This is a genomic window from Kosakonia sp. S42, from assembly GCF_016624785.1.
In the GTDB taxonomy this organism is placed as follows: Bacteria; Pseudomonadota; Gammaproteobacteria; order Enterobacterales; family Enterobacteriaceae; genus Kosakonia; species Kosakonia cowanii.
Map to the genome: position 1 here is coordinate 57,672 of NZ_JACVTW010000008.1, position 57,671 is coordinate 115,342.

47 protein-coding genes (2 of these 47 cut by a window edge) are annotated in these 57,671 nt (G+C 57.2%); 31 read left to right on the top strand and 16 right to left on the bottom strand.

Annotated elements, in window-relative coordinates:
* The 8 genes from dnaB to IAE50_RS12115 form a co-directional block, all read left to right on the top strand.
* Nucleotides 1-634, top strand: partial view of a replicative DNA helicase gene (gene dnaB / locus IAE50_RS12080; protein ID WP_023478500.1) — the 3' portion only. The gene continues 773 nt to the left of window position 1, outside the view; 634 of the gene's 1,407 nt are visible here — the last part of the coding sequence; its start codon lies beyond the left edge, outside the window; the stop codon is at nucleotides 632-634.
* A gap of 81 nt (nucleotides 635-715) precedes the next feature.
* Nucleotides 716-1,795 (top strand): alanine racemase, encoded by a 1,080-nt coding sequence (alr, locus tag IAE50_RS12085; RefSeq protein WP_042712651.1) that lies wholly within the window; start codon nucleotides 716-718, stop codon nucleotides 1,793-1,795.
* A 12-nt stretch (nucleotides 1,796-1,807) separates the two neighbouring features.
* The gene (gene pnuC, locus IAE50_RS12090) at nucleotides 1,808-2,365 is read left to right on the top strand and encodes a nicotinamide riboside transporter PnuC (protein WP_192869609.1); all 558 of its coding nucleotides are present in this window, start codon (nucleotides 1,808-1,810) and stop codon (nucleotides 2,363-2,365) included.
* Nucleotides 2,362-3,366 (top strand): AAA family ATPase, encoded by a 1,005-nt coding sequence (locus IAE50_RS12095; RefSeq protein ID WP_200580350.1) that lies wholly within the window; start codon nucleotides 2,362-2,364, stop codon nucleotides 3,364-3,366. Before pnuC ends, IAE50_RS12095 begins: the two co-directional genes overlap by 4 nt.
* A gap of 95 nt (nucleotides 3,367-3,461) precedes the next feature.
* Nucleotides 3,462-4,655, top strand: a complete 1,194-nt coding sequence (gene tyrB, locus IAE50_RS12100; protein ID WP_200580351.1) for an aromatic amino acid transaminase — start codon at nucleotides 3,462-3,464, stop codon at nucleotides 4,653-4,655.
* A 174-nt stretch (nucleotides 4,656-4,829) separates the two neighbouring features.
* The gene (gene aphA, locus IAE50_RS12105) at nucleotides 4,830-5,540 is read left to right on the top strand and encodes an acid phosphatase AphA (RefSeq protein ID WP_042712656.1); all 711 of its coding nucleotides are present in this window, start codon (nucleotides 4,830-4,832) and stop codon (nucleotides 5,538-5,540) included.
* A gap of 98 nt (nucleotides 5,541-5,638) precedes the next feature.
* Nucleotides 5,639-6,055 (top strand): secondary thiamine-phosphate synthase enzyme YjbQ, encoded by a 417-nt coding sequence (locus IAE50_RS12110; RefSeq protein ID WP_023478512.1) that lies wholly within the window; start codon nucleotides 5,639-5,641, stop codon nucleotides 6,053-6,055.
* 3 nt (nucleotides 6,056-6,058) lie between these two features.
* The gene (locus tag IAE50_RS12115; RefSeq protein WP_042712657.1) at nucleotides 6,059-6,412 is read left to right on the top strand and encodes an MmcQ/YjbR family DNA-binding protein; all 354 of its coding nucleotides are present in this window, start codon (nucleotides 6,059-6,061) and stop codon (nucleotides 6,410-6,412) included.
* Here IAE50_RS12115 and uvrA read toward each other — a convergent pair whose 3' ends face one another.
* Nucleotides 6,413-9,238 carry an excinuclease ABC subunit UvrA gene (gene uvrA, locus IAE50_RS12120; RefSeq protein ID WP_042712659.1) on the bottom strand — a complete coding sequence of 942 codons (2,826 nt, stop codon included), beginning with the start codon at nucleotides 9,236-9,238 and terminating at the stop codon, nucleotides 6,413-6,415.
* A gap of 256 nt (nucleotides 9,239-9,494) precedes the next feature.
* On the opposite strand from uvrA, the gene ssb1 reads away from it, so the two are divergent.
* Nucleotides 9,495-10,028 carry a single-stranded DNA-binding protein SSB1 gene (gene ssb1, locus IAE50_RS12125; RefSeq protein WP_054804260.1) on the top strand — a complete coding sequence of 178 codons (534 nt, stop codon included), beginning with the start codon at nucleotides 9,495-9,497 and terminating at the stop codon, nucleotides 10,026-10,028.
* 66 nt (nucleotides 10,029-10,094) lie between these two features.
* Here the strand turns inward: ssb1 and IAE50_RS12130 are convergent, their stop codons facing one another.
* Nucleotides 10,095-10,637: a chorismate mutase gene (locus tag IAE50_RS12130; RefSeq protein WP_200580352.1), complete on the bottom strand. Its 543-nt coding sequence runs from the start codon at nucleotides 10,635-10,637 to the stop codon at nucleotides 10,095-10,097.
* Between the two features lie 250 nt (nucleotides 10,638-10,887).
* Between IAE50_RS12130 and IAE50_RS26465 the strand changes: the two genes are divergently transcribed.
* The 4 genes from IAE50_RS26465 (at nucleotide 10,888) to IAE50_RS12145 (ending at nucleotide 15,039) form a co-directional block, all read left to right on the top strand.
* A complete protein-coding gene (locus IAE50_RS26465; protein WP_255563494.1) occupies nucleotides 10,888-11,016 on the top strand; it encodes a hypothetical protein in 129 nt (42 codons plus the stop codon).
* Nucleotides 11,017-11,242: 226 nt separating this feature from the next.
* Complete coding sequence (locus IAE50_RS12135) at nucleotides 11,243-12,838, top strand: glycosyl hydrolase family 18 protein (protein ID WP_200580353.1); 1,596 nt, start codon at nucleotides 11,243-11,245, stop codon at nucleotides 12,836-12,838.
* A 2-nt stretch (nucleotides 12,839-12,840) separates the two neighbouring features.
* Nucleotides 12,841-13,281, top strand: coding sequence for a hypothetical protein (locus tag IAE50_RS12140; RefSeq protein ID WP_200580354.1), 441 nt, complete (start codon nucleotides 12,841-12,843; stop codon nucleotides 13,279-13,281).
* Between the two features lie 294 nt (nucleotides 13,282-13,575).
* Entirely contained in the window at nucleotides 13,576-15,039 is a 1,464-nt protein-coding gene (locus IAE50_RS12145; protein WP_200580396.1) for a SulP family inorganic anion transporter, read from the top strand.
* Nucleotides 15,040-15,044: 5 nt separating this feature from the next.
* Here IAE50_RS12145 and IAE50_RS12150 read toward each other — a convergent pair whose 3' ends face one another.
* From IAE50_RS12150 to IAE50_RS12160, 3 genes are read right to left on the bottom strand one after another with little or no spacing between them, the layout of a single operon-like run.
* Nucleotides 15,045-15,815 carry an inositol monophosphatase gene (locus IAE50_RS12150; RefSeq protein ID WP_200580355.1) on the bottom strand — a complete coding sequence of 257 codons (771 nt, stop codon included), beginning with the start codon at nucleotides 15,813-15,815 and terminating at the stop codon, nucleotides 15,045-15,047.
* A 9-nt stretch (nucleotides 15,816-15,824) separates the two neighbouring features.
* Nucleotides 15,825-16,835, bottom strand: coding sequence for a LacI family DNA-binding transcriptional regulator (locus IAE50_RS12155; protein WP_200580356.1), 1,011 nt, complete (start codon nucleotides 16,833-16,835; stop codon nucleotides 15,825-15,827).
* Nucleotides 16,828-17,589, bottom strand: a complete 762-nt coding sequence (locus tag IAE50_RS12160; protein WP_200580357.1) for an MBL fold metallo-hydrolase — start codon at nucleotides 17,587-17,589, stop codon at nucleotides 16,828-16,830. Before IAE50_RS12160 ends, IAE50_RS12155 begins: the two co-directional genes overlap by 8 nt.
* Nucleotides 17,590-17,741: 152 nt before the next feature.
* On the opposite strand from IAE50_RS12160, the gene IAE50_RS12165 reads away from it, so the two are divergent.
* Genes IAE50_RS12165 through IAE50_RS12180 form a run of 4 tightly spaced genes read left to right on the top strand, consistent with a single transcriptional unit; the run spans nucleotide 17,742 to nucleotide 21,622 of the window.
* Nucleotides 17,742-18,731, top strand: coding sequence for an ABC transporter ATP-binding protein (locus IAE50_RS12165; protein ID WP_200580358.1), 990 nt, complete (start codon nucleotides 17,742-17,744; stop codon nucleotides 18,729-18,731).
* Nucleotides 18,732-18,765: 34 nt separating this feature from the next.
* Entirely contained in the window at nucleotides 18,766-19,914 is a 1,149-nt protein-coding gene (locus IAE50_RS12170) for an extracellular solute-binding protein (protein WP_200580359.1), read from the top strand.
* A 56-nt stretch (nucleotides 19,915-19,970) separates the two neighbouring features.
* Nucleotides 19,971-20,804, top strand: a complete 834-nt coding sequence (locus tag IAE50_RS12175) for an ABC transporter permease (protein WP_200580360.1) — start codon at nucleotides 19,971-19,973, stop codon at nucleotides 20,802-20,804.
* Nucleotides 20,801-21,622, top strand: a complete 822-nt coding sequence (locus IAE50_RS12180) for an ABC transporter permease (protein WP_200580361.1) — start codon at nucleotides 20,801-20,803, stop codon at nucleotides 21,620-21,622. The genes IAE50_RS12175 and IAE50_RS12180 overlap by 4 nt, the downstream gene beginning before the upstream one ends.
* Nucleotides 21,623-21,658: 36 nt before the next feature.
* Here IAE50_RS12180 and IAE50_RS12185 read toward each other — a convergent pair whose 3' ends face one another.
* Nucleotides 21,659-21,940: a YjcB family protein gene (locus IAE50_RS12185; RefSeq protein WP_023478396.1), complete on the bottom strand. Its 282-nt coding sequence runs from the start codon at nucleotides 21,938-21,940 to the stop codon at nucleotides 21,659-21,661.
* Nucleotides 21,941-22,717: 777 nt separating this feature from the next.
* Here IAE50_RS12185 and IAE50_RS12190 point away from each other — a divergent pair.
* On the top strand, nucleotides 22,718-24,289 hold the full coding sequence (locus tag IAE50_RS12190) for an EAL domain-containing protein (RefSeq protein WP_200580362.1): 1,572 nt from the start codon (nucleotides 22,718-22,720) through the stop codon (nucleotides 24,287-24,289).
* Nucleotide 24,290: 1 nt separating this feature from the next.
* Here IAE50_RS12190 and soxS read toward each other — a convergent pair whose 3' ends face one another.
* Entirely contained in the window at nucleotides 24,291-24,614 is a 324-nt protein-coding gene (gene soxS / locus IAE50_RS12195) for a superoxide response transcriptional regulator SoxS (protein WP_042712678.1), read from the bottom strand.
* A gap of 80 nt (nucleotides 24,615-24,694) precedes the next feature.
* On the opposite strand from soxS, the gene soxR reads away from it, so the two are divergent.
* From soxR to IAE50_RS12215, 4 genes are all read left to right on the top strand, one after another.
* Nucleotides 24,695-25,153, top strand: coding sequence for a redox-sensitive transcriptional activator SoxR (soxR, locus tag IAE50_RS12200; protein WP_076769038.1), 459 nt, complete (start codon nucleotides 24,695-24,697; stop codon nucleotides 25,151-25,153).
* A 264-nt stretch (nucleotides 25,154-25,417) separates the two neighbouring features.
* Entirely contained in the window at nucleotides 25,418-26,086 is a 669-nt protein-coding gene (locus tag IAE50_RS12205; protein WP_200580363.1) for a glutathione S-transferase family protein, read from the top strand.
* 299 nt (nucleotides 26,087-26,385) lie between these two features.
* Nucleotides 26,386-27,735, top strand: coding sequence for a guanine/hypoxanthine transporter GhxP (gene ghxP / locus IAE50_RS12210; RefSeq protein ID WP_042712688.1), 1,350 nt, complete (start codon nucleotides 26,386-26,388; stop codon nucleotides 27,733-27,735).
* 134 nt (nucleotides 27,736-27,869) lie between these two features.
* Complete coding sequence (locus IAE50_RS12215; RefSeq protein ID WP_023478511.1) at nucleotides 27,870-29,516, top strand: Na+/H+ antiporter; 1,647 nt, start codon at nucleotides 27,870-27,872, stop codon at nucleotides 29,514-29,516.
* 226 nt (nucleotides 29,517-29,742) lie between these two features.
* Here the strand turns inward: IAE50_RS12215 and IAE50_RS12220 are convergent, their stop codons facing one another.
* The 4 genes from IAE50_RS12220 to acs all read right to left on the bottom strand — a co-directional run bounded on the left by IAE50_RS12220 (nucleotide 29,743) and on the right by acs (nucleotide 35,292).
* Nucleotides 29,743-31,050, bottom strand: coding sequence for a Gfo/Idh/MocA family protein (locus IAE50_RS12220; protein WP_200580364.1), 1,308 nt, complete (start codon nucleotides 31,048-31,050; stop codon nucleotides 29,743-29,745).
* Nucleotides 31,051-31,198: 148 nt separating this feature from the next.
* A complete protein-coding gene (actP, locus tag IAE50_RS12225) occupies nucleotides 31,199-32,848 on the bottom strand; it encodes a cation/acetate symporter ActP (protein ID WP_042712692.1) in 1,650 nt (549 codons plus the stop codon).
* Complete coding sequence (locus IAE50_RS12230; protein WP_054803074.1) at nucleotides 32,845-33,156, bottom strand: DUF485 domain-containing protein; 312 nt, start codon at nucleotides 33,154-33,156, stop codon at nucleotides 32,845-32,847. Before IAE50_RS12230 ends, actP begins: the two co-directional genes overlap by 4 nt.
* Before the next feature lie 177 nt (nucleotides 33,157-33,333).
* Nucleotides 33,334-35,292 (bottom strand): acetate--CoA ligase, encoded by a 1,959-nt coding sequence (gene acs, locus IAE50_RS12235; protein ID WP_200580365.1) that lies wholly within the window; start codon nucleotides 35,290-35,292, stop codon nucleotides 33,334-33,336.
* A gap of 685 nt (nucleotides 35,293-35,977) precedes the next feature.
* Between acs and gltP the strand changes: the two genes are divergently transcribed.
* Nucleotides 35,978-37,291: a glutamate/aspartate:proton symporter GltP gene (gene gltP, locus IAE50_RS12240; protein WP_042712698.1), complete on the top strand. Its 1,314-nt coding sequence runs from the start codon at nucleotides 35,978-35,980 to the stop codon at nucleotides 37,289-37,291.
* Nucleotides 37,292-37,446: 155 nt separating this feature from the next.
* Nucleotides 37,447-38,520 (top strand): LacI family DNA-binding transcriptional regulator, encoded by a 1,074-nt coding sequence (locus IAE50_RS12245; RefSeq protein ID WP_232045111.1) that lies wholly within the window; start codon nucleotides 37,447-37,449, stop codon nucleotides 38,518-38,520.
* An 11-nt stretch (nucleotides 38,521-38,531) separates the two neighbouring features.
* On the opposite strand, the gene IAE50_RS12250 is transcribed toward IAE50_RS12245, so the two are convergent.
* The 4 genes from IAE50_RS12250 to fdhF form a co-directional block, all read right to left on the bottom strand.
* Entirely contained in the window at nucleotides 38,532-39,878 is a 1,347-nt protein-coding gene (locus IAE50_RS12250) for an MFS transporter (RefSeq protein ID WP_094192994.1), read from the bottom strand.
* Between the two features lie 54 nt (nucleotides 39,879-39,932).
* Complete coding sequence (locus IAE50_RS12255; RefSeq protein WP_200580366.1) at nucleotides 39,933-42,428, bottom strand: hypothetical protein; 2,496 nt, start codon at nucleotides 42,426-42,428, stop codon at nucleotides 39,933-39,935.
* Between the two features lie 28 nt (nucleotides 42,429-42,456).
* Nucleotides 42,457-43,539 carry a glycoside hydrolase family 105 protein gene (locus IAE50_RS12260; RefSeq protein ID WP_042712702.1) on the bottom strand — a complete coding sequence of 361 codons (1,083 nt, stop codon included), beginning with the start codon at nucleotides 43,537-43,539 and terminating at the stop codon, nucleotides 42,457-42,459.
* A gap of 250 nt (nucleotides 43,540-43,789) precedes the next feature.
* Nucleotides 43,790-45,937 carry a formate dehydrogenase subunit alpha gene (gene fdhF / locus IAE50_RS12265; protein WP_094192995.1) on the bottom strand — a complete coding sequence of 716 codons (2,148 nt, stop codon included), beginning with the start codon at nucleotides 45,935-45,937 and terminating at the stop codon, nucleotides 43,790-43,792.
* A gap of 270 nt (nucleotides 45,938-46,207) precedes the next feature.
* Between fdhF and IAE50_RS12270 the strand changes: the two genes are divergently transcribed.
* Nucleotides 46,208-46,939 carry a response regulator gene (locus IAE50_RS12270; RefSeq protein WP_200580367.1) on the top strand — a complete coding sequence of 244 codons (732 nt, stop codon included), beginning with the start codon at nucleotides 46,208-46,210 and terminating at the stop codon, nucleotides 46,937-46,939.
* 260 nt (nucleotides 46,940-47,199) lie between these two features.
* Here the strand turns inward: IAE50_RS12270 and IAE50_RS12275 are convergent, their stop codons facing one another.
* The gene (locus IAE50_RS12275) at nucleotides 47,200-47,793 is read right to left on the bottom strand and encodes a YhgN family NAAT transporter (protein ID WP_023478474.1); all 594 of its coding nucleotides are present in this window, start codon (nucleotides 47,791-47,793) and stop codon (nucleotides 47,200-47,202) included.
* Nucleotides 47,794-47,965: 172 nt separating this feature from the next.
* Here IAE50_RS12275 and asd point away from each other — a divergent pair, with 172 nt between their 5' ends.
* The 6 genes from asd to glgP all read left to right on the top strand — a co-directional run.
* On the top strand, nucleotides 47,966-49,072 hold the full coding sequence (asd, locus tag IAE50_RS12280; RefSeq protein WP_200580368.1) for an aspartate-semialdehyde dehydrogenase: 1,107 nt from the start codon (nucleotides 47,966-47,968) through the stop codon (nucleotides 49,070-49,072).
* A gap of 257 nt (nucleotides 49,073-49,329) precedes the next feature.
* Nucleotides 49,330-51,516, top strand: a complete 2,187-nt coding sequence (gene glgB, locus IAE50_RS12285) for a 1,4-alpha-glucan branching enzyme (RefSeq protein WP_200580369.1) — start codon at nucleotides 49,330-49,332, stop codon at nucleotides 51,514-51,516.
* The gene (gene glgX, locus IAE50_RS12290) at nucleotides 51,513-53,510 is read left to right on the top strand and encodes a glycogen debranching protein GlgX (RefSeq protein WP_200580370.1); all 1,998 of its coding nucleotides are present in this window, start codon (nucleotides 51,513-51,515) and stop codon (nucleotides 53,508-53,510) included. The genes glgB and glgX overlap by 4 nt, the downstream gene beginning before the upstream one ends.
* Nucleotides 53,504-54,787 (top strand): glucose-1-phosphate adenylyltransferase, encoded by a 1,284-nt coding sequence (gene glgC, locus IAE50_RS12295; protein WP_094419145.1) that lies wholly within the window; start codon nucleotides 53,504-53,506, stop codon nucleotides 54,785-54,787. The genes glgX and glgC overlap by 7 nt, the downstream gene beginning before the upstream one ends.
* A 91-nt stretch (nucleotides 54,788-54,878) precedes the next feature.
* Complete coding sequence (gene glgA / locus IAE50_RS12300; protein ID WP_200134515.1) at nucleotides 54,879-56,312, top strand: glycogen synthase GlgA; 1,434 nt, start codon at nucleotides 54,879-54,881, stop codon at nucleotides 56,310-56,312.
* Nucleotides 56,313-56,331: 19 nt separating this feature from the next.
* Nucleotides 56,332-57,671 carry the 5' portion of a glycogen phosphorylase gene (gene glgP / locus IAE50_RS12305; protein ID WP_200580371.1) on the top strand. The gene runs 1,108 nt beyond the window's last position, so the window shows 1,340 of its 2,448 coding nt (coding positions 1-1,340); the start codon lies at nucleotides 56,332-56,334; its stop codon lies beyond the right edge, outside the window.

The window sequence follows — 57,671 nt, forward strand, 5'->3', positions numbered from 1 at the left end:
CGAGATGCCCTCCGAACAGATTATGATGCGTTCACTCGCGTCGCTGTCGCGCGTCGATCAGACCCGTATCCGTACCGGCCAGCTCGACGATGAGGATTGGGCGCGCATCTCCGGCACGATGGGCATTCTGCTGGAAAAACGTAATATCTATATCGATGACTCCTCGGGCCTGACACCGACGGAAGTGCGCTCTCGTGCGCGGCGTATCGCCCGCGAGCATGGCGGCATTGGCCTGATTATGATCGACTACCTCCAGCTGATGCGCGTGCCGTCGCTGTCGGATAACCGTACGCTGGAAATTGCCGAGATCTCCCGCTCGCTGAAAGCGCTGGCAAAAGAGTTGCAGGTGCCGGTGGTGGCGCTGTCGCAGCTTAACCGCTCGCTGGAGCAGCGCGCCGATAAGCGCCCGGTCAACTCCGACCTGCGTGAATCGGGCTCTATCGAACAGGATGCCGACTTAATCATGTTTATCTACCGTGATGAGGTTTATCACGAAAACAGCGACTTAAAAGGCATCGCTGAAATCATTATTGGTAAGCAGCGTAACGGCCCTATCGGCACGGTACGTCTGACATTCAATGGGCAGTGGTCACGCTTCGATAACTATGCCGGGCCACAATACGACGACGAATAACGTTTCGTTACTCTTCGCGCCGCAGGTGCCTTCAACGCGCCTGCACACGAACGATCGACAAAATTGTTTTTGAGGAAAAACATGCAAGCGGCAACCGTAGTAGTTAACCGCCGCGCTCTGCGACACAATCTGCAACGCCTGCGCGAACTGGCTCCCGCCAGCCGACTGGTTGCGGTCGTGAAAGCGAACGCTTATGGACACGGTCTTCTTGAGACCGCGCGAACGCTCCCCGATGCCGATGCTTTCGGCGTCTCCCGTCTTGAAGAGGCCCTGCACCTGCGCGCAGGGGGCATTACTCAACCGATTCTGTTACTCGAAGGCTTCTTTGCCGCCAGCGATTTAACGTTGGTGGCTGAGCATCAGCTGCATACGGTGATCCACAGCGTCGAACAGCTTGAAGCCCTGGAAGCCGCCACCCTGAGCGCGCCGGTGGATGTCTGGATGAAGCTCGACACCGGTATGCATCGCCTTGGCGTACACCCGCACGAAGCGGAGGCCTTCTACGCCCGCCTCAGCCAGTGCAAAAATGTGCGTCAGCCGGTGAACATCGTCAGCCACTTTGCCCGCGCTGATGAGCCCGACTGCGGCGCGACCGAGCGCCAGCTTGATCTCTTTACCACCTTTACCGAAGGCAAGCCGGGCATGCGCTCGATTGCCGCTTCGGGCGGCACGCTGCTGTGGCCGCAATCCCACTTCGACTGGGTGCGCCCCGGCATTATTCTTTACGGCGTTTCGCCTCTCGACCATAAACCGTGGGGCAGCGATTTTGGCTTTCAGCCGGTAATGACGCTCACTTCGCAGCTGATTGCCGTGCGCCAGCATGCGGCAGGTGAACCGGTCGGCTATGGCGGCACCTGGCAGAGCGCGCGCGATACCCGTTTAGGGGTGGTGGCGATGGGCTATGGCGATGGCTACCCGCGCGCCGCTCCTTCCGGCACACCGGTGCTGGTCAACGGGCGCGAAGTGCCGATTGTGGGGCGCGTGGCGATGGATATGATTTGCGTCGATCTGGGGCCTGAAGCGCAGGATAAACCCGGCGATCGCGTGGTGCTATGGGGAGAAGGCTTACCCGTCGAGCGCATCGCGCAGGCAACAAATGTGAGTGCTTACGAACTTATTACGCGCCTGACCTCAAGGGCGACCCTTATCTATATCGACTAAAAGGAACGCCCCGTGTCGCCGATGGAAATCGCCGCCTGCCTGGCTTACGCCCTCTCCGTGTGGCTTGCCGCGCGCAACAATGTGCATACGTGGTGGACGGGCATTATCGGCTGCGTGCTCTACGGCTGGGTCTTCTACTCCGTTCAGCTTTACGCGGATGTCACCCTGCAACTCTTCTTTATCGTCAGCAGTATTGCCGGGTGGATCAACTGGCTGAAGGGCAATCACGGTCAGCAACTGGCGGTGCGCAAAACGCCGCTGCCACATATTGCTTTCCTGCTGGTGGGCGCGCTGATTGTCGCGGGCGGTTATGCCTGGCTGCTGCATCGTTTTACCAACGCCTGGTCGCCGTGGCTGGATTCGGCAATTATGGTCTTCAGTATCCTCGCGCAGTTTATGCTGATGGGGCGGCGGCTGGAGAGTTGGTACTTCTGGCTGCTGGTCAATACTATCGCCGTGCCGCTCTATGCCGCGCGCGATCTGTGGCTGACCGCTGGGCTTTACCTGATCTTTTGGTGTAATGCCTGGCACGGGCTTTACCAGTGGCGCAAGGCGCTGGTTAAGCCATGAAACCCTTCGCCAGCGGGCTGATTGTTGGCAAATTCGCGCCGCTGCACTGCGGTCATGAACGGTTAATCAACACCGCGCTGGCGCAGTGCGAACGCCTGTGGCTCATCAGCTACTCGGTGCCAGAACTGCCCGGCTGCGAGCCGGAGAAGCGCGAGCGCTGGCTGCGGGCGCAGTTTCCGCAGTGTGAGATCCTCGTTCTGACACCGGCGCGCGTGGCGGCGCTGGGTTTAGGCCCGTTACCGCATAACGATGCCGATGGCGATCTGCATCGTCACTATGTTGCGGATATCTGTTTGCAGGTGCTGGGCTGCCAGCCCGACGCGGTCTTTACGGCGGAGGAGTACGGCGACGGCTTCGCCCGCGTGCTGAGCGAACGTTTTTCCCGCCCGGTGAGGCATGTGCGGCTAATGCGCGGGCAGGGTGAGGATGCGCCATCCGGGACGCTGATCCGCAGCGATGTCCACCGCAGGCGGCAGATGCTGGCCGCGTCCGTCTATCACGACTTTGTTCAGCGCATCTGCCTGCTCGGCGGTGAATCGACCGGCAAAAGCACCCTCAGCGCCGCGCTGGCAGAGGCGCTGGGAACGGCCTATGTGGCCGAGTATGGCCGCGAGCGCTGGGAGCAGCAGGGCGGCGAGCTGGTGTATGACGATATGCTGGCGATTGCACAAACCCAGGTGCAACGGGAAGAGAGCACGCTTGCGGTGCGCTGGCTGGTGTGCGATACCTCGCCGCTGACCACGCTCTTTTATACGCTGACAATGTTTGGCAAAGCGCCAGCGGCGCTCTACGCATTGGCGGAGCGGCACTATCAGCTGGTGGTGTTGTGCGAGGATGATTTCCCGTTTGTGCAGGATGGCACCCGCCAGGATGAAACCTTCCGCCAGCGCCAGCAGGCCTGGTATCTCGAACAGTTGACCGAGCGCGGCGTGCCGTTTATTCGCGTCAGCGGGTCGGTGGCTGAGCGCATCGCACAAGTGCGCGCAGTGCTGGGCTGTTAATCCTTATTTCGTTTCCGCTTTACTGCCCCCTCGACCTTGTCCGGCTTCCGGTTTATTGTGGTGTTTCGCCCACTGTAAACCTGGAGAATACACGCGTGTTTCAGAAAGTTGACGCCTATGCCGGCGACCCGATCCTCTCATTGATGGAGCGGTTCAAAGAGGATCCCCGCAGCGACAAAGTTAACCTCAGCATCGGGCTCTATTACGACGAAGAGAGCACAATTCCGCGTTTGCAGGCGGTGGCGGAAGCCGAAGCGCGCCTCAACGCGCAGCCGCATGGCGCGTCGCTCTATCTGCCGATGGAAGGGCTTAATAGCTACCGTCACGCCATCGCGCCGCTGCTGTTTGGTGCCGGGCATGTGGTTCTTGAGCAGCAGCGTGTCGCCACCATTCAGACGCTCGGCGGCTCTGGCGCGCTGAAAGTCGGCGCAGATTTTCTGAAACGTTACTTCCCCAACTCCGGCGTCTGGGTCAGCGATCCGACATGGGAAAACCATATCGCGATTTTCGAAGGCGCGGGCTTCGAGGTCTCTACCTACCCGTGGTATGACAACGAGACCAACGGCGTACGTTTCGCGGCATTTCTCGAAAAATTAAACAGTTTGCCTGAGCAGAGCATTGTTCTGCTGCACCCGTGCTGCCATAACCCGACCGGTGCCGACTTAACGCCTGCGCAGTGGGATGAGGTGGTTGAGGTGCTGAAAGCCCGCACGCTGATCCCGTTCCTCGATATCGCCTATCAGGGCTTCGGCGCAGGGATGGAAGAGGATGCCTATGCGATCCGCGCGATTGCCCACGCCGGGCTGCCTGCACTGGTCAGCAACTCCTTCTCTAAAATCTTCTCCCTCTACGGTGAACGTGTCGGCGGGCTCTCGGTGGTGTGTGAAGATGCCGATGCCGCCGGGCGCGTGCTCGGGCAGTTAAAAGCCACAGTACGCCGCAACTACTCCAGCCCGCCGAACTTCGGCGCGCAGCTGGTGGCAACCGTGCTGAACGATGCCGGGCTAAAAGCGTCGTGGCTGGCAGAAGTGGAAGCGATGCGCACCCGCATTCAGGCGATGCGCCAGACGCTGGTTGATGCGCTAAACGCGGCGATGCCGACCGGGGATTTCACCTACCTGCTGAAGCAGCGCGGCATGTTTAGTTATACCGGGCTGAGTGCTGCGCAGGTGGATCGTCTGCGCGAAGAGTTTGGTATCTACCTCGTTTCCAGCGGCCGTATCTGCGTCGCCGGGCTGAACAACCGCAACGTTCAACGCGTGGCGCAGGCCTTCGCGGCAGTGATGTAAGTATTCACTTACATCTTCCTTCACCCTCTGCGATCGGGCAGAGGGTGACCCACCAATGCTGGCGGATTTCCCAGAAAAGACTTTGTTTCACTTCGCCCTGCGGTTATGGTCACTCAGGTTTAAGACTATTCACCTCATTTATAAAAACTAAAGCATTAAGAAGCAGGGAAAATTATGCAAAAGTTCAGACACGCGCTCGGCGCGCTTTGCCTGTGGGCGGCCTTTAGCAGCGCGGCGGTTTACGCCTCGGCGCCGACGCCGGTTTCAACGGGCACTAACGTTGCAAAACTCTCTGAGCAGGCGGCGGTACACTGGGTTTCCGTGGCGCAAATCGAAAGCTCGCTGGTTGAACGCCCGCCGATGGCGGTGGGGTTTGATATCGACGATACCGTGCTCTTCTCCAGCCCCGGCTTCTGGCGCGGCAAGAAAACCTGGTCTCCGGATAGCGATGCCTATCTGCACAACCCGGAATTTTGGGAAAAGATGAATAACGGCTGGGATGAGTTCAGCATTCCCAAAGAGGTCGCGCGCCAGCTGATCGCCATGCACGTAAAACGCGGTGACACCATTTTCTTTATCACCGGCCGTAGCCAGACCAAAACCGAGACGGTGAGCAAAACTCTGCAGGATGATTTTCATATTCCCGCTGCCAATATGAACCCGGTAATTTTTGCCGGCGATCAGCCGGGCCAGAACAACAAGGTGCAGTGGCTGAAAGATAAAAAGATCCGCATCTACTACGGCGACTCTGACGGCGACATCACCGCCGCGCGCGAAAGCGAAGCGCGCCCGATCCGCGTGCTGCGCGCCGCGAACTCAACCTACCAACCGCTGCCGCAGGCCGGTGCGTTTGGTGAAGAGGTGATTGTCGACTCCGACTATTAATCGATCGCCCTTTTTTAGAGAAAAAAAGGGCGTCGGGTTTCCCCTTTTGGCCACATGCTGCACACTTACAGAGGTTCATTTTTGATAAGGAGCAGTTTATGTGGCATCAACAGACGCTTACGCTTAGCCAGAAATCGCGCGGCTTTCACCTGATCACTGATGAGGTGCTCGGGCAGATTACTGCGCTTAAGAGCGTGAAAACCGGTTTGCTGCACCTGCTGCTTCAGCACACGTCCGCTTCTCTCACCCTGAATGAAAATTGCGATCCCACGGTGCGCCAGGATATGGAGCGCCACTTTTTACGTGCTGTGCCGGACAACGCGCCCTATGAGCATGATTATGAAGGGCCGGATGATATGCCTGCGCATATCAAATCATCGACGCTTGGCGTGTCGCTGATGCTGCCCGTGCAAAATGGACGCGTATTGCTGGGGACATGGCAGGGGATCTGGCTGGGAGAGCATCGCATCCACGGCGGTTCGCGGCGGATTATCGCGACACTACAAGGGGAATAAACGATGACAATTTCGGAGTTACTGCAATATTGCATGGCCAAGCCTGGCGCGGAGCAGAGCGTGCACAGCGACTGGAAAGCGACGCAGATTAAGGTCGCCGACGTGCTGTTTGCGATGGTGAAAGAGATTGAGGACCGCCCGGCGGTCTCACTGAAAACCAGCCCGGCGCTGGCGGAGCTGCTGCGCGAGCAGCACAGCGATGTGCGCCCCAGCCGCCATCTGAATAAAGCGCACTGGAGCACGGTCTATCTGGACGGCACCCTGCCAGATTCGCAAATCTACTACCTGGTCGACGCCTCGTATCAGCAGGCGATGGAGCTGGTGCCGGAGGGGATCCGGCAACAGCTCTCCGTCTGACTAGCTGAGCAGCGGTTTCAGGAACCGTGCCGTGTGCGATGCTTCGCATTCGGCGACGGTTTCCGGCGTGCCGGAGACGAGGATCTCGCCGCCGCCGCTGCCGCCTTCCGGCCCAAGGTCGACAATCCAGTCTGCGGTTTTCACCACGTCGAGGTTGTGCTCAATCACCACGATGGTGTTGCCCTGATCGCGCAGCTGATGCAGCACCTCAAGTAACTGCTGAATATCGGCGAAGTGCAGACCGGTGGTCGGCTCATCAAGAATATAGAGCGTCTGCCCGGTACCGCGTTTCGACAGCTCGCGCGCCAGTTTCACGCGCTGGGCTTCACCGCCGGAAAGGGTGGTGGCCGACTGGCCGAGACGAATATAGGTCAGGCCGACATCCATCAGCGTTTGCAGCTTCCGCGCCAGCGCCGGAACCGCGTCGAAGAACTCACGCGCTTCTTCAATGGTCATATCCAGCACTTCGTGGATGGTCTTGCCCTTGTATTTAATCTCCAGCGTTTCGCGGTTATAGCGCTTGCCTTTGCACTGGTCGCACGGCACGTAGATATCCGGCAGGAAGTGCATTTCGACTTTGATCACGCCATCGCCCTGGCACGCTTCACAGCGCCCGCCGCGGACGTTAAAGCTGAAGCGCCCCGGCGTATAGCCGCGTGAACGGGACTCCGGCACGCCGGCGAAGAGTTCGCGCACGGGCGTAAAGACGCCGGTGTAGGTTGCCGGGTTCGAGCGCGGCGTACGGCCAATCGGGCTCTGGTCGATATCGATCACTTTGTCGAAGTGCTCCAGACCCTGAATATCGCGGTAAGGCGCAGGCTCAGCAATCGTCGCGCCGTTAAGCTGGCGCTGAGCGAGCGGGAAGAGCGTATCGTTAATCAGCGTCGACTTGCCGGAGCCGGAAACGCCGGTGATACAGGTAAAGAGGCCGACCGGCAGCGTCAGCGTCACATCCTTCAGGTTGTTGCCGCGCGCGCCACTCAGCTTCAGCACGCGCTGCGGATCGGCTTTCACACGCTCTTTCGGCACTTCAATTTTGCGTTTGCCGCTCATGAACTGGCCGGTCAGCGATTCCGGCACCGCCATTATCGCTTCCAGCGGGCCTTCCGCGACCACCTGGCCGCCGTGCACGCCGGCACCCGGGCCGATATCGATCACGTGATCCGCTGCGCGGATAGCATCTTCGTCATGCTCAACCACAATCACCGTGTTACCGAGGTTACGCAGATGCACAAGAGTGCCAAGCAGACGTTCGTTATCGCGCTGGTGCAGGCCTATGGAAGGCTCATCCAGCACGTACATGACGCCGACCAGGCCTGCGCCAATCTGGCTGGCCAGACGAATACGCTGCGCTTCACCGCCGGAGAGAGTCTCTGCCGAGCGGGAAAGCGTCAGGTAGTTCAGGCCGACGTTAACGAGGAATTTCAGACGATCGCCAATCTCTTTGAGCACTTTTTCAGCGATTTTTGCACGCTGACCGGAAAGTTTGAGATTGGTGAAGAAGTCCATCGCATGACCGATGCTCATATCGGAGATGGTCGGCAGCGGCGTATCTTCAACATAAACATGGCGCGCTTCGCGACGCAGACGCGTCCCTTCGCAGGTGGCGCAAGGGCGGTTGCTGATAAATTTCGCCAGCTCTTCGCGCACCGCGCTAGATTCGGTCTCTTTGTAGCGGCGCTCCATATTGTGCAGCACGCCTTCAAACGGATGACGGCGCACGGAGGTGTCGCCGCGATCGTTCATATATTTGAACTCAATCGACTCTTTGCCGGAACCTGCCAGAATCACCTTCTGCACGTTGGCGCTGAGGCTTTCCCACGGTGCTTCGACGTCGAATTTGTAGTGCTCTGAGAGCGACTTCAGCATCTGGAAATAGTAGAAGTTACGGCGATCCCAGCCGCGGATAGCGCCGCCAGCCAGCGACAGCTCCGGGTTCTGGATCACGCGGTCAGGGTCAAAATATTGCTGAACGCCCAGACCGTCGCAGGTCGGGCAGGCGCCCGCCGGGTTGTTGAACGAGAAGAGACGCGGTTCCAGTTCGCGCATGCTGTAGCCGCAAATCGGGCAGGCGAAGTTCGCCGAGAAGAGCAGCTCTTCGGCTTTAGGATCGTCCATATCGGCCACGATGGCCGTACCGCCCGAGAGCTCCAGCGCGGTTTCAAAGGACTCCGCCAGGCGCTGCGTCAGATCGTCGCGCACCTTGAAGCGGTCAATTACCACTTCAATAGTGTGTTTCTTTTGCAGTTCAAGACTCGGCGGATCGGAGAGATCGCACACTTCGCCGTCGATACGGGCGCGGATATAGCCCTGGCCTGCCAGGTTTTCGAGAGTTTTAGTGTGCTCGCCTTTACGCTCTTTGATCACCGGTGCCAGCAGCATAAGGCGCTTGCCTTCCGGTTGCGACAGCACGTTATCCACCATCTGGCTGACGGTTTGCGCCGCCAGCGGCACGCCGTGATCCGGGCAGCGCGGCTCGCCAACACGTGCGTAGAGCAGGCGCAGGTAGTCGTGAATTTCGGTTATGGTGCCGACGGTGGAACGCGGGTTATGCGATGTCGACTTCTGTTCAATAGAGATGGCAGGCGAGAGACCTTCAATGTGGTCAACGTCCGGTTTTTCCATCAACGACAGGAACTGGCGGGCATACGCAGAGAGCGATTCGACGTAGCGACGCTGCCCTTCTGCATAGAGCGTATCGAAAGCCAGCGAGGATTTGCCCGAACCCGACAGCCCGGTGACAACAATCAGTTTGTCGCGAGGGATGACGAGGTTGATGTTTTTGAGATTATGGGTGCGCGCGCCCCGAACTTCTATCTTATCCAATCCATTCACCTTTTACCCGGTGGAACACGTAATGCCCGGTGTGTTTGAAGGACAACCGGCGATCACAAACGGCTAATTATGACACAAATTAACCTGAATGAATATACAGTATAGGAATGCAACTTCCGCGTAAGTGTGTAAAATACGCACTTCGCGGACGATGTCTGGAACCTGCTTCGCAGCTATCAAAATGCTACGTGGAAATGGTACACTCGCGCGTTTACACTACTACGAAACGATTTCAGGAGACACGATCATGGCCAGCAGAGGCGTAAACAAGGTTATTCTCGTCGGTAATCTGGGCCAGGACCCGGAAGTACGCTATATGCCGAGTGGTGGCGCAGTTGCCAACATTACGCTGGCTACGTCCGAATCGTGGCGTGACAAGGCGACCGGAGAAATGAAAGAGCAGACCGAGTGGCACCGCGTTGTGCTGTTCGGCAAGCTGGCGGAAGTTGCCGGTGAGTATCTGCGTAAAGGTTCTCAGGTCTATATCGAAGGCCAGCTGCGCACCCGCAAATGGACCGATCAGTCCGGCCAGGAAAAGTACACGACCGAAGTGGTGGTGAACGTTGGTGGCACCATGCAGATGCTGGGCGGTCGCCAGGGCGGCGGCGGTGCACCGGCAGGTGGCGGCCAGCAGCAGGGCGGTTGGGGTCAGCCTCAGCAGCCGCAGGGCAACAACAACCAGTTCAGCGGCGGCGCGCAGTCTCGTCCGCAGCAGCAGTCTGCCCCGGCACCGTCTAACAACGAACCGCCGATGGATTTCGACGACGATATCCCGTTCTAATTTAGCGCCTTTCTCTGGCGTCGTAATATGAACGATAAGACCCCGCCCCGGCGGGGTCTTCTGTTTTTACCCTTTCAGCGAAATCGATTCCAGCGCACGCCACATATGCGCTTTATCCTGCTCAGTCAAATTGTGCTGCTGAACCGTGCGCATAAACTCCTCTTTATCGGCATCGGTCAACTTGCCGCTGGCTTTTAGGCGTTCCGCCACTTTGCGCAGAATACGATCGCTCAGCTCGCTTATCTGTTTTCGCACCTCATCCAGCGGACGCGGCTGCCAGTTTGTCTCCGGTGTCGCCAGCCAGTCGGCACGGTAGCGGTACTGAATCGCTTTCGCGGCATCCATTTGCGCCTGAATAAAGGGCTTCACGCTCTCACCATCCAGCCCCAGCGCCTCGGCGTCGATAACGGCGCGCGCCAGCACTTTCTGCTCCTGAGCCAAATCTTCTATGGCCTGGTGCTGCTGTGCCTTAGCACCTGCGACGTCTTTCATCCATGACAGCCGCTCGTTAATCAGTTTGCCGAGTGAGGCATCGGCCGTGACAGCCGCAGCGGCGGAAAAGCTGAGCGTGGCGAGCATCACCACGGCGGAGTAAAACTTGTAGTCCATAATCACTCTCCGAAGTCGATAGATGGGCGTGTATCTCAAGTTGCAGTGCGCGCTTCCTGTTAAACCACCGTGTCAGGCAGAGGAGCCTCTCACATCCTGTGGCGGCGTGATTATATTAAAAACTTGTAATCACGAAATGAAATTACCGTTTCGTTTTATTACACCGTTAACAATGTCCGCTGGTGCAAGTGCCTGAAATAGCGCACGCTGAAGCGGCCACACTTTTTCGGCAAGCAGGAGGCAAATCGCGATGAAAACCCGGGTCACGCTTATCGTTATCATCACTCTGTTGCTGATGCTTTTTCTCAGCCTTTCACACAGCGATCTGGCAATGGAAATCCGCACTTTTCTGCGCGCACTGCTGCGCGCGATGTTCTGATAAATAAACAGCTGCACGAAACAGGAAATCTGTTTACCTCGCCCCCTGGCTGACTAACTTTCAGAAGGTTCTTTATCACAATAAAATCCGCTAAATAAAGAGCAGAATCTTCCTGTCACTTAAATAATGAAATTATCCTGGTAGCCTTTAATATGATTTTCATTGTTTGTACTTTGCATCCGATATTCAGCATTCGGGCTGCAGGGCTCATATTTAAGGGATTATCATGAAAAGTATATTTAAGATAAATAATGTCTTCGCCTCGCTGGCGCTGGCGGGGATGGTCGGTTTTAGCGGCCAGGTATTCGCCAACACCGATTACGCCGATACCATGCCCTCCATTGAAGGCAAAAAATTATTAGTCGGCTACTGGCACAACTGGGATCAGGGTTTTTCCGGCGATTATGAGCAGGGCTATCCGCTGAAGCTGGCATTAAAAGATACGCCGAAAGCCTACAACGTGGTGATGGCCTCCTTTATGAAGTCGTCAGATGGCAAAAGCATGCCGACTTTTATCCCCTACTACGGCACCGATCAGAGCTTCCGCGCGGAAGTGGCGGCGTTGAACGAACGCGGCCAGGCGGTGTTGTTATCCCTTGGTGGCGCGGATGCGCATATTGAATTACACGAAGCCAACGGCGATACGCAGCATTTTGCCGACGAAATTATCCGACTCGTTGATTTATATGGTTTTGACGGTCTGGATATCGATCTCGAACAGAGTGCGATTAAAAAAGCCGATAACGAAACCGTTATTCCGGCGGCGCTGAAAAAAGTGCGTGACCATTATCAGCAGCAGGGTAAACACTTTATTATCAGTATGGCGCCAGAAATTCCCTATCTGACCAAAGCGAATCCGCAGTACCAGAAATATATTACTAGCCTCGAAGGGTATTACGACTTTATCGCACCGCAGTTCTATAACCAGGGCGCGTTTGGCATTGGTTTTCAGCCAGACGACACCACGAAAGATGGCTGGTGGGTGAATTACGCGCAGAATGACGACAGCAAAAAATATGAATTTCTCTACCACTTCAGCAAAGAGATCATTACCGATAAGCACGGCCTCTCTGCGGTAAAAATCCCCTCCAGCAAATTAGTTATCGGCCTGCCGAGTAATGGCGCTGCCGCCGCGACCGGGTTTGTTAAAACCCCGCAGGATGTTTACCGCCTCTTCGCCGATATGGAAAAAGAGGGGCTACCGCTCAGAGGGTTAATGACCTGGTCCATCAACTGGGATGAGGGCGAAAACGTTAACCATGTGCCTTACAACGGGCAGTTCCGCAAAGCTTACACTCAGTTGATCCACGACGGCAGCGTGATTGAGACGCCGGAAAAAGATACCACTGCACCGAGCGTACCCACCGGGCTGAACGCCGAGGCGACCGCCACCAGCGTGCATCTGACCTGGAAAGCCTCCACCGATAGCGGCTCGGGCATGGATCACTATGAAGTGTTCCGCAATCAGCAGAAAGTGGCTGATGCCAGCGGTAATACCTACACCGATGACGATCTGACGGCGAACAGTAACTACGCCTACAGCGTAAATGCCATTGATAAGGCAGGGAATAAATCCCTGCTGTCGGCGGTATTAAACGTCATGACAACCGACCACGGTGACGATACACCGGATCAGCAGAGCTACCCGAAATATGCTGCCGGCCATGCTTATAAAGCCGGAGATATTGTGCTCGGCAGCGACAATCATTTGTATCAGTGCAAACCCTATCCCTACACCGGCTGGTGCGCAGGGCTGGCCAGCGCCTACGCGCCGGGTGCTGGTAGCGCCTGGCAGATGGCCTGGGATAAGGTCGTGAAATAGAGTTGCCTGGAACCGTGCTTCCATGGACGGAGGCACACCCCTGCGCACGATTAGCAATATCGGTAGATATTGATAAGCTCAATGCTTCGCAGGCGGATTCAGGAGTGGAAATGGATAACGAGCAGAGCAATCTCTTAGCTTTTGCTGCGCTGGATGCGAGTGAAAAACGCGATCTCCTGCGCGGTTTTAATCAGACACTGGATCGCAGTTCAGCAAAAGCGCTGCTTGATATTGCCACGGATACCAGCGGTGATGATGATATCCGCATCGAAGCGGTAAAGATCCTCGGCTTATATCATGGCGAGTATGATGATGCGTTTATTAAAGAGGCGCTGGTTCAGATAATTAATCAAGATGCTATTGAAGATGACGGCCTGATTGTCAGCTGCATTAATACCCTTGCGTTATTAACTGTGAATGAGAAAGAGAGCGCAGTGATATAACTTTATTATTATCTGGTTAAATGCCTGAATTAAACCCTACTGTTTATCAAGTTATCAATAAGCTCAATATTTTCTTGATATCTGTATATTTCGCGCGAATTTATTTTTCATAATTTTACATTCAGACTTTTTTTACTAATTTAAATCCATAATAAGATTTTCCTTAGGATTATATTCCTGCCGACAGTGCTAGTAGTAAAAGTTCCCGCATCAAACCAGCCAGATTTTGTTCACCGTCTATAAGGGAGTCGCACTGTGAAAAGGTTAAAACCGTTGCTGGCCCGTTCTCTTCCCATCGCCACCTTGCGCCAGGATACCCTGGCAGGCGTGGTCGTTTTTCTGGTGGCGCTGCCGCTTTGCCTGGGCATCGCCCACGCCAGCGGGCTGCCGCCCTTTGTTGGCCTGCTAACCGGGATCATCGGCGGGCTACTGGTCACTGCGCTAAGTCCGTCGCGTTTTGCCGTCAGCGGCCCGGCTGCCGGGCTGGTAACGATTGTCGTGGCCTCGGTGGAGTCGCTCGGCTCCTTCTCCGCTTTTCTCTTCGCATTAGTCCTGGCAGGCGTGCTGCAACTGGCTATGGGCCTGCTGCGCGCCGGGCGCTTTATCGGGCTGGTGCCCGGTAGCGTGATTAAGGGGATGCTGGCGGCGATCGGCTTGTTGCTGATTATGCAGCAGATTCCGGTCGCGCTTGGCGAGGTGGATGAGAGCGGTTTAGGCCAGCTCTTCAGCGGCGACTTTACCGTTTCGCTGACCTCGTTACTCGTCGCGGCAGGCGGCCTGCTCCTGTTATGGGGATGGGACTCGGCGGTAATGAAGCGGATCAAAAGCCTGAGCTGGATCCCCGGACCGCTGGTGGCGGTGCTGCTCGGCAGCGTAATGGTGATTGCTTTGAGCTACCTTGCGCCGCATCTGCTTCCCGCGTTACCGCGCATCACTCTGCCGGAGTTTGGCTCCCTTAACGATCTGATGACCGAACTGGAGGGGCCGGACTGGAGCGCCTGGCAAAACCCGGCGGTCTACACGGTCGCGATCACGCTGGCGCTGGTAGCCAGCCTCGAAACCCTGCTCAGCCAGGAGGCGCTGAAGAAGCTGCGCCCGCAGAACCCGCCGCCGTCGCCGGATAAAGAGCTGGTGGCGCAGGGCGCGGGTAACCTGCTCTCAGGTCTGGTGGGCGCAATGCCGATCACCGCAGTGATTGTGCGCAGCTCGGTTAACGTCAGCAACGGCGCGCAAAGCAAATTCTCGGTGCTGCTGCATGGCGTACTGCTGCTGGTGTGTGGTCTGTGGTTCGGGGAACTGTTATCGGTGATCCCGCTGGCAAGCCTCGCCGCCGTGCTGCTCTACACCGGCTATAAGCTGGCGACGCCGCGCCTCTTTATCGAGCAGTTTCGCGGCGGGTATCAGCAGTATGTACCGTTTCTTACCACCGTCGCGGGGATTATTGTTTTCGGCATGCTGATGGGGATTGCGCTGGGGCTGGCGGTGCAGATGGCGCTGAGCCTCTACCACTGCCATCGCAACGCGTTGCAGCTTGCGCGCCGTGGCGATCACTATGTGCTGCGCATCCAGCAGAACCTGACCTTTTTGCATAACCCCCGTCTACAGGCATTACTGGCGAAGATCCCGGAGCGCAGCGTGGTGGTGGTTGAGCATGAGAACGTCGACTATTTCGATCCGGATGTGAAAGCGGTGCTGCGGGAGTTTGCCAAAACCGCGCCGCAGCGCGGAATCGATCTCAACCAGTGGCCTGCCCGCTAAGTAAGTTACTTCCCTGACGGCAGCAGCAGCGGTTGCAGCTGCTGCCACACTGCTGGCGTGGCGGCCCACGCCGTATTGCCGTTGGTTAACCCCTCGTTGGCGAGAAAGTCGTTGTGGCGACCACCCGCTTCACTGATCAGCACCAGCCCGGCCAGTGCGTCCCAGCTGTGCAGGTGCGCTTCGTAATAGCCGTGCACCAGCCCTGCGGCGACGTGCGCCAGCATCAGCGCACCGGCGCCAAAACGGCGGTGTTCCACGCCCTGATCGAGCAGTTTTTCCAGCGCATCGGTATATTCACGCGGCTCGCGGCGGCTTGAGCGCCCGACGCCGAGCACCACCGCATCCGGCGAGGGTTCCGTCAGGGTTAAGCGGCGATCGTTGAGGAACGCGCCGTGGCCCGCGCGGGCAAAGAAAAACTCTTCGCGATCCGGCGCGTAGATAATGCCAAGCTCGATGCGATCATTGCATACCCAGGCGACGGAGATGCACCAGTAATCCATACCAAGAATGAAGTTGGTGGTGCCATCAATCGGGTCGATAACCCAGGTGCCTTCGCTGCCCGGCTCCAGCCCGCGCTCTTCGCCAAGCAGGCCATCCTGTGGGCGCTGCGCCTTCAACCACTCGCGCAGCTGCGTCTCGACATAAACATCCGCCTGCGAGACAAAGTCCTGGCGACCTTTCTGCTCAACGGTCAGCCCTTTATCACGAAGCTGTTTGGCCTCAAGGCCGAGGCGGCGAATCAGCGCGCAGAGCGCGTGGGTAAACTCTTCTGTCATAGATAGCTCTTAGCCAATGCGTGGCGATGTGTGTCGATGAATAAGTTCCACCTTAACCCACTCGACGTGGGAAGGCTGCAACGGATTTTTCGCCCGCTCCAGCAGACGCGTCAGCGCGCGGTGGGCGATCTCCGTGGTGTTTTGATGCAGTGTGGTTAACTGGTAGCTGAACTGCCCGCTTTGCGGCGTGTTATCAAAACCGATCAGATGGAAATCGTGCGGTGCCTGTTTGCCGCGCTGGCGCATGCCGTCGAGAAAGCCGCAGGCCAGCTGAGCGTTGGCGCAAAAGATGCCGTCGGGCAGCTCAGCGGAGTGGTCTAACGCCGCCTGCCAACCGCCCGCATAACCCTCTTCATGCGCCATGATGATCTGCATCTGCTGCGCCGTATCGATGCCGCCATCCTCTAAAGCCAGGGAGAAAGCTTCACCCCGGCGGCGTCCCGCCCAGGTTGAGCCGTGAGTATTCAGCCAGCCGAAGCGACGACAGCCCGCGCTAAGAAGCTGTTCTGCTGCCAGCTGCGCCCCGGCGCGGTTATCGGAGCAGACAAAATCGACCAGCGGAATATCGGGGTCGCGGTTGATGCCCACCACCGGGATGTGCAGGTTAACGCACTCATTCACAATCGCCTGCGGCGGCTGGCCGGAAGTGACAATTACCCCCGAGACGCGAAACTGGGTAAAACGGCGCAGCGTGGCAACCAGATCCTGCTCCCCGGCGATCTCGGTAACCAGCGCCTGGTAGCCGCGCCGCTGAATTTCATGCAGCAGCTCCTCCAGCAGGCGGCTGCGAAACGGATCGGCAATACGCGCCACAATCACGCCAATCAGGTGGCTGCGCTGGCGGTTTAAGCCCTGGGCAAGGAAATTGACCTGATAGCCCAGCTCCTGTGCGGCACGCAATACCCGCTCTTTCGTGGCGGGGGAGATACTGCCGTTGCTGCTGAGCGCCCGCGAGACCACCGCGCGGGAAACGCCTGCCCGCTTCGCCACATCCTCGGCGGTGACCGTCTGTTTAGCCATGGTGGGCCGCCTGCTGCGTGAGAAGGTCAAACTGCCTGCCATCCTCGCTAAGAAACAGCCCCGGATAGGGTGCGCATGCCTGTGCCAGTGCCGCAAGGACGGCATCGTTGCAGTGGTATAAGCCGAGCGCGGGCAGGTGTAATTGCTGATAGAGCGCCAGGCAATCGGGAAAGTCGCCATGGGAGGCGTCGCTGCCTAACGCCGTCAGCGAGGCGCACTCCTGGAAGGCGAGGTCTGCATTGTGCATCAGGGCGATACTCTCTGCCGTCGGACGACCATCGCCGCTGTAAAAGAGCGCGCACCCATCAGCTTCAATACGCAGCGCAAGATTGGGAATTTCATGGTGGGTAAAGGCGGTGTGGATCTGCCAACCCTGCCAGTGAAACGCGGCTTCGCTGTCGCGCCACTCAATCGCAAAACTCAGTTCTGCCTGCGGCCAGTTTGCCAGGCTCGCCAACTGCATCAGTACCGGGCGCTGTTCACGCTGCGACCAGATAATCAGCGGTTTACGCCGCTGAAAGCTTTTCCAGTGATTGAGCAGTGCCGTCAGGCCGGTGCAGTGATCCGGGTGCACATGGGTAAAGTAGAGGGCGTCAATCTCGTTAATATCCAGATTTCGCTGCCAGAGCGCGCGCGGAATAGTGGGGCCGCAGTCAATCAACCATTGGCGCTTCTCCCGGTCAATAACCCGAATAGCGGAAGTGTTTTGCTGCCGCGAAAAGGCGCTCCCGCAGCCCAGCACATCTATTTTCATGTCGCCTCGCTAAAAAGCGTTATCACTTAATCAAATTGTCACAAATAGCGGACAAAGTAGGCTCACATCATGTCGCTACAAAGTTGCATTTTTTTTACAAATAAATGAACACGTGTTCATTGCTAATTAAGATGCGCAAGAAAGGATCGCCCGTGAGTTATTTGCATATCGATAAACTAAAAATTTCCTATGGCGAGAAAGTGGTGCTGCACGATATTCATTTAGCCGTCGAAAAGGGTGAAATGATTGCGCTGCTTGGCCCCTCCGGCTGCGGAAAAACGACGCTGCTCAATGCATTATGTGGTTTTATCCCGGCGCAATCGGGCACGGTGGCAATTAACAATCGGGATATTACGCACCTCACGCCCGAGCAGCGAAATATCACCATGGTGTTCCAGAGTTATGCGCTTTGGCCCCACTTCACCGTGGCACAAAATATTGGTTATGGCCTCAAAGTGCGGCGCTGGAAAAAAGAGAGTATCCAGCAGCGGGTGCGGGAATTATTACGCATCGTCAATCTTGAACCCTATGCCGAAAGTAAAGTGACGGCGCTTTCCGGCGGCCAACGCCAGCGTGTTGCCCTTGCGCGTGCGCTGGCGATTGAACCGGATGTGCTGGTGCTCGACGAGCCGTTATCAAACCTTGATGCCAAAGTGCGCCTCAATGTGCGCCATGAGATTAAAGCGCTGCAAAAGCGCCTCGGTTTTACCTCGCTGATTGTGACGCATGACCAGCAAGAGGCGCTGGTGATGGCCGATCGCATTGCGGTGCTCAATCAGGGGCGCATTGAGCAGATTGGCACGCCGGAGGCGATCTACCACCACCCGGCCACGCCCTTCGTCGCGGATTTTATGGGGGCGGATAACTGCCTGATTGAACAACAGAGCAGCGATAAACGCCTCTATTTTCGCAGTGCAGATGTGCAGTTGCTGCCCGCAAACGCGCAACACGACTTGCCGCAGGGCCTGGTGCTGGAGGGCGTCGTGGAGGAGAGCGCGTTTCTGGGTCATCACTATCGCCACAGCGTGCGCTGCAACGGGCAGATCCTGCTTGCCGACGCCGAGCAGAATTGGCCTGTGCAAACGCCGGTCAAATTGCATATCCCGGCACCGGCGTTGCATCGCTTTGAGACCACTTTTTAATGCCAACCAACAGGGCTTCTTTTAGGGGAAAAACATGTCCGTAACAACGAAACTGGCGGTTATCGCCGCGCTCGGTCTGGGCGCTGTCGCGCAGGGCGCACAAGCTGAAACGGTGCTCAATGTGGCAACGGCAGGCGATCAGAATATGGTGGATTACGTAAAAACGTGGCTTGGGCCGAAGTTTGAAGCCGCGCATCCCGGGGTAAAAGTGCAGGTTATTGGCACCGGCCCGGGCGATGCCGGGTCGAACAAAATCCTCGAAAAGCTGAGCGCACAGCAGGCGAGCGGGGCGAAAAGCTGGGATATCGACGTTGCCGTTGTGCATCAGGCGGTCGGCGGTCAGCTGGTGGAGAAGGGGCTGCTGGAGAAGTATCGCGCAGCCATCAATACCGGTTCGCTGGTCAGCGCCGATAACGCGAAAAATGCGCTGGGCGTCAATGTTGATGGCTATGTGATGCCGATGTTCCTTAGCCAGACGGCGATTGCCTATAACAGCGACCTGGTGAGCACACCGCCGAAATCCTATGATGAGCTGGTGCAGTGGTCGGCGAAAAACCCGAAGGCATTTGGCTATAACGGCATTAAAAACGGCATGTCCGGCGTCAGTTTCGTGGTCGGCTGGATCTATGCCTACGGCACCGATGCTGCGCGCTTGTCGGCGCAACCCTACGATAAAAGCGTTGAAAAGAGCTGGGATCAGGCCTTCGCCAAACTGAAAGCGTTCAACCAGAACGTCACTTTCACACCGGGCAACGCCGGCACACTCGATATGCTGAGCCGGGGCGAGATCGCCATGGGGCCAGTATGGGTCGATATGTTCTACAGCTGGCGGGATCAGGGCAAACTGCCGCCCTCCATCAAGCTGACGTTAATCGCGCCGGGCATGCCGGGCCAGCCGATGTATTACGTGGTGCCAGCACACGCGGCGCAGGCCAAACTGGCGCAGGAGTTTATCGCGCTGGCGACCAGCCCGGAGGTGCAGGCGCAGGGGATTGTGAAGCAGTTCAACTGGTATCCGGGCATCGACGCGAAATATGTCAAAGAGAAACTGGATGCGGCGACCTGGCAGAAACTGTTCGCCGAGATTTCACCGGAAACGCTGAGCCGCTACGGTAAAAGCTTCCCCATTAATCAGTACTTTACCGATATCAAAGAGGGCTACGAGCGTCAGGTATCGAACTGATTAACCCCTGGCCCGGATCGCCGATCCGGGCGTTTTTGTGACTATTCAGGTTTACCATGCGACATACGATGAAATCCCTTTTGCTGGTTGGCCCGGCAACGCTGACCATCGCGGTTCTGTTTCTCTGGCCGCTCGGCTATTCGCTGATCTCGGCGTTTACCGACGAGACCCATGCGTTAACGCTGGCGCACTTTGCGAAGATGTTCTCGCTCTACTCCAGCGACATCCTGTTTACGGTGATCATTGTGCTGGTGTCGCTGGCGATCCTCGCGCTGCTGTCGATAACAATTTCCGCCATCATTGTGCTCTCGCCCTGGCAGGGCATTGTCCGGGCGCTCGCTTTTCTCTACCGCCTGCCGCTCTTTATTCCCTTTATCGTTACGGCGCAGATGATGCGTACCTTTCTGGCGAAAAACGGTCTGATGAACAATGCGCTGGTGGCCGCCGGGCTGTTAACGCCGACAGAAACCACCTCGCTGCTCGGCTGGAGCGGGATCATTATTACCTTCGTCTGGAAACAGATGGCCTTCTCAACCCTGCTGATTTGCGGGGCGATGGCGGCGGTAGATCGCAGCCATATTCTGGCAGCGCAAAACCTTGGTGCGTCGCGCGTTCGTATCCTGTTCGACATTATTCTGCCGCAGGTTTTGCCGACCATCGGCGTGGCGATGGTGCTCTCGACCGTGACGATGATGTCAGTGCTTTCGGTACCGTTGATGATTGGCACCGGCACGCCGACCATGATGACGGTGGATATGGCTTTTCGCGTTAACTCGTACGGTGATTACCCGGTCGCTAACGCGATGGGCGTGATCTCTTATCTGATTTGCGCCGCGCTGTCGTGGTTCTATTTACGCCATACGCTGCGGGCAAAAGGGGAGCAGGCATGAACCGGTTGCGTCAAAAAATTCGCGGCAGCTTTCTTTTACAAACGCTGCTGCTCACCTTCCTGGTGCTGGCGCTGTTCGGCCCGTTGCTTAATTTACTGATCTGGACGGTGGCGGAGAGCTGGTTTTTCCCCCATACGCTGCCGAGCCAGTGGGGGCTGAAGTACTGGAACCAGGTATTTAGCCCCTATAGCGACATCTCCGGTTCACTGGGGGTTAGCGTGCTGATTGCGCTGCTGTCGGTGCTGGTCTGTCTGCTGATTTCGGTGCCGGCGGGTTACGCGCTTGCGCAGCGAGGAATGCCGTTTCGTGCTTTCTTTATGCTGCTCTTTTTGATTCCGCAGGCCTTTCCGAATCTGACGGTCTATATGAATGTGGCGCGGCTTTTTTACCAGTGGGGATTAAACGGCACGATTGCCGGGGTGGTGCTGGTGCACAGCGTGCATGGGTTGATCTACTCAATCTGGATCAGCGTTGCGGCGTTCTCGTCACTCGATCCGTTGCTGGCGAGGGCTTCGCGCAATCTGGGGGCCGGGCCGCTCTATACTTTTTTTCATATTACGCTGCCGCAGGCGGCACCAGGGTTGATTGCGGCGAGTATCTTCGTCTTTCTGGAGTCGCTGGATGAGTTCACCGCCACCTTTTTTGTCGGCGCGCCGGATATCACCACCTTGCCGATCCTGCTCTATACCGCCAGCATGTCCGGGAATTATCAGGTCTCGTCGATTACGGCGCTGATTCTGTTAGTGCCGTCGGTGCTCTTTATGCTGGTTATTCAGAAATTTATGCGCCCGGAGATGCTGTCAAAGCTGGGGAAATAGCGCTTTGCTGGGGGGATCATCCGGGCCAGCTGCTTATCAGGTCATCACCATTGGCCACTCTGGCGGTGCGTTGCGGGTCATCTCTTCCCACACCGACGCAAAGTGTTGCCAGATTTTAGCGAAATCCATCACCGACAGGCCAAGCAGGCCGGTGGCAAACCAGCAGGCGGCTGCCAGCCCCATGCCGCTGCTGATCACCGCAAGCCCGAAGTAATCGGAACGGCGAAAACGAATGTTCAGCGTACTGGCCATAAACATTAAAAGTGCGCTCAATAACTGCCAGCGGAACAGCACCACGCTGGTGGTAAGGGTTGCCATCTTACTATCCTCAGGAGAATCAAACACCTGGCGAGCAACGGCCTGCGCAGCGCGCGAAAGCAATTGTCCGTCGGGTTAACACAACAATGTAAAAGTGGGGTTCCACATACACGGAATTTGTGAACTCTATCACATTTGCTGTTTTATTCACCAGTACAAAAAGAGAGCTTTTTTAGTTTTTTAAGTCGGCAAAAAGCGGGTCGCTACATTATCGTCGCCGGGTGAGATCGCGCGCATTGAATATTTTTATTTAACTTACTCTTGCCGGGAAATAAAAAATAAATTTTACATAAGCGCAGCAATAAAACGACAAAAACGCGATAACGGTGGTCATGAGGATGTTCTGATTGTGGAAACGCGCCATCTATAAATTGCCCTGTTTTTCGCCAGATAATTAAGCCTGCTTATATTATTAAGCGTGAGTACATTATGACTTAACTATTAAGCACTGGTTTATGCAATGGCGACTTTTAGCCGGATAATTGGGTGAAAAATAGCCAAAGCCGGTGCTCTATTACCGATATGGTCACTTCCTCTTATTCCCGGTCGTTTCGCCTTAGGGAACGGCAGGGCGAAATATTTCCTTAAATATAAAACCAGAGGCACACTTTTAGTTTACCTTACGGTGGAATATTCTCAGCATCGTTAAATATCAGGATCCGGAAGAGAAAAGTCAGTTGCTAATGATCAGGGTTTGATGCAACGTAATCACCTGTTTCTAAAAGCCTCCTGCCCAACAATATAAAAGGCACATAAAATGCATGGATTTCGGCGGACATGAAGCTCAGTGTGCCTCATAAAATGCTCAGAATTAGCGGAATGATACTGGTGGTTCTTATCCCGGTAATGATCTCGCTATGGTTTGCGCATATCCATGCCGTAAAAGAGACGCGCACGCACCTGCGCGCATTTGCCCGCCAGGCGTTGAATAAAACCGATCTTGTTATCCAGCAGGCAGATAGCGTACGCCGCGCGGCGGAAAACTATCGCGGCACGCCGTGTACGCCGCAGCATCGCGACGTGATGCTTAATATTGTGCATGGCAGCCAGTATGTTGCCGATCTTATTTATGCCCAGGGCAACCACTTTTTATGTTCAAGCGCCGTTACGCCCGCGCAATCGTATGCTATTTCACCAGCGGATTATGAAGGGAAGCATGGCACGGCGCTCTATTACTATCGCGATACCCCTTTTTATGCCGGTTATAAAATGGTCTATGTGCAGCGGGGAAATTATGTCGCGGTGATTAACCCGCTGACCTATAGCGATGTGACATCGGACGATCCGCGTTTAGCGTATGGCGTTTACGATACGCGCTCCGGCGGCTTTTTCTCGCTCAGTAAGAACGCCCGCCTGAAGACCTTTGCATCGTTAATCCACCGCCGGGATAGCTCCTTCTTACTGGGCGATCGCTTTTATACCATTGCGTATGCACCATCCCGGCCGATCGCCATTATTGTTTCGACGTCGCGCGAAAACTATTTCCACTCCCTTTACCGGCAGGCGGTCTTTACGCTGCCGTTAGGGATGGTCTGTAGCGCGCTAATCTTTTTTATCTGGACGCGAACACGGCGGGAAATTACCTCACCACGCCGCAGGCTCCACCGCGCTTTAACCCGTCGTCAGCTTCGCCTTCATTACCAACCTATTATTGATATTAAAAACGGCACCTGCGTTGGCGCCGAGGCGCTATTGCGCTGGCCAGGTTTTAACGGCCAGGTGATGAGCCCGACGGAGTTTATTCCGCTGGCGGAAAAAGAGGGCATGATTGAGCGCGTGACGGATTATGTCGTCGATGAGGTGTTCAATGATTTAGGGGATTTTCTGGCGGTGGTGCCGAATCTCTATATTTCCATCAACCTGTCGGCTTCTGACTTCCACTCGTCGCGCTTAATTTCGCTGATTGCCAACAAAGCGCGCGACTATGCGGTGCGCGCCGAGCAGATCAAAATTGAAGTGACCGAGCGCGGCTTTATCGATGTGCCAAAAACCACGCCGGTGATCCAGGCGTTTCGCCAGGCGGGGTATGAGGTGGCGATCGATGATTTCGGCACCGGCTACTCCAACCTGCACAATCTCTACTCGCTCAACGTCGATATCCTGAAGATCGACAAATCCTTTATCGACACGCTCTCCACGAACAGCACCAGCCACTTAATTGCGGAACATATTATTGATATGGCGCAGAGTTTGCGGCTGAAGATCATTGCGGAAGGGGTGGAGACGGCAGAGCAGGTCGCCTGGCTGCTTAAGCGCGGCGTGCAGTTTTGCCAGGGGTGGCACTTTGCGAAGGCGCTGCCGCCGCAGGAGTTTAAACGCTGGGTGCAGCAACCGCCTTCGCTAAAGTGAGTTACGCCTGGTGGCGATAGTCGCTCGGCGTACGATCAAACTCGCGGCGGAAGACGCGCGAAAAAGTCTGCTGCGAGACATAACCCAAATCCATCGCAATATCAAAAATCGGCCGTTTAGTGGTGCGCAGCGCTTCGGCGGCCAGCAGCAGACGGCGCTGACGAATGTACTCTCCAAGCGTCTGATGCATCACGGTGCGGAACATCCTCTGTAAGTACCACTTTGAATAGCCTGACTTTCTGGCGACAACATCAATGTTCATTGGTTGGTCGATATGTTCATCAATCCATTCAATCAAGGTCTGAATAATCTGCTGATGGGACATAAAGCTTCCTCTTTCCCGATTCGTCGTTTTGTCTGCGGGCGAGTATAATTCCTCAAGTTAACTTGAGGTAAAGAGGTTTTATGGAAAAGAAAACGCCGCGAATCAAAGCCCTTCTCAGCCCCGGTGAAGTGGCGAAGCGCAGCGGGGTCGCCGTCTCAACGCTGCACTTTTATGAAAGCAAAGGGCTGATAAAAAGTTCGCGCAATGCCGGTAATCAGCGGCGTTATCAGCGCGATGTGTTGCGCCATGTGGCGATTATCAAAATCGCGCAGCGTATCGGCATCCCGCTGGCGACCATTGGCGAGGCCTTTGGCGTGCTGCCGGAAGGGCACACGCTGAGTAAAAAAGAGTGGAAAGCGCTCTCTTCCCAGTGGCGTGAAGAGCTGGACAGACGTATCCACACGCTGGTGGCACTGCGCGACGAACTGGATGGCTGCATCGGCTGCGGCTGCCTGTCGCGCAGCGACTGTCCGTTACGCAACCCTGGCGATACGCTGGGCAAGCAGGGGCCTGGCGCGCGGTTGCTGGAAGATGAGTGACGCTAAAAAAACTAAAGCGCCCGCTGGGGCGCTTTAGTCGTTTTCCGGTCATTGTCTTTCGCTCTATCCCGCATCGAAACGGGAGGGTTTCCCCCGACATCAACACCCCTTGTGTAGCGAGTAAGGTTCCGGTTTGTGCTGACAAAATAAGTATAGATGCTCATCGCCTCCCTGCTCGTTTTTTAAGCACTTTCATTATGATTTTTTCGGCGCTTTGCCCGTGCTTCTCTATAGTTAAAACGAATATAAACGCGGGAGAGAGTCATGCTTACAGTGCACCATCTGAATAAATCGCGCTCGCAGCGCATCCTCTGGGCGCTGGAAGAGTTGGGCGTTCCCTACAATATCGTGCGTTATGAGCGGCAGAAAAATATGCTGGCACCGGACGAGCTGAAAAAGATTCACCCGTTGGGAAAATCGCCGGTAGTGGAAGATAACGGCTTTATCCTCGCCGAATCGGGGGCGATCCTCGAATATCTGCAAGAGACCTACGACACCGAGCAGCGCTTTAAGCCGCACGATGCACAGCAGAAGATCGATTACCGCTTCTGGCTGCACTACGCGGAAGGCTCGCTGATGCCGCTGCTATTAATGAAGCTGGTGGTGGGACAACTTGGCAAACCGCCGGTGCCGTTCGGTGTGCGCAGCGTCGGTAAGCTTATCGGGAAAGGGATCGAGAATGCTTTTTTGAATAAGCAGCTTGAGACCCACGCGCGCTTTATAGAAGGGGAGCTGGCGCACCGCCCGTGGTTTGCCGGTGATGAACTGAGCATGGCGGATGTGCAGATGAGCTTCCCGGTGTTCGCGTTGCTGTCGCGCGGCGGTATTGAGAATCTGCCCAATTTGCAGGCGTGGAAAAAACGCGTCGAAATGCGCCCCACCTGGAAACGCGCCATTGAACAGGGCGGCCCCTTCTCGCTGCCCGGCGAGTGAGAATGTTCGTAGAATGTTGCAAAGTTGCGCATCGACGATAACGTTTGCGCATCCGACGGGCAGTTCTTAGCCGCTTTCGGCGATATTTGGCAGAAAGCGGCAAAGTTTGGTTGAAAAGCGGCGTCTAAACGCTGGATAATCGTTTGCCTTTTTTTGACCACCCGTTGGATGCGCGGAGTTAAACGTTTGCTTTTTTGTGACCCCTTGTCACAACGCAGCACAGGGAGAAGACGTTTGACCGGCAGTGGACTGTCCACCACGCATGCCAACGCACAATAAAATTCTCAGGGGATGTATCTATGTCTACGCCATCTGCGCGTACCGGCAGTTCGCTTGACGCACTGTTCAAAATTTCTGCCCGTGGCAGCACCGTTCGTCAGGAGATTGTGGCCGGTTTAACCACCTTCCTGGCGATGGTTTACTCCGTCATCGTGGTGCCCGGTATGCTGGGCAAAGCCGGTTTCCCGCCGGCTGCCGTCTTCGTTGCCACCTGTCTGGTTGCCGGTGTCGGCTCCATCGTGATGGGGCTGTGGGCCAACCTGCCGCTGGCCATCGGTTGTGCGATTTCACTTACCGCCTTTACCGCCTTCAGCCTGGTGCTGGGGCAGCAGATCAGCGTCCCGGTCGCACTCGGCGCGGTGTTCCTGATGGGTGTGCTGTTTACCGTTATCTCCGCCACCGGCATTCGCAGCTGGATTTTGCGTAACCTGCCGCAGGGCGTTGCGCACGGCACCGGTATTGGTATCGGCCTGTTTCTGCTGCTGATCGCCGCCAACGGCGTCGGCCTTGTGGTCAAAAACCCGATTGACGGTCTGCCGGTTGCCCTTGGTCACTTCGCCAGCTTCCCGGTGATCATGTCGCTGATCGGTCTGGCGGTGATTATCGGTCTGGAGAAGTTGAAAGTGCCGGGCGGCATTCTGCTGACCATTATCGGCATCTCCGTCGTTGGCCTGATTTTCGACCCGACCGTGCACTTCTCCGGTATTTTCGCCATGCCATCCCTGAGCGATGACAAAGGCAACTCGCTGATTGGCAGCCTCGATATTATGGGCGCGCTCAACCCGGTGGTGCTGCCAAGCGTGCTGGCGCTGGTGATGACGGCGGTGTTTGACGCCACCGGCACCATCCGCGCGGTCGCAGGCCAGGCGAACCTGCTGGATAAAGATGGGCAGATTATCGATGGCGGCAAAGCGCTGACCACCGACTCCCTGAGCAGCGTCTTCTCTGGCCTGGTTGGCGCGGCACCGGCTGCGGTCTATATCGAATCGGCGGCGGGCACCGCAGCGGGCGGCAAAACCGGCCTGACGGCGATCACCGTCGGCGTGCTGTTTATGCTGATCCTGTTCCTCTCTCCGCTCTCCTACCTGGTGCCGGCTTACGCCACCGCGCCAGCGCTGATGTATGTTGGCCTGCTGATGCTGAGCAACGTGGCGAAAATCGACTTCGCCGACTTCGTTGACGCCATGTCGGGCCTCATCACCGCGGTGTTTATCGTGCTCACCTGTAATATCGTGACCGGCATTATGATCGGCTTCGCCTCGCTGGTGATTGGCCGCGTAGTATCCGGTGAATGGCGCAAGCTGAACATCGGCACCGTAGTGATCGCCATCGCGCTGGTCGCGTTCTATGCCGGCGGCTGGGCTATCTAATCATTAAACATTCGGACAATGGGCAACTTCGGTTGCCCATTTTTTTGCCCACAGCCCGGTTGCTTTGCGTTAAGCTGAAAGGCCCCGTCTCAGGTCTGATGCGGGTATAACAACACACTGCAAACAGGGAACGCATGGAAATCTTCTTTACCATTCTCATCATGACCCTTGTGGTATCGCTCTCCGGTGTTATCACTCGAGTTCTGCCGTTTCAAATCCCCTTACCGCTGATGCAGATTGCCATCGGCGCGTTACTCGCCTTACCGACCTTCGGTTTGCACGTTGAGTTCGACCCGGAACTCTTCCTCGTGCTGTTTATTCCGCCGCTGCTCTTTGCCGACGGCTGGAAAACGCCGACGCGCGAATTCCTTGAGCACGGGCGCGAGATATTTGGTCTCGCGCTGGCGCTGGTGCTGGTCACCGTGGTGGGTATCGGCTTCTTAATTTACTGGATGGTGCCAGGTATTCCGCTGGTGCCCGCCTTTGCGCTGGCCGCGGTGCTGTCGCCAACCGATGCGGTGGCGCTCTCTGGCATCGTCGGGGAAGGGCGCATCCCGAAAAAGATCATGGGCATCCTGCAGGGTGAGGCGCTGATGAATGACGCCTCCGGCCTGGTGTCGCTGAAGTTCGCCGTCGCCGTGGCAATGGGCACGATGGTCTTTACCGTCGGCGGCGCCACGGTCGAGTTCTTCAAAGTGGCGATTGGCGGCCTGCTGGCCGGTTTCGCCGTCAGCTGGCTCTATGGCCGTTCGCTGCGTTTCCTCAGCCGCTGGGGCGGGGACGAACCGGCCACGCAAATCGTGCTGCTGTTCCTGCTGCCGTTCGCCTCTTACCTGATTGCCGAGCATATCGGCTTCTCCGGCATTCTTGCCGCCGTCGCTGCCGGGATGACCATCACCCGCTCCGGCGTGATGCGCAGCGCGCCGCTGGCGATGCGCCTGCGCGCAAACAGCACCTGGTCGATGCTGGAGTTTGTCTTTAACGGCATGGTGTTCCTGCTGTTGGGCCTGCAACTGCCGGGCATCCTGGAGTCCTCGCTGGTGGCGGCAGAAGCCGATCCGAACGTTGAAACATGGATGCTGTTTACCGATATCCTGCTGATTTACGCCGCGCTGATGCTGGTGCGTTTTGGCTGGCTGTGGGTGATGAAGAACTTCAGCCGTCGCTTCCTGACCAACAAGCCGATGGAGTTTGGCGCATGGAGCACCCGCGAGCTGTTGATTGCCACCTTTGCCGGTGTGCGCGGGGCGATTACCCTCGCCGGTGTGCTCTCGATTCCGCTTTTGTTGCCGACCGGCGATGTCTTCCCGGCGCGCTATGAGCTGGTGTTCCTCGCCGCCGGGGTGATCCTCTTTTCACTCTTTGTCGGCGTGATTGCCCTGCCGATGCTGTTGCAGCGCATCGAAGTGCGTGACCACGCCCAGCAGCAGAAAGAGGAGCGCATGGCGCGCGCGGCGACCGCCGATGTGGCGATTGTGGCGATCCAGAAGATGGAGGAGCGCCTGGCAGCGGATACCGAAGAGAATATCGATACCCAGCTGCTGACGGAGGTGAGCTCGCGGGTGATTGGTAACCTGCGCCGCCGTGCCGATGGTCGCAATGATGTGGAAAACACGTTGCAGGAAGAGAACCTCGAACGCCGCTTCCGCCTGGCGGCGCTGCGCTCGGAGCGCGCCGAGCTTTACCATCTGCGCGCCACCCGCCAGATCAGTAACGAGACGCTGCAAAAGATGCTGCACGACCTCGATCTGCTGGAAGCGCTGCTGATCGAGAACAAGTAAGCACGACAGCAATGCCGGATGGCGGCTGCGCCTTATCCGGCCTACAAAACCGTGGGCATGATGCCAACCCGTAGGCCTGGTAAGCGTAGCGCCATCAAAACCGTAGGCATGATGCCAACCCGTAGGCCTGATAAGCGCAGCGCCATCAAAACCGCAGGCATGATGCCAACCCGTAGGCCTGATAAGCGTAGCGCCATCAGGCATTCAACGGCTTCGATGCCTCTCTTTATGCGTGGTGCGCCGCCTTCTTCAACCGCGCGACCAACTCAAACTCGTTGAAATTGACCGGCCGCTGCTGCTGGAGGGAGATATTGCCCGCAATGCCGGTCAATATCGACATCGCCCCCGCGCGGTGATCGGCTGCCCGTTGCAGCGGGTCGTGACCCGGTGTGCCAAACAGATCCGCCAGCATCGCGTTATCCCCGCCGCCGTGCCCGCCTTCGCCGAGGGTAAACTCCGCTTTCCACGGCGCGGCAAACATCGGGAAAACGGTAATATCACACGACGTCAGGCTCCCCTCATTGGCGCGCTCGCCGCCCGCATTCACATAGGATTTCTCGACGATTTTCATCTCCAGCCGCCCGAGGCTGCCGTTGAACACCACGTTCAGCCCTTCCCACGGCAGATAGGTATTCAGCGAGTAGGTCAGCTGGCACTGATTCTGGTACTTCACCAGCACCGACATCGTATCCTCAATGGTGATGCCGTCGCTAAACACGCTCTGATCGCGCCAGTAGTTATCCTCATGTTCCGCATCAAGATAGAGCGCTTTTAACTGCGGGTTATCCGCCATATGCAGGGCAAACGGATCGTCCTGGGCCGCGGCATAGCCGTGCGCGCGCGGGTAGAAGTGCGTCACGCCGCGCTTCTCGGCATTCTCTTTGCCGTAGAAGCGCAGGCCGCCCTCGGCATACACCCGCAGCGGGAAGCTATCGAGCCAGAAGTTCATCAGATCGAAATGGTGAGTCGATTTATGCACCAGCAGGCCGCCGCTGTTGCGCTTCTCCCGGTGCCAGCGGCGGAAGTAGTCCGCGCCATGTTCGGTATTGAGCAGCCACTCAAAATGCACCGAGTAGACCTCGCCGATGGTGTTATTCATCAGCAGTTCGCGCACTTTGCTGTGGTGCGGCGCATAGCGATAGTTGAAGGCGACGCGCACGGTTTTGCCGGTCTCTTCAATAGCATCGAGAATACGCAACGCGCGCGTCTCGTCGATGGTCATCGGTTTTTCGGTGATCACATCACAGCCTGCGCGCAGAGCACGCACGATATAGTCATCGTGGGTTCTGTCCATGGTGGTGACGATAATCGTATCGGGCTGCGTTTCGCGGATCATCGCCTCAAACTGCGCCGCAAGCCAGGTGGGAACGGAGGCCGCGCCTTCCTGCATTAATAGCTGGTTGGCGTAATCCATCCGCGTCTGGTTGGTATCGCAGAACGCCACCATGCGGGCATTCTCTCTCCACTGGCCGCCAATGGCGGAAATATACAAACCGGCACGCCCGCCCGTGCCCACTAACGCATAGCTCTTCATCGCATCCTCTCTTATGAATTGATTTGCTGAATTAATGGAACGTTGTTTCAATTCGTTGAGGTTACTGTAGCGCGATGGCGAAATATGCCTATGGCAGAGAGGGGAAAGTGTGATCCCCGGCCAAAAGTGGCCGGGGAGTAGGGGGAGGTTAGTGCGCGCGGCCCTGCTCGATACCGACGCCGGTTTGTGAACGGATAAACTGGGCGCGGAACAGCTCGCGCTCGCGTTTGCCCGCGTCGGTATTGTCGGTCGCCGAGAAGACCCAGATGCCGATAAAGGCCACGGCAATGGAGAAGAGCGCCGGGTATTCATACGGGAAGACCGGTGCGGCATGGCCGAGGATCTGCACCCAAATAGTCGGGCCAAGCACCATCAAAATCACCGCCGTCAGCAGGCCGAGCCAGCCGCCAATCATCGCCCCGCGGGTGGTCAGTTTCGACCAGTACATCGACAGCAAGATAATCGGGAAGTTACAGCTTGCGGCGATAGAGAAGGCCAGCCCCACCATAAAGGCGATGTTCTGATTCTCGAACAGGATCCCCAGCAGGATAGCCACCACGCCGAGGATCAGCACGGTGATTTTCGACACCCGCAGCTCCTGGCGCTCCGTCGCCCCTTTGCGGAAGACGTTGGCGTAGAGATCGTGCGACACCGCCGAAGCGCCCGCCAGCGTCAGGCCTGCGACCACCGCCAGAATGGTGGCGAAGGCGACGGCGGAGATAAAGCCGAGGAACAGGTTGCCACCCACGGCATCGGCGAGGTGCACCGCCGCCATGTTGTTGCCGCCAATCAGCGCGCCCGCCGCATCTTTAAACGCCGGGTTCGCGCCGACCAGCATGATGGCACCAAAACCGATGATAAAGGTCAGGATGTAGAAGTAGCCCATAAAGCCGGTGGCGTAGAGCACGCTTTTACGCGCTTCCCGCGCATCGCTGACGGTAAAGAAGCGCATCAAAATATGCGGTAAACCGGCAGTACCGAACATTAGTCCAAGGCCTAATGACAGCGCCGAAATTGGATCTTTCACCAGCCCGCCTGGGCTCATGATCGCCTCGCCTTTCGGGTGCACCGCCATCGCTTCGCTAAACAGGTTATTGAAGCTGAAGCCGACATGTTTCATCACCATAAAGGCCATAAAGCTGGCACCGAACAGCAGCAGCACGGCTTTGATGATCTGCACCCAGGTGGTGGCGAGCATGCCGCCGAACAGCACATACATCACCATCAGCACGCCGACCAGCACTACCGCGATGTGGTAATTCAGGCCGAACAGCAGCTGGATAAGCTTGCCCGCGCCGACCATCTGCGCGATGAGATAGAGCGCCACCACCACCAGCGAACCGCAGGCAGAGAGAATACGAATAGGTCCCTGCTTCAGGCGATAGGAGGCGACATCGGCAAAGGTGTAGCGCCCGAGGTTGCGCAGCCGTTCGGCAATCAGGAAGAGGATGATCGGCCAGCCGACGAGGAAGCCGAGGGAGTAGATCAGCCCGTCGTAGCCGGAGGTGTAGACCAGCGCCGAAATGCCAAGAAACGAGGCGGCAGACATAAAGTCACCGGCAATCGCCAGCCCGTTCTGGAAACCGGTGATATTGCCGCCCGCCGTATAGTAATCGTTGCGCGAGCGGACGCGTTTGGACGCCCAGTAGGTGATATAGAGGGTCAGCACGACGAAAATCAGGAACATGATAATCGCCTGCCAGTTGGTTGGCTGGCGCTGCACCGCGCCGGTGATGGCATCAGCGGCATTTGCCGCGAGCGGAAGTGTGGCGGCAAGCGCCGTCAGGACTCTCTTCATGGCGCTTTTACCTCGCTCAGTACCGCCCGGGTCAACCGTTCAAACTCACTGTTGGCGCGCCAGACATAGACCGCCGTCAGCACGAACGAAATCAAAATCACGCCGATACCAATCGGGATACCGCGCGTGACGGTGGTGCCCGCATGCAGCGGCGTGCCGAGCCAGTGCGGGGCAAAAGCGATAAGCATGATAAAGCCGACGTAGATAATCAGCATGATGATGGATAAAAGAAAGGCAAACCGTTGCCGTTTTTCAACTAACTCCCTGAAATGCGCACTGTTTTCTATCTGCTGATAAAGGTCGTTCATCGCAGGTCTCCAGAGGTTTATAGGGGCTTTCTTTGCCGGATGGCGACGCAACGCCTCTTATCCGGCCTACCACCCGCAGGGGCTTATGTAGGCCGGATAAAGCGTCAGCCGCCATCCGGCGTAATGGTTATCTTCAAAGCCAGCCGGATAACGACGTCCAGCGCATCCGGCCCAGGGTTACGACGGCATCGTAATGGACTGCTTCTCTTCGAGCAGTTTCTCCACTACGCCCGGATCGGCGAGGGTTGAGGTATCGCCGAGGTTGCTGGTATCGCCAGCGGCAATCTTGCGCAAAATGCGGCGCATGATTTTGCCGGAGCGGGTTTTCGGCAGCGAGTCGGTCCAGTGCAGCACATCCGGCGTCGCCAGCGGGCCAATCTCTTTACGCACCCAGTTACGCACATCGGTATAGAGCTCCGGCGACGGCTCTTCACCGTGGTTGAGCGTCACGTAAGCGTAGATCGCCTGGCCTTTGATATTGTGCGGAATACCGACCACCGCCGCTTCGGCGATTTTCGGGTGCGACACCAGCGCCGACTCAATCTCTGCCGTGCCGAGACGGTGGCCGGATACGTTGAGCACATCGTCCACGCGCCCGGTGATCCAGTAGTAGCCATCCTCATCCCGGCGCGCGCCGTCGCCGCTGAAGTACATATTTTTAAAGGTGGAGAAGTAGGTTTGCTCGAAGCGATCGTGATCGCCAAACAGCGTCCGCGCCTGGCCCGGCCACGAGTCGGTGATCACCAGGTTGCCTTCGGTCGCGCCCTCAAGCGCGTTACCTTCGTTATCGACCAGCGCAGGCTGCACGCCAAAGAAGGGGCGCGTGGCGGAACCGGCCTTCAACCGGGTTGCGCCGGGCAGCGGGGTGATCATAAAACCGCCGGTTTCCGTCTGCCACCAGGTATCCATCACCGGGCATTTGCCGTTACCGATTTTCGACCAGTACCACTCCCAGGCTTCCGGGTTAATCGGCTCGCCGACGGAACCCAAAATACGCAGCGAAGAGCGGTCGGTGCCGGTGATTGCTTTATCCCCTTCCGCCATCAGGGCGCGGATCGCCGTCGGCGCGGTGTAGAGGATATTGACCTTATGCTTATCCACCACCTGGCTCATACGCGCCGGAGTCGGCCAGTTCGGCACCCCTTCAAACATCAGCGTGATGGCACCGCAGGCCAGCGGGCCGTAGAGCAGATAGCTGTGGCCCGTTACCCAGCCGACATCCGCCGTACACCAGTAGACGTCGCCCGGATGGTAATCAAAGACATATTTAAAGGTGGTTGCGGCATACACCAGATAGCCGCCGGTAGTGTGCAGCACCCCTTTCGGTTTGCCGGTTGAACCGGAGGTGTAGAGGATAAAGAGCGGATCTTCCGCGCCCACTTCCACAGGCTGATGCTCATCGCGGGCATTCGCCGTTAAATCGCTCCACCAGAGATCGCGCCCTTCGTGCCACTCGATATTGCCGCCGGTGCGCTTAAACACCACCACATGCTCAACGCTCTTCACGTTGGGGTTTTTCAGCGCGTCATCGACGTTCTTCTTCAGCGGGATGGCGCGCCCGGCGCGGACGCCCTCATCGGCGGTGATCACTAAGCGCGAGCTGGAGTCGATAATGCGTCCGGCAACCGCCTCCGGCGAGAAACCGCCAAAAATCACCGAGTGAACCGCGCCAATACGCGCGCAGGCGAGCATCGCCACCGCCGCTTCCGGCACCATCGGCATATAGATCGCCACCACATCGCCTTTTTTAATGCCCAGATCCACCAGCACATTGGCAAAGCGGCAGACATCGCGGTGCAGTTCGCGGTAGGTAATGGTTTTGCTCTGGCTGGCGTCATCGCCTTCCCAGATAATCGCCGGCTGGTCGCCGCGCTCGGCGAGATGGCGATCGAGACAGTTCGCGGCCAGGTTCAGGGTGCCATCCTGATACCAGTTGATGGAGATATTGCCGGGCGCGAAAGAGGTGTTCTTAACGGTGGTGTAGGGTTTAATCCAGTCGAGGATTTTGCCCTCTTCGCCCCAGAAGGTCTCCGGGTCGCTAACGGACTGCTGATATTTGGCTTCATACTGCTGTGGATCGATCAGGCAACGCTCCGCAATGTTCGCGGGAATATCGTGTTTATGTATTTGGCTCATGGCGGTTGCTCTCCTTGTAAGATGTTAATAATATGTCACAAGAACGTTAATTGTAGGGCCTTTGCCTGCTTTGTTTATTATTTGCGCGATAGATCACGCATTAGGCAACGCAACTGCAAATTGGCAAAACCGTTTGTGCCGCGCCTGAAAGGTGCTAAAAAGCATGCGGAGAGAGAAATTTCCTTCATAACAGTACGTTATGGAATAAGGCGATTTGATTACTCTGCTATTCGCTGGATAAAAGGTGAACAAGCGTAAGCACCTGAAAATAAACCACTGAACAAATAGCCTCTTAATAATTTTTGTCATGGATTATTCACTCTTTAAATAGAAAATCGTAGTGGAAATTTCGGTGTGGGATCGGTTGTACGACATTTCTGATGATTAAAAAGTGCGCAACCGAACAATTTCAGTGTATTAATTTCCAAAGTTAAATATTGGAATTACGCAGAGTGAAAAGTTTTTTATAACAAGTAGTTATTTTTCATAACTGGAATAAAAGACGGTTTTTCCTTAAAAAATCAGTCAAACCCCCTCCCGCTATAGGGTTGCGCGTTACACCTTGCAAATGGTACTGATAATGCGCGTTAAAAACCCCCGCAATACCGTGCAACGCAAATCATACCCTTTCAGTATGTGTCGTTCCTGTGCATGGAATGGCGCTTCATTGAGGATGTCTGTAGTGATGAAAAATATGAAAATCAGCCTGGCCTGGCAGATATTGCTGGCTCTGGTGCTGGGTATTCTTCTGGGTAGTTACTTGCATTACCAGAGCGACAGCCGTGAATGGCTGATTGCGAATTTCCTGTCTCCGGCGGGCGATATCTTTATTCATCTGATCAAAATGATCGTGGTGCCGATTGTGATCTCCACGCTGGTGGTGGGTATTGCAGGTGTTGGCGACGCGAAGCAGCTTGGTCGAATTGGCGCGAAAACCATTATCTATTTCGAAGTGATCACTACGGTTGCGATTGTGCTCGGCATTACGCTGGCCAACGTCTTCCAGCCGGGCGCGGGCATTGATATGTCGCAGCTGGCCACGGTGGATATTTCGAAATACCAAAGCACCACTGCGGACGTGCAGAGCCACGCTCACGGTCTGATGGGAACCATCCTGTCGCTGGTGCCGACCAACATCATCGCGTCGATGGCGAAAGGCGACATGCTGCCGATCATCTTCTTCTCGGTGCTGTTTGGCCTGGGGCTCTCGTCGTTGCCGGCAACGCACCGCGAACCGCTGGTAACCGTCTTCCGCTCCATTTCCGAAACCATGTTTAAAGTCACCCATATGGTGATGCGTTACGCGCCGGTCGGCGTCTTCGCGCTGATTTCGGTGACGGTCGCCAACTTTGGTTTCGCCTCGCTCTGGCCGCTGGCGAAGCTGGTGATCCTCGTTTATGTCGCGATTATCTTCTTTGCGCTGGTGGTATTGGGCCTGGTGGCGCGCGTCTGCGGGCTGAGCGTCTGGACCTTAATCCGCATCCTGAAGGATGAGCTGATTCTGGCTTACTCCACCGCCAGTTCGGAAAGCGTGCTGCCGCGCATTATCGAAAAGATGGAAGCCTACGGCGCGCCGCCGTCGATCACCAGTTTCGTGGTGCCGACCGGTTACTCCTTTAACCTCGACGGCTCGACGCTTTACCAGAGCATCGCGGCAATCTTTATCGCCCAGCTTTATGGTATCGACCTCACTCTGTGGCAGGAGATCGTCCTCGTGCTGACGCTGATGGTGACCTCGAAAGGTATCGCCGGTGTGCCGGGCGTGTCGTTTGTCGTGCTGCTGGCAACCCTTGGCAGCGTCGGTATTCCGCTGGAAGGGCTGGCGTTTATCGCCGGTGTTGACCGTATCCTCGATATGGCGCGTACCGCGCTGAACGTGGTCGGCAACGCGCTGGCGGTGCTGGTGATCGCCAAGTGGGAACACCAGTTTGACCGCAAAAAAGCGCAGGCCTACGAGCGCGAAATGCTGGGCAAATTTGATAAAACCGCCGGACAGTAACCGGCGCAGGCTCCCCGGCTCAAGCGTGCCGGGGAGTGTTTCTCCTCTTTGCTATCGCGAAAACGACACGCCTCTCATTTCTCCACCTCCCTCTCTCCAACTCATTGACACCCTTTATGTAAATGCCATGCTGATGCCTTCGAACCGGCAGAAGGATGAACGCAATTATGGTTTCGCGTAAAGCGGATGATGATCAGAGCGGTGCGGCCTTGCGCCGCGTACGGCTGGACGATATCGCGACCCGTTGCGGCACCTCGCTCAGCACCGTTTCGCGCGCGCTCTCGGGCGAGAAGGGGGTAAGCGAGACGCTGCGCGCCCGCATCCAGGAGGTCGCTCGCGCCATGCGTTACACACCGGCCCAGGAGATTGGCGGCACGCGTATTGTGCTGGCGGTGTCGCAGGCGGCAATGCTCGATTACAACCGCTATCAGTTCAGCTGGTATGTGTTGCAGGGGTTAAAAGAGCGGGCAAAAGTGCTCGGCGTCGAGCTAACGACGCATGCTCTGAGCGGCCAGGATGACCCCGCCTTGCACGCGCTGCTGAGCGAACCCGACATCGGCGGCGTGCTGGCATTAACGGTGGATGACCCCGGTTTTCTCACCGCCGTGGCCGGGCTGCGCAAACCGGCAGTGCTGGTTAACAGCGAAGATCCGCTGATGCGCCTCTCCAGCGTGCTGCCCTGCAACCGCTCTGCCACGCGCATGGCCTGCGACTATCTGATTGCCCACGGGCACCAGCATATTCTGTTTCTTACCCATCCAGGCCGACGCACCATTGCGCAGCGGGAAGAGGGGTGGCGGGAAGCGATGCGTGATGCGCACCTCTCCTGCGACGAGGGCGATATTCTTACGGTGACCGACTGGCTGCCGGAGCTGGCCGAGCAGGCGGTGATGGCGTGGTTTGCGAAGGGGAAACACCCGCATACCGCGATTTTGTGCGCCAATGATTCGCTGGCGCTGGGGGCGATGCAGGGGCTGACAAAATTGGGCATCGGCGTGCCGGAGGCGGTGTCGGTGGTCGGCATGAACGATCTGCCGCAGGCGGAGTTTGCTTCCCCGGCGCTGACCACGGTGCATCTGCCGGTGCAGGAGATGGGCACCCTCGCGCTCGAGCTATTGCAGGATATGATTGCCGGTAGCGTTGAAACCCCGCGGCGGATTGAGCTGGCCTGCACGATGGTCGAGCGTCAGTCGGTAGCAAAACGGGGCGACGAAGCGTCCCCGTTTTAAGCACGAGCGGGTTAATCGAATTTCGCCCGCTCCATTTTTGGCACCAACAGCAGGTACATCACGCCCCAGGCAACCAGATAGGCGACAGAGCTAATGGCAAACAGCGCCCAGTAATTACCTGATGACTCCAGCACGGCACCAATAACCGTTGAGAAAATCACGCTGCCGATCATGCCGAAGGTGCTGCCAATCCCGACTACTGAACCGACCGCCGCGTTAGGGAAGAGATCGGAGACCGAGGTCAAAATATTCGCCGACCAGCCCTGATGCGCAGCCGCCGCCAGACCGACCAGCGCCACCGCTGCCCACAGATTATCGACCTGGGTGGCGGCAAAAATCGGCGTCACCAGGCAGGCGCAAATCAGCATCGTGGTTTTACGTGCTTTCGCCGCGCTAAAACCCATATTCATCAGCTTGCCCGGCAACCAGCCCGCGCCAAGACTGCCGACAATCGCAAACAGATAGATCACGATCAGCGGTAAACCTAAGCCCTCCATATTCAGCCCGCGCGACTCGTTAAGCCACTTCGGCAGCCAGAAGAGGAAGAACCACCAGATCGGGTCGGTCAGCATCTTGCCAAGGGCAAACGCCCACAGCTGGCGATACTTCAGCAACTGCGTCCATTTGATGGCGGAGACATTCACCGCCTCTTCTTTGTCCTGGCGGATCCACGTCAGCTCTTCCTGAGTGGCTTTATCGCTCGCTTTACCAAAGGCTAAAAACCACGGGATCAGCCAGACAAAGCCGACGCCGCCGAGGATCAGAAACGCGCCGTGCCAGCCGTAATGAATGGCGATAAAGGGGATTAATGCCGGTGAGATCACCACGCCAATGTTGACCGCTACGCCAAGAATACCGGTGGCCAGCGTACGCTCTTTTTTCGGGAACCAGTCGGAGATCACTTTCATCGCCGCCGGGAAGTTAGCCGCTTCACCCAGCCCCAAAATCACGCGCACAATCATAAAGCCGACCACGGTGCCCACCACCGCGTGCAGCATGGCGGCGGCGCTCCACACCACCATGGCAATGGCGTAGCTGATGCGGGTGCCGAGCTTGTCGATAATGCGCCCACACACCAGCGTACCGATGCCGTAAGCAATGGTGAAGGCATTCACCAGCCAGCTATATTCGATCTGCGTCCAGCCGATATCCTTTTGCAGCATCGGTGCCAGCAGGCCGAGGATCTGCCGGTCCATATAGTTGACCGTGGTGGCGAACACCAGCATGGAGCAGATCACCCACCGGTAGTTGCTTTTTGGCTTCGCCACCGCCCGGGCGGGGTTGTGGATCGCATTCGGGTTAACGTCGTTTTGCGCCGCCGCCTGTGGGCTGCGCGCCTTATCAATTTGCGTTTCCATAAACTGTCTCCCGACCCGCACGGTCACCCGCCGGGTCGTTACGCGCCAGAGGGATTAGAGAGTGAGTTCGCGGCTTTCGCCATCAACGGTCCACGTCGCCGGGTCGAGTGTGCGCCCCTGCGCCTGTACGCGTCCGTCGGCATAAAACAGCACCTCACCGTAATTCGCATCGCACACGTGCAGCGTGCCGTCGCCCAGCGTTTCAACCTGCAAACCGGCAAAGTGGCTGGCAAATTGCGCCAGCGTGGTGAGCGCGGGATCGTCATTGAGGCGGATCAGCCAGCAGGTTTCACGCCCGGAGAGGCGCACTTCGCACTCGCGGGTCGGGCCGCCATCGACCACCTCAAAAGGCTGGTTGCCGGTCAGTTGCACCATGCCTTCACCACCGCGCAGCAGAATACGCGCTGCATCGATCTGCTTCTCATCAAAGGCGCTCTGCGGCAGCCAGGCGTGGGTAAAGTCCGGTTGTCCGTCATGGGTGTTAAAGAGGACCACCGCCAGACCACGGTATTGCTGCACGCGCGGCAGCGTGCCGCACCCGCCCCAGTACGAGGGGCGACCAAAGCCACCGTGCAGGGTTTCGCCGGGGTGATTGATCCACATCTGCGCCTCAGGGCGATCGCCGACGCGCAGGTGGATCGGCGTCTCCTGATATCCCCATTCGCCCCAGCGATAGCCGGCAATCGAGCCCATCGCCGCCTGGCGTGTTTTGTAGTGATAGAGGCGAGCGATGCGGTTTGCGCCCTGGGCGAAGCACCACTCCAGCGCGCTGTCACCCTGCCAGACGGCAACCCCGGCAAGCTCTGGCGCCAGCGACAGTTTTTGCTGGCGCAGCAGCAGCGCAATTTGCGGCAGGGCGTGGAAGCGGCAGCCATAGTTGCCTTTGCCCCACAGCAGGCGGGAGAGGGCAGAGAGCTCCAGCGAGCGCCCGGCGCGTAAGGTGTATTCGTAGGAGCGCCCCTGCGAGGCGGTAAGCGTTCCCTGGTGGGCGGAACGCGCAATCTGTTCTAATAAACGGGCAATCGCGCGCTGGCTGCGGGCAATGATTTCAGCATCGTCCGCCAGCGCGGCAAGCGCGGTTAACCCTTTTAAATCAATCGGGAAATAGGGTGCCGAGTTCCACTCCGCCATTTCGCACTGCTCGAAATGATCGAGCCATGCCAGCACGCGCGTGCGCCCAGCATCGGCCTGCTCGCGCCCGCTTCGACCGCTGCGCGTAAAGGTGCTGTCGGCAAAGAAGCTGCCCGCCAGATAGGCGGCGGTGTGAAACAGCAGGGCGTGGTTTTCCGAGAAGTACCACTGCACATCATTGCCCGGCTCATCCATCCAGTAGCGGAAGTTGAGGATCGCATGATCGATTTTCGCCCGCGTGTCGGCGGCGATCTGCTCGCCCCAGGCGATACGGCACCACAGCAGCGGTACGAGAGTGAAATCCGCGCAGTCATGACACGCTTCGACCGAGGGCAGCACCCCTTCAAGCATGGCGTGAGTCTGCGCGTCGTTCATATGACAGGCCAGCCGCGCCAGCGCTTTAACGCTGCTGTATTCGCCCCGGGTCGCTACATAGTGCAGCGCTTCGTCGATGCGCGCCTGTTGGGTGGCGGGCACCTGCGCCTGCTCTTCGGCGTGGCAGATCTCCACCCCCAGCGTACGGGTGATGCGAAAGCCTGCTCTCTCTAAACTGATAACAAAATTGCGGAAATCGGCGGGCAGCGCTTCGCTCTGCGCAATCTCCACCTCCGTTTCGCCTTTCTCCAGCGTTGCCGAAAGTTCGACTGGCCTGTCTAAGGAGATAAAATCCCCGACGACGCGAATGGCAAGATGCAGGGTCTCCGCTGCCGGTTGCGGGAAGCGCAGACGCACCGGGCCGGAGGTATAGGTCGCCTGATCAAAGGAGATGCCGTCGAGCAGCTGCTCCATATGGCGGGTCATCTCGCCACCGATCGGCGTCGGCAGTGTAACTTGCAGCGGCGCGCCCTGTAAGTAGTCGAGCTGGAAGAAGAAGCGAATATCGCGCTCGGCCAGATCGTCAAACCAGACGGTAATCTCGTTTAACCCGGCGTTAAGCGTGACCGTAAACTCAAATACGCTCTCGAGGTTACGCTGGTAATCCGCCTTCCACGCCACCTCTTTACCGTTCACCGACACCACCGCTGCCCCGCAGGTGGTCAGGCGAAAGGTGTGCTCGCCTGGCTCTTCTGCCACAAAGTGACTTGTTGCCAGCGCGCCGACGCGCGTCGGGCGAAACCAGAAGCCGGAGAGATCGACGCGATCCGAGCCAAACGGAAACCACCAGCTTGTCATTGCGGTCTCGCCAAATGGCGTCGGCTTTTTGCCAGCGAAATCGCGCTGGAATTCCGTGCGGCACGGGTAGGTGTGGGGAATAAAGTTTTTATGTTTACTTAAAAAGAAAAAGGGATCCATTTCGCCCTGCATTGGCTGGTCAGCCACATCATAGGGCAGGGAAGAAATGGGCGATAATTGCCAGTAGCGCACGGCGTTATTTATCGCGAGTGGAAAATAACAATAATTCTCTTGCGGCGTTGTCATTATTTTCTCCAGGTACAGAGCTGTTGTTTTATTTATTTTCTGTCAGACGCAGACCTTCGCTGAGGCATAAAATTGCCAGCGCCTGGCCATAGCCCGTCGGTTGTAGGGGAATATCCTTATAAAATTGCAGGGTTCTGCCCATGCGCGTGCCGTAAGAGACATTGTGTACGGTGCCGCGGCTATCAATATTATTTTGCACGGCGGCCAGCGCTTTTAATCCCGCCGCTTTCCAGCGTGCATCGCCAATGCCGAGCCGTGCGCCTTTTAACAGACCATAACCAAACCCGGCGGTGGCGGAGATCTCTTCATAGGAGTCGGGGTGATCGAGCAGGGTGTGCCATGCGCCGCTCTCCGCTTGCAGATCCAGCAGGGTGTTAACCTGTGCTTTCAGGCACTCAAGCAGGTAGTCGCGCACGCCGCCGCCGAGATCGGTAAGTTCAATAAACTCCAGAATGCCGACGGTGATCCAGGCATTACCGCGCGCCCAGCGGGCATTGGCGAAGTTGCTCTTTTCGGCGAAGCTCCAGCCGTGAAACCACAACCCGGTGTGCGGATCGTTAAGATAGCGGGCGTGGAGCAGGAATTGGCGCACCGCTTCATCCACCAGCTCCTGGCGGCCGGAAACGGTGCCGTAATGGCCGAGAAACAGCACCACCATAAACAGCGTATCGTCCCAGATCTCCTGCTCGTTGATGCCGTCGGAGACCACATGTTGAAAGCCGCGCTCCGGCGTGCGCGGCAATTCGCTCATCACGCGATCGGCCCAGGCATCCAGCACCTGCTGATAGCGCGGGTTACGGTGATGAGACCAGAAGAGCGACAGCGGCAGCATCGGTGCGGTGGTGTTGATATTAAGCGGCGGCAGCCCTTTGGCGATATTCTCCTCAAACCAGCGGTCGATTTGGTTATAAATGTCATCCCGCCGCGTAAATTCCCACAGCCTGACCATGCCAAATAACCCGACGCCCTGCGGCCACTCCCAGCTGGTAAAGGAAATATAATCCCCCGGCGTGCCGTCGAGATTTGGCTCATTAAATTTTCCCTCATCTTTTAATGAGGTAAAGCCCTGCAATAATAAATTTAATTGATCACTTAATGTGCGCATTTGCATATTTAATCCCACGCTGAAAATTATTTTATGCGTTGATTAAATCACTTTGATTTTTTAATGCGCAATACGAAAAAATTTTGCGTTTTTGAATTGTGAGCCATGCGGTAATTCTTAATCGAGGGGCTTTACAGGAATAGAAGATAAAACAATAGGTTAATGAAATAATGTTTTAATTTTTCATGGAGGGCGCAAAAATTTTGCGCGCAGGGGGTGAAAAGCAAAAAAACGGGGGCATTCGCCCCCGTTTTTCTTAACCCATCGCGCTTTCGCGTAGCCGGGTTTTCAGCTTGCTGTACTCATCAATGACATACTGCTCGGCGGCGCGCTGATCGGCGATCGGCTCAATGCGCACGGCGCAGTATTTATACTCCGGCGTTTTGGTTATCGGGCTTAAGTTCTCCGTCACCAGCTCGTTACAGGCACCGATCCACCACTGGTAGGTCATATACACCGCCCCTTTGTTCGGGCGATCGCTGACCTGCGCGCGGGTGATGATTTTGCCTTTGCGCGAGTTAACCCACACCAGCGCTTCATCTTCAATGCCCAGCCTTGCGGCGTCGGCCGTGTTGATCTGCGCATAGCCCGGTTCATCCGCCAGCGCGGCGAGCGCGGCGCAGTTGCCGGTCATCGAGCGGCAGGAGTAGTGGCCCACTTCGCGCACGGTGGAGAGCACCATCGGATACTCCTCGGTGAGTTTATCCATCGGCGCGACCCAGTCGCAGGTGAAGAACTGCGCCTTGCCATTCGGCGTATCGAACTGCTCTTTAAACAGATACGACGTGCCCTGATCGGCCTCTGACTCATCGCGACACGGCCACTGGATGTAGCCCAGCTCACCCATTTTTTCATAGGTGGCACCATAGAAGTCCGGGCACAAATGACGCAGCTCGTCCCAAATCTCCTGCGTGTTGCGGTAGTGCATCGGGTAGCCCATGCGGGTGGCGATCTCGCTGATGATTTGCCAGTCCGTTTTCAGATCCCACTTCGGCTCGACGGCTTTAAAGAAGCGCTGGAAGCCGCGATCCGCTGCGGTGTAGACCCCTTCATGTTCGCCCCATGAGGTCGAAGGCAGGATGACATCCGCCGCCGAGGCGGTTTTGGTCATAAAGATATCCTGCACAATCACCAGCTCCAGCCCCTCAAACGCTTTACGCACCGCCGACAGCTCGGCATCCGTTTGCAGCGGATCTTCGCCCATGATGTAGGCGGCGCGCACTTCGCCATGCTCCACGCGGTGCGGCAGTTCGCTGATGCGATAGCCGGTATGTGCCGGTAAGCTCTCCACGCCCCAGGCTTTGGCAAACTTCTCGCGGTGGGCCTCCTCTTTCACGTACTGGTAGCCAGGGAAGGTGTCCGGCAGCGCGCCCATATCGCAGGCACCCTGCACGTTATTCTGCCCGCGCACCGGGTTGACGCCAACGTGCGCTTTGCCAAGGTTACCGGTGAGCATCGCCAGGCTGGTCAGCGAGCGCACGGTCTCCACGCCCTGGTAGAACTGGGTGACGCCCATGCCCCAGAGGATGGCGGCGGTTTTCGCCCCGGCGTACATGCGCGCGGCCTGGCGAATCTGCTGGGCGCTGACGCCGGTCACCTCTTCAACCGACTCCGGCGTATAACCTTCAACGATCTTGCGATACTCCCCGAACCCTTCAGTACGGCTGGCGACAAACGCCTCGTCGTAGAGTTTTTCCTCAATAATCACATGGCCCATCGCATTCAGCAGGGCAATGTTAGAACCGTTTTTCAATGCGACATGCAGATCGGCGATGCGCGCGGTTTCAATTTTACGCGGATCGCAGACGATGATTTTCGCCCCGTTTTGCTTCGCGCGAATCACATGATTGGCGACGATCGGGTGCGAATCCGCCGGGTTGTACCCAAAGATAAAGACTAAATCGGTGTTATCGATTTCATTGATGGCATTACTCATTGCGCCATTACCGACCGACTGGTGCAGACCTGCAACCGAGGGGCCGTGTCAGACACGCGCGCAGCAGTCAACGTTATTGGTACCAATAACGGCGCGCGCGAATTTTTGCATGATGTAGTTGGTTTCGTTGCCGGTGCCGCGCGATGAGCCGGTGGTCTGGATCGCATCGGGGCCATATTTTGCTTTGATCTCGCTCAGACGGCTGGCGACATAATCGAGCGCCTCCTCCCAGGAGACCGACTCCAGTTTGCCGCCGCGCTGGCGGCGAATCATCGGGGTTTTCAGGCGCGGCGTCAGGATCTGGGTATCGTTAATGAAATCCCAGCCGTAATAGCCTTTCAGGCAGAGGGTTCCCTGGTTGGTTTTCCCCTGCGCTGCTTCCGCCCGAACGATTTTGCCGTTATCGACCACGAGGTGAATCTTGCATCCCGAGGCGCAATACGGGCAAACCGTGACGACTTTTTCCATCACTTTCGCTCCAGTTAAAAAATTGCGTTTCCGCTGTCGCTCCCGGTTATGCATCTTTTATGCCATCGCAATGCAGAGGGGCGTGAGGGGATATTACGGCGCAAAAGCGAGCAAAATAGTGACGAAGCGCAGTCCATCGTCAAATGTGACGTGTCGAAAGGCGAGGGGGATGTGACCGCGCTTAAAAAATCAGCATTTATTCACTGCATTTATTAAAGGCAGCCAACAGAATAGATAAGAGTGAGTAACGCGAGCCTGTGGAAGCGAATAATGAAACCTGCGATCCTGGTGGTAGATGACGATACAGCGGTATGTGCGCTGCTGGAGGATGTGCTGAGCGAGCACGTCTTTACGGTTCATCTTTGCCATAACGGACTGGATGCGATCACGCTTTGCGCGCAGCACCCGGAGATTGCGCTGGTGCTGCTGGATATGGTGCTGCCCGATATCAATGGCCTGCGCGTATTGCAGCAGTTGCAAAAAATTCGCCCTGCGCTGCCGGTAGTGATGCTGACGGGGATGGGCAGCGAAGCGGATGTGGTGGTCGGCCTGGAGATGGGCGCGGATGACTATATCGGCAAACCGTTTAACGCCCGCGTGCTGGTGGCGCGCGTCAACGCCGTGCTGCGCCGTACCGGCGTACTGGCGGCTGAAACAGCTCCAGCGAAAAGCGGTGGTTTTGCGTTTAACGGCTGGCATCTTGACCCGATACGCTGTGAGTTGATCAACCCGCAGCAGCAGGTAGTCGATTTAACGCAAGGGGAGTACAGCCTGCTGCTGGCGCTGGTGCAAAATGCGCGGCGCGTGCTGAACCGCGAGCAGCTTTTAACCCTGACGCACAGTGAAAGTGTGGAGGTGTTTGACCGCACCATTGATGTGTTGATTATGCGCCTGCGGCGCAAGATTGAGGTCAACCCGCATCAGCCAGCGCTTATCAAAACGCTGCGCGGCCTGGGGTATGTGTTTGCCGCCGATGTCGTGCAGGGCGAGAAAGCCGCCTAGGCTCTTTTTTGCCGGATGGCGGCTGCGCCTTATCCGGCCTACGCCGTTCCAGTAACACCGAACCCCATCCGGCACATGCCGTTCCAGTAACACCGAACGAAATGCGGCAATCATACAATCTCGCACCATATCGGTTTTGTAGGCCGGATAAGCGCAGCGCCATCCGGCATGCGGTGCCGCATGGAGCACACCGCCGGATGGCGGCTACGCCTTCTCCGTCTTGGGCCGCTTCAGCAACCCCATCCGGCAATCGTTACCCGTTACCCTTTCATCCACATGCGGATGCCGTCGAGGAACATCTGCGTGGCGAGCATCACCAGGATCAGCCCCATCAACCGCTCCAGCGCGTTCACCCCTTTCTCGCCCAGCAGGCGCAAAAAGAGCGACGACTGCAACAGAATCGCCACCGTGCCGCCCCAGGCGATCAGCAGCGCAATCACTAAATGCCCCATCTGATTCGGGTATTGATGCGACAGCAGCATCAGCGTCGCCAGCAGCGTCGGGCCAGCAACCAGCGGGATCGCCAGCGGCACGATAAACGGCTCCTCCCCGGCGGGCAGGCCAGAGCTACTGCCGGTTGGGCTGGGGAAAATCATCTTGATAGCAATCAAAAAGAGAATAATGCCGCCGGAGATCGACACCGTTTCGGCGCGCAGGCTGAGGACAGAAAGAATTTTCTCGCCGGCGAAGAGGAAAATAAACATCACCAGCAGCGCAATAAGCAGCTCGCGGATCATAATCGCGCGGCGGCGTTTTGGCTCGGTGTGTTTTAACACCGACATAAATATCGGCAGGTTGCCCAGCGGATCCATTATTAATATCAACAATACGGCGGCAGAGATGATTTCATTCATTGATTATTATTCCGGACATTTGCGGCGAAAATGGCGTAATTAGCGGCATTTCTAACGCAGTGGCGATCATTGATTAATTTCACTTGCGACTTTGGCTGCATTTTGTAATGTGGAGCGATGTCCAGTTATCGCTGGCTCGCATACACAGCACACATCTTCGCAGGAACTCGTTATGAAAAATGTTGGTTTTATCGGCTGGCGCGGTATGGTCGGCTCCGTCCTCATGCAACGCATGGTTGAAGAGCATGATTTTGACGCCATTCGCCCTGTTTTTTTCTCTACTTCCCAGCTCGGCCAGCCCGCGCCCGCGTTTGCAGGCCAGGCGACCGGCACCCTTCAGGATGCGTTCGATCTGGAGGCGCTGAAGGCGCTCGACATCATTGTCACCTGCCAGGGCGGCGATTATACCAACGAAATCTATCCAAAGCTTCGTGAAAGCGGTTGGCAGGGTTACTGGATTGATGCCGCTTCGTCGCTGCGCATGAAAGATGACGCGATCATTATTCTCGACCCGGTAAACCAGGACGTCATCACCGACGGGCTGAATAAAGGCATCAAAACCTTTGTCGGCGGTAACTGTACCGTCAGCCTGATGCTGATGTCCCTCGGCGGCCTGTTCGCCAACGATCTCATCGAGTGGGTATCGGTCGCCACTTACCAGGCCGCGTCTGGCGGCGGTGCGCGCCATATGCGTGAACTGCTGACGCAGATGGGCCAGCTGCATCACCACGTGGCTACCGAACTGGAAAACCCGGCCTCGGCCATTCTCGATATTGAACGCAAAGTGACGGCGCTGACCCGCAGCGGCGATCTCAGCACCGAGAACTTCGGCGTGCCGCTGGCCGGTAGCCTGATCCCATGGATCGACAAACAGCTCGATAACGGCCAGAGCCGTGAAGAGTGGAAAGGGCAGGCGGAAACCAACAAAATTCTTAACCCCGCGTCAGCCATTCCGGTTGATGGCCTCTGCGTGCGCATCGGCGCGCTGCGCTGCCACAGCCAGGCCTTCACCCTCAAACTGAAAAAAGATGTTTCTATCCCGACTATCGAAGAGCTGCTGGCGGCACACAACCCGTGGGCGAAAGTGGTGCCGAACGATCGTGAGATCTCGATGCGCGAGCTGACGCCTGCCGCCGTCACCGGCACGCTGACCACTCCGGTTGGCCGTCTGCGCAAGCTGAACATGGGGCCGGAGTACCTCTCCGCCTTTACCGTCGGCGACCAGTTACTCTGGGGTGCCGCAGAGCCGCTGCGACGCATGCTGCGCCAGCTGGCGTAGAACAATCCTCCTTATAAGGGTGCTTCGGCACCCTTTTTTTTGATCTTTTTAAATGAAATTAAAAGATGGGCGTTTATTTTCCCAGAAGTCTGAAAGCGTTGGCTATGCTTTAGGCTGGGTGTCTTACATTTTGCCTGAAAGTGGAACGGAGCAATCAGATTGCACATGACGTGCGGCACCGTTCAGGTTCAAAAGAGTATCGCAACCGCACGCAATGGCGGTGGAAGAGGCGATAACACAACAACAGGATGAGAACCATGTCTGTTCATGTTGATAAAGACGTGATTAATGCGCTTATTGTCGGCCATTTTGCCGATCCATTTTCTGTTCTCGGAATGCACCGTACCGATGCGGGTCTGGAAGTTCGCGCCCTTTTACCCGACGCCACGGAAGTGTGGGTGATTGAAACCAAAACCGGGCGTAAAGTGGCAAAACTGGAGTGTATCGACTCCCGCGGCTTTTTCAGCGGCATCGTGCCGCGCCGCAAAAATCCCTTTAATTATCAGTTTGCCGTCTTCTGGCACGGCCAACAGAATCTGATTGATGACCCTTACCGTTTCGGCCCATTAATTCAGGAGATGGATGCCTGGCTGCTGAGTGAAGGCACCCACCTGCGTCCCTATGAGACCCTGGGTGCCCACGCCGATACGATGGATGGCGTCGTCGGCACGCGCTTCTCCGTCTGGGCACCGAACGCGCGGCGCGTGTCGGTGGTCGGTCAGTTCAACTTCTGGGATGGCCGCCGTCACCCGATGCGCCTGCGCCGCGAAAGCGGTATCTGGGAGTTATTTATTCCCGGCGCGCTCAACGGCCAGCTCTATAAATTCGAATTACTCGATGCGAACGGTCATTTGCGTATCAAATCTGACCCTTACGCCTTCGAAGCGCAGATGCGCCCCGACAGCGCCTCGCTGATTTGCGGTCTGCCGGGTAAAAAAACGCAGAGCGAAGAGCGCAAGCAGGCGAATAATTTCGATGCGCCTATCAGTATTTATGAGGTGCATCTTGGCTCCTGGCGACGCCATACGGATAACAACTTCTGGCTCAGCTACCGTGAATTAGCCGACCAACTGGTGCCTTACGCCAAGTGGATGGGCTTTACCCACCTTGAACTGCTGCCGATCAACGAACATCCGTTTGATGGCAGCTGGGGTTATCAGCCTACCGGGATGTATGCGCCGACGCGCCGTTTCGGCACGCGCGACGACTTCCTGCACTTTATCCATACCGCGCATGCCGCCGGTCTTGGCGTGATCCTCGACTGGGTGCCGGGCCACTTCCCGTCCGATGATTTTGGTCTGGCAGAGTTTGACGGCACGCACCTCTACGAGCACAGCGATCCGCGCGAAGGGTATCATCAGGACTGGAACACGCTGATTTACAACTATGGCCGCCGGGAAGTGAGCAACTACCTGGTCGGTAACGCCCTCTACTGGATTGAACGCTTCGGCATTGACGCGCTGCGCGTCGATGCGGTGGCGTCGATGATCTACCGCGATTACAGCCGCAAAGAGGGCGAGTGGGTGCCAAACGAATATGGCGGCCGCGAAAACCTCGAAGCGATTAAGTTCCTGCGCGACACCAACCGCATTATCGGCGAGCTGGCCCCGGGCGCAGTGACGATGGCAGAAGAGTCGACGGATTTCCCCGGCGTGTCGCGCCCGCCATCAGGCGGCGGTCTTGGCTTCTGGTACAAGTGGAACCTCGGCTGGATGCACGACACGCTCGACTATATGAAGCTCGACCCGATCTACCGCAAGTATCACCACCATAAGCTCACCTTCGGCATGGTCTACAACCACACCGAGAACTTTATTCTGCCGCTCTCCCATGACGAAGTGGTGCACGGCAAGAAGTCGATTCTCGATCGTATGCCGGGCGACGCGTGGCAGAAGTTCGCCAACCTGCGCGCCTATTACGCCTGGATGTGGGCCTTCCCCGGCAAGAAACTGATGTTTATGGGCTGCGAGTTTGCTCAGGGCCGCGAGTGGAACCACGACAGCAGCCTCGACTGGCATCTGCTGGAAGGTGACGACAACTGGCATCACGGCGTACAGCGCCTGGTGCGCGATATGAACACCCTCTATCGTCACCATAAGCCGCTGCATGAAATGGACTTTGACTCCTACGGCTTCGAGTGGCTGGTGGTAGATGATGAAGAAGCGTCAGTGTTTGCTTTTGTCCGCCGCGACAAAGCAGGCAACGAAATTATCGTCGTCAGCAACTTTACGCCGGTCTCGCGTCCGGGATACCGCCTCGGTATCAACCAGCCGGGACGCTGGCGCGAAGTGTTGAACAGCGACTCGATGCACTACCACGGCAGCAACACCGGCAACGGTGGCCTGGTGCAGAGCGACGAGATTGCCAACCGCGGGCGTGACAACTCGCTGCTGCTCAACCTGCCGCCGCTCGGCACAATCTGGCTGGTGCGGGAGGGGGAATGATCTCCCTGACGGCCGGCTCCGCGAGCCCGCTCGGCGCAGAAGTGCAGAGCGGGGGCGTCAACTTTAGCCTCTTCTCAGCCCATGCTGAGCGCGTGGAGCTGTGCCTGTTCGACGCCGAAGGCAATGAGCAGCGCGTCGATCTCCCGGCGCGCACGGGCGATATCTGGCACGGTTTTCTTCCCGGCGCGAAAGCGGGCCAGCGCTACGGTTATCGCGTGCATGGCCCGTGGCAACCGGCGCAGGGGCACCGCTTTAACCCGGCGAAACTGCTGCTCGATCCCTGCGCGCGGCGCGTGGAGGGCGAGGCGGTAGATAGCCCGCTGTTCCACGCCGGTTTTGACCAACCCGATCCCCACGACAGCGCGCCGCTCGGCTTACGCAGCGTGGTGGTCAACGACGCGTTTGACTGGGAAGAGGATAAAGCGCCGCGCACGCCGTGGGGCAATAGCGTCATTTATGAAGCCCATGTCAAAGGGCTGACCTGGCTGCACCCGGACATTCCGCACGAGATCCGCGGCACCTATAAAGCGCTCGCGCATCCGGTGATGATCGCCTGGTTTAAACAGCTGGGCATCACCGCCCTCGAACTGCTGCCCATCGCCCATTTTGCTCACGAGCAGCGCCTGCAACGCCTCGGGCTGAGTAACTACTGGGGCTACAACCCGCTGGCGCTTTTTGCGCTGCATCCGGCTTACGCCCACGATCCTGAGCAGGAGATTAACGAGTTCCGCGCGGCGGTGAAAGCGCTGCACGAAGCGGGCATCGAAGTGATCCTCGATATTGTGCTTAACCACAGCGCTGAGACGGACCTTGCCGGCCCGACCTTCAGCCAGCGCGGAATCGACAACCGTAGCTACTATTGGATCAGCGAAGATGGCGATTACCACAACTGGACCGGCTGCGGTAACACCCTCAATTTAAGCCAGCCTGGGGTGGTGGAGTATGCCCACGCCTGCCTGCGCTACTGGGTCGAGACGTTTCACATTGACGGCTTCCGCTTTGATCTTGCCCCGGTAATGGGGCGCACACCGGAATTTAACCCGCAGGCACCGCTGTTTGCGGCGATTCAAAACGATCCGTTGCTGCGCGATTTGAAGCTGATTGCTGAGCCGTGGGACATCGGTGAAGGCGGCTATCAGGTGGGCAATTTCCCCGCACCTTTTGCCGAGTGGAATGACCATTTCCGCGACGCCGCGCGCCGCTTCTGGCTGACGGAGTCACTGCCAATGGGCGCGTTTGCCGGGCGCTTTGCCGCCTCCAGCGATCTCTTTAAACGCAACGGACGCCTGCCGTCGGCGACGGTCAATCTGGTGACGGCCCATGACGGTTTTACGCTGCGTGACTGCGTCAGCTTTAACCACAAGCACAACCAGGCCAACGGGGAAGATAACCGCGACGGCACTAACGATAACCACAGTTTCAACCACGGTGTTGAAGGGCTGGATGCCAGCGCCGATGTGATGGCGCGTCGGCGCGCAAGTCAGCATGCGCTGCTGGCGACGCTGCTGCTGTCGCAGGGGACACCGATGCTGCTGGCGGGCGACGAGATGGGCCACAGCCAGCATGGGAACAATAACGCCTACTGCCAGGATAACGCGCTGACCTGGCTCGACTGGCGCCAGGCGGATCGCGGGTTAATCGACTTTACTGCTGCGCTTATTAAAGCGCGGTCGCACATCGCCGCGCTGACGGACGATGCGTGGTGGGAAGAGGGTGACGGCAACGTCGCCTGGCTTAATCAGCATGGGCGGCCATTAACGCCGCAGGAGTGGCAGGAGGGGGCGCCTCGCCTGCAAATCCTGTTATCGAATAACTACTTACTTGTGATGAACGCCACCTCTGAATTGGCGGAAATAGCGTTACCGACCGGCGACTGGCATGCCCTGTCGCCCTTTGCCGGAGAAGAGAATCCGGTGGTGATAACTGTCTGGCAGGCACCACAGCACGGCGTGTGCCTCTTTCAGCGGTCAGATAAACGGAGTCAGTCATGGTGAGATTAGATAAGAACGACCCTACAATGTTGGCGCGCCAGCTGCCGTTAAAATCCGTCGCCCTGATTCTGGCGGGTGGACGTGGCACACGCCTGAAAGATTTAACCAAAAAACGCGCCAAGCCCGCCGTCCACTTCGGCGGCAAATTCCGCATCATCGACTTTGCGCTCTCCAACTGCATCAACTCAGGCATCCGCCGCATCGGCGTTATCACCCAGTATCAGTCCCACACGCTGATTCAGCACATCCAGCGCGGCTGGTCTTTTTTCAATAACGAGATGAACGAGTTTGTCGATCTGCTGCCTGCCCAGCAGCGCGTTCATGGCGAAAACTGGTATCGCGGCACCGCCGATGCGGTCACGCAGAACCTCGATATTATTCGCCGCTACGGCGCGGAGTACATCGTCATCCTCGCCGGTGACCATATCTATAAACAGGACTACTCGCGCATGCTGCTCGACCACGTTGAGAAGGGCGCGCAGTGTACGGTGGCCTGTTTACCGGTGCCGGTGCATGAAGCCACCGCGTTCGGCGTGATGGCGGTCGATGAGAACGACAAAGTGATCGACTTCGTCGAGAAACCGTCCAATCCGCCGAGCATGCCGGGCGATGAGACCCGCGCGCTCGCCAGTATGGGCATCTATATTTTTGACGCCGAGTACCTCTACGATCTGCTGGAAGCGGACGATAAAAACGAAAATTCCAGCCACGATTTCGGTAAAGATATTATTCCGCAAATCGTCAAATCCGGTATGGCGTTTGCCCATCCTTTCCCCTTGTCCTGCGTGCAATCCGACCCGAATTCCGAGCCTTACTGGCGCGACGTCGGCACGCTGGAAGCCTACTGGAAAACCAACCTGGATCTGGCCTCGGTCATGCCCGAACTGGACATGTACGATCAAAACTGGCCTATCCGTACCTATAATCAATCATTGCCGCCGGCGAAATTCGTGCAGGACAGATCCGGCAGCCATGGCATGACGTTGAACTCGCTGGTTTCCGGCGGCTGCGTTATTTCAGGATCGGTTGTTGTGCAGTCGGTGCTTTTCTCCCGCGTACGCATCAACTCATTTTGCAATATCGACTCGGCGGTTCTGCTGCCGGATGTCTGGGTCGGGCGCTCTTGCCGCCTGCGCCGCTGCATTATCGACAGAGCCTGCGAGATACCGGAAGGCACGGTGATTGGCGAAAACGCAGAAGAAGACGCACGACGCTTCTACCGATCGGAAGAGGGCATTGTGCTGGTTACGCGCGAAATGCTGCGCAAATTACAAGGTTGAAAGCACCACTTACATCCTTGCGCGGAAGGGGTCCGCGTGCTGTTTTTCCGTGAACGGCAACGCGAGCCGAACGGTTTTGACAGGAGCGATAATGCAGGTTTTACATGTATGTTCTGAGATGTTTCCGTTGCTGAAGACCGGTGGTCTGGCGGACGTGATTGGCGCGCTGCCCGCGGCACAAATTGCCGATGGGGTAGATACGCGCGTTCTGCTGCCTGCGTTCCCGGATATTCGCCGTGGTGTAACCGACGCAAAAGTGATCTCCCGCCGCGATACCTTCGCCGGCAAGATCTCTCTGCTCTTCGGCCACTTCAACGGGGTGGGGATCTACATGATCGATGCGCCGCACCTCTATGAGCGCCCCGGCAGCCCTTACCATGACACCAACCTGTTTGCCTATACCGATAACGTGCTGCGTTTTGCGCTGCTCGGCTGGGTCGGCAGTGAAATGGCCTGTGGCCTCGATCCCTTCTGGCGGCCGGACATCGTGCATGCGCACGACTGGCACGCCGGTCTGACGCCAGCCTATATGTCGCTGAAAGATCACTCGGCAAAATCGGTGTTTACCGTGCATAACCTTGCCTACCAGGGCATGTTTTATGCGCAGCATATGGATGACATCGATCTGCCATGGTCCTTCTTTAACATGCACGGGCTGGAGTTCAACGGCCAGATCTCCTTCCTGAAAGCGGGGCTCTACTACGCGGATCACATCACCGCCGTCAGCCCGACCTACGCGCGGGAGATCACCGAACCGCAATATGCGTATGGTATGGAAGGGTTACTGCGCCAGCGCCAGAAAGAGGGCCGCCTGAGCGGTATTCTCAACGGCGTTGACGAGAAGATTTGGGACCCGGCCACCGACCTGCTGCTCGGCGCGCGCTACACGCGTGACACGCTGGAGGAGAAGGCGGAGAACAAACGCCAGTTGCAGATCGCCATGGGACTGAAGGTGAACGACAAAGTGCCGCTGTTTGCGGTGGTGAGCCGTTTAACCAGCCAGAAAGGGCTCGATCTGGTGCTGGAAGCGCTGCCCGGCTTGCTGGAGCAGGGCGGTCAGTTAGCGCTGCTCGGCGCGGGCGATCCAGTGTTGCAAGAGGGTTTCCTCGCCGCAGCGGCAGAGCACCCCGGCCAGGTGGGCGTGCAGATTGGCTACCACGAAGCCTTTTCGCACCGCATTATGGGCGGCGCGGATGTGATTCTGGTGCCGAGCCGCTTTGAGCCGTGCGGGTTAACGCAGCTCTATGGTCTGAAATATGGCACCCTGCCGCTGGTACGACGCACCGGCGGGTTAGCCGATACTGTCTCTGACAGCTCGCTGGAGAACCTCGCCGACGGCGTGGCCAGCGGGTTTGTTTTTGAGGACAGCAACGCATTAGCGTTGCTTCGCGCGATTCGTCGTGCTTTCGTATTGTGGTCCCGTCCTTCGCTGTGGCGTTTTGTTCAGCGCCAGGCAATGGCAATGGATTTTAGCTGGCAGGTCGCAGCGCAGTCATACCGCGATCTTTACACTCGGTTGAAATAGTTTTCCAGGAATCACGCATATGAATGCTCCGTTTACCTATGCTTCACCGACACTAAGTGTCGAGGCATTGAAACACTCGATTGCCTATAAACTGATGTTCACGATCGGTAAAGATCCGGTTATCGCTAACAAACATGAGTGGCTGAACGCCACGCTGTTTGCCGTTCGCGATCGGCTGGTGGAGCGCTGGCTGCGTTCCACCCGCGCGCAGCTCTCGCAGGAGGTGCGCCAGGTCTACTACCTGTCCATGGAGTTCCTGATTGGCCGTACGCTCTCCAACGCGCTGCTCTCGCTCGGAATTTATGAGGATGTGAAAAACGCGCTGGATGAGATGGGCCTCGACCTTGAAGAGCTGATCGACGAAGAGAACGATCCCGGCTTAGGTAACGGCGGCCTCGGGCGGCTGGCAGCCTGCTTCCTCGATTCGCTGGCGACCCTCGGGCTGCCGGGGCGCGGCTACGGCATTCGCTATGATTACGGCATGTTCAAACAGAACATCGTCGAGGGGCGTCAGAAAGAGTCCCCCGATTACTGGCTGGAGTATGGCAACCCGTGGGAGTTCAAACGCCACAACACGCGCTACAAAGTGCGGTTTGGCGGGCGTATTCAGCAGGAGGGGAGAAAGAGCCGCTGGGTTGAAACCGAAGAGATCCTCGCGGTGGCCTACGACCAGATTATCCCCGGCTATGACACAGACGCGACCAATACGCTGCGTTTGTGGAACGCGCAGGCCAGTAGCGCGATTAACCTCGGTAAATTCAACCAGGGCGACTACTTCGCGGCGGTGGAGGATAAGAACCACTCCGAGAACGTCTCCCGCGTGCTCTACCCGGATGACTCGACTTACTCCGGGCGCGAGCTGCGTCTGCGCCAGGAGTACTTCCTGGTCTCGGCGACGGTGCAGGATATTCTGCATCGCCACTTCCAGCTGCATCAGACCTACAGCAATCTGGCGGACAAAATCGCCATTCACCTCAACGACACCCACCCGGTGTTGTCGATCCCGGAACTGATGCGTCTGCTGATTGACGAGCATAAGTTCGACTGGGACGAGGCGTTTGAAGTGACCTGCCAGGTCTTCTCCTACACCAACCATACGTTGATGAGCGAAGCGCTGGAGACGTGGCCGGTTGAGATGCTCGGCAAAATTCTGCCGCGCCATCTGCAAATCATTTTCGAAATTAACGACTACTTCCTGAAGACATTGCAGGAGCAGCACCCGAACGATATCGAGCTGCTGAGCCGCACGTCGATCATTGATGAGTCAAGCGGTCGCCGTGTGCGTATGGCGTGGCTGGCAGTGGTTGTGAGCCATAAAGTGAATGGCGTGTCGGAGCTGCACTCTAACCTGATGGTGCA

Coding starts and splice junctions, on each gene's coding strand:
- IAE50_RS12205 (WP_200580363.1), top strand. CDS start 25,418: ATGCTTACAGTGCACCATCTGAATAAATCGCGCTCGCAGCGCATCCTC.
- IAE50_RS12110 (WP_023478512.1), top strand. CDS start 5,639: ATGTGGCATCAACAGACGCTTACGCTTAGCCAGAAATCGCGCGGCTTT.
- aphA (WP_042712656.1), top strand. CDS start 4,830: ATGCAAAAGTTCAGACACGCGCTCGGCGCGCTTTGCCTGTGGGCGGCC.
- IAE50_RS12095 (WP_200580350.1), top strand. CDS start 2,362: ATGAAACCCTTCGCCAGCGGGCTGATTGTTGGCAAATTCGCGCCGCTG.
- IAE50_RS12150 (WP_200580355.1), bottom strand. CDS start 15,815: ATGACAGAAGAGTTTACCCACGCGCTCTGCGCGCTGATTCGCCGCCTC.
- IAE50_RS12230 (WP_054803074.1), bottom strand. CDS start 33,156: ATGAACGACCTTTATCAGCAGATAGAAAACAGTGCGCATTTCAGGGAG.
- IAE50_RS12275 (WP_023478474.1), bottom strand. CDS start 47,793: ATGAATGAAATCATCTCTGCCGCCGTATTGTTGATATTAATAATGGAT.
- IAE50_RS12175 (WP_200580360.1), top strand. CDS start 19,971: ATGCGACATACGATGAAATCCCTTTTGCTGGTTGGCCCGGCAACGCTG.
- IAE50_RS12190 (WP_200580362.1), top strand. CDS start 22,718: ATGAAGCTCAGTGTGCCTCATAAAATGCTCAGAATTAGCGGAATGATA.
- glgC (WP_094419145.1), top strand. CDS start 53,504: ATGGTGAGATTAGATAAGAACGACCCTACAATGTTGGCGCGCCAGCTG.
- IAE50_RS12260 (WP_042712702.1), bottom strand. CDS start 43,539: ATGCAAATGCGCACATTAAGTGATCAATTAAATTTATTATTGCAGGGC.
- glgA (WP_200134515.1), top strand. CDS start 54,879: ATGCAGGTTTTACATGTATGTTCTGAGATGTTTCCGTTGCTGAAGACC.
- alr (WP_042712651.1), top strand. CDS start 716: ATGCAAGCGGCAACCGTAGTAGTTAACCGCCGCGCTCTGCGACACAAT.
- IAE50_RS12170 (WP_200580359.1), top strand. CDS start 18,766: ATGTCCGTAACAACGAAACTGGCGGTTATCGCCGCGCTCGGTCTGGGC.
- IAE50_RS26465 (WP_255563494.1), top strand. CDS start 10,888: ATGAAAACCCGGGTCACGCTTATCGTTATCATCACTCTGTTGCTGATG.
- ghxP (WP_042712688.1), top strand. CDS start 26,386: ATGTCTACGCCATCTGCGCGTACCGGCAGTTCGCTTGACGCACTGTTC.
- asd (WP_200580368.1), top strand. CDS start 47,966: ATGAAAAATGTTGGTTTTATCGGCTGGCGCGGTATGGTCGGCTCCGTC.
- IAE50_RS12245 (WP_232045111.1), top strand. CDS start 37,447: ATGAACGCAATTATGGTTTCGCGTAAAGCGGATGATGATCAGAGCGGT.
- IAE50_RS12155 (WP_200580356.1), bottom strand. CDS start 16,835: ATGGCTAAACAGACGGTCACCGCCGAGGATGTGGCGAAGCGGGCAGGC.
- IAE50_RS12255 (WP_200580366.1), bottom strand. CDS start 42,428: ATGACAACGCCGCAAGAGAATTATTGTTATTTTCCACTCGCGATAAAT.
- IAE50_RS12185 (WP_023478396.1), bottom strand. CDS start 21,940: ATGGCAACCCTTACCACCAGCGTGGTGCTGTTCCGCTGGCAGTTATTG.
- glgX (WP_200580370.1), top strand. CDS start 51,513: ATGATCTCCCTGACGGCCGGCTCCGCGAGCCCGCTCGGCGCAGAAGTG.
- IAE50_RS12180 (WP_200580361.1), top strand. CDS start 20,801: ATGAACCGGTTGCGTCAAAAAATTCGCGGCAGCTTTCTTTTACAAACG.
- IAE50_RS12270 (WP_200580367.1), top strand. CDS start 46,208: ATGAAACCTGCGATCCTGGTGGTAGATGACGATACAGCGGTATGTGCG.
- acs (WP_200580365.1), bottom strand. CDS start 35,292: ATGAGCCAAATACATAAACACGATATTCCCGCGAACATTGCGGAGCGT.
- IAE50_RS12135 (WP_200580353.1), top strand. CDS start 11,243: ATGAAAAGTATATTTAAGATAAATAATGTCTTCGCCTCGCTGGCGCTG.
- gltP (WP_042712698.1), top strand. CDS start 35,978: ATGAAAAATATGAAAATCAGCCTGGCCTGGCAGATATTGCTGGCTCTG.
- IAE50_RS12215 (WP_023478511.1), top strand. CDS start 27,870: ATGGAAATCTTCTTTACCATTCTCATCATGACCCTTGTGGTATCGCTC.
- IAE50_RS12130 (WP_200580352.1), bottom strand. CDS start 10,637: ATGGACTACAAGTTTTACTCCGCCGTGGTGATGCTCGCCACGCTCAGC.
- IAE50_RS12115 (WP_042712657.1), top strand. CDS start 6,059: ATGACAATTTCGGAGTTACTGCAATATTGCATGGCCAAGCCTGGCGCG.
- ssb1 (WP_054804260.1), top strand. CDS start 9,495: ATGGCCAGCAGAGGCGTAAACAAGGTTATTCTCGTCGGTAATCTGGGC.
- actP (WP_042712692.1), bottom strand. CDS start 32,848: ATGAAGAGAGTCCTGACGGCGCTTGCCGCCACACTTCCGCTCGCGGCA.
- IAE50_RS12160 (WP_200580357.1), bottom strand. CDS start 17,589: ATGAAAATAGATGTGCTGGGCTGCGGGAGCGCCTTTTCGCGGCAGCAA.
- IAE50_RS12220 (WP_200580364.1), bottom strand. CDS start 31,050: ATGAAGAGCTATGCGTTAGTGGGCACGGGCGGGCGTGCCGGTTTGTAT.
- soxS (WP_042712678.1), bottom strand. CDS start 24,614: ATGTCCCATCAGCAGATTATTCAGACCTTGATTGAATGGATTGATGAA.
- IAE50_RS12250 (WP_094192994.1), bottom strand. CDS start 39,878: ATGGAAACGCAAATTGATAAGGCGCGCAGCCCACAGGCGGCGGCGCAA.
- soxR (WP_076769038.1), top strand. CDS start 24,695: ATGGAAAAGAAAACGCCGCGAATCAAAGCCCTTCTCAGCCCCGGTGAA.
- glgB (WP_200580369.1), top strand. CDS start 49,330: ATGTCTGTTCATGTTGATAAAGACGTGATTAATGCGCTTATTGTCGGC.